The organism is Gordonia sihwensis (assembly GCF_029632925.1).
In the GTDB taxonomy this organism is placed as follows: domain Bacteria; phylum Actinomycetota; class Actinomycetes; order Mycobacteriales; family Mycobacteriaceae; genus Gordonia; species Gordonia sihwensis.
This window is the reverse complement of record NZ_CP121248.1, coordinates 1,880,573-1,937,487: the sequence shown is the minus strand read 5'-3', so window position 1 is coordinate 1,937,487 and position 56,915 is coordinate 1,880,573. Positions and strand designations below refer to the sequence as shown.

The 56,915-nt window shown below is 69.2% G+C and carries 53 protein-coding genes and 1 tRNA gene (2 of these 54 running past the window's edge); 21 read left to right on the top strand and 33 right to left on the bottom strand.

Annotated elements, in window-relative coordinates; translation table 11 throughout:
* On the bottom strand, window positions 1–201 hold the start of the coding sequence (locus tag P5P27_RS09315; RefSeq protein ID WP_006894910.1) for a M20/M25/M40 family metallo-hydrolase. It extends 1,131 nt beyond the left edge of the window; only the first 201 of its 1,332 coding nucleotides appear in the window; it begins with the start codon at window positions 199–201; the stop codon falls past the left edge of the window.
* A 92-nt stretch (window positions 202–293) separates the two neighbouring features.
* Here P5P27_RS09315 and P5P27_RS09310 point away from each other — a divergent pair.
* Window positions 294–379, top strand: a tRNA-Leu gene (locus tag P5P27_RS09310).
* A 44-nt stretch (window positions 380–423) separates the two neighbouring features.
* On the opposite strand, the gene P5P27_RS09305 is transcribed toward P5P27_RS09310, so the two are convergent.
* Window positions 424–1,623, bottom strand: a complete 1,200-nt coding sequence (locus P5P27_RS09305; RefSeq protein ID WP_278125250.1) for an IS481 family transposase — start codon at window positions 1,621–1,623, stop codon at window positions 424–426.
* A gap of 299 nt (window positions 1,624–1,922) precedes the next feature.
* Here P5P27_RS09305 and P5P27_RS09300 point away from each other — a divergent pair, with 299 nt between their 5' ends.
* On the top strand, window positions 1,923–3,278 hold the full coding sequence (locus tag P5P27_RS09300; protein WP_045540429.1) for a ClC family H(+)/Cl(-) exchange transporter: 1,356 nt from the start codon (window positions 1,923–1,925) through the stop codon (window positions 3,276–3,278).
* 61 nt (window positions 3,279–3,339) lie between these two features.
* Here P5P27_RS09300 and P5P27_RS09295 read toward each other — a convergent pair whose 3' ends face one another.
* The 7 genes from P5P27_RS09295 to P5P27_RS09265 all read right to left on the bottom strand — a co-directional run bounded on the left by P5P27_RS09295 (window position 3,340) and on the right by P5P27_RS09265 (window position 13,630).
* A complete protein-coding gene (locus P5P27_RS09295) occupies window positions 3,340–5,943 on the bottom strand; it encodes an MFS transporter (RefSeq protein WP_278127328.1) in 2,604 nt (867 codons plus the stop codon).
* Window positions 5,944–6,047: 104 nt separating this feature from the next.
* Window positions 6,048–6,860, bottom strand: a complete 813-nt coding sequence (locus P5P27_RS09290; RefSeq protein ID WP_278127327.1) for a YceI family protein — start codon at window positions 6,858–6,860, stop codon at window positions 6,048–6,050.
* A 2-nt stretch (window positions 6,861–6,862) separates the two neighbouring features.
* Window positions 6,863–7,645: an MSCRAMM family protein gene (locus tag P5P27_RS09285; protein ID WP_278127326.1), complete on the bottom strand. Its 783-nt coding sequence runs from the start codon at window positions 7,643–7,645 to the stop codon at window positions 6,863–6,865.
* 27 nt (window positions 7,646–7,672) lie between these two features.
* Complete coding sequence (locus P5P27_RS09280) at window positions 7,673–8,182, bottom strand: MarR family winged helix-turn-helix transcriptional regulator (RefSeq protein ID WP_278127325.1); 510 nt, start codon at window positions 8,180–8,182, stop codon at window positions 7,673–7,675.
* Window positions 8,183–8,466: 284 nt separating this feature from the next.
* Window positions 8,467–9,486 (bottom strand): methylmalonyl Co-A mutase-associated GTPase MeaB, encoded by a 1,020-nt coding sequence (meaB, locus tag P5P27_RS09275; protein ID WP_278127324.1) that lies wholly within the window; start codon window positions 9,484–9,486, stop codon window positions 8,467–8,469.
* Window positions 9,483–11,729, bottom strand: a complete 2,247-nt coding sequence (scpA, locus tag P5P27_RS09270; RefSeq protein ID WP_045540130.1) for a methylmalonyl-CoA mutase — start codon at window positions 11,727–11,729, stop codon at window positions 9,483–9,485. The genes meaB and scpA overlap by 4 nt, the downstream gene beginning before the upstream one ends.
* Window positions 11,726–13,630 (bottom strand): methylmalonyl-CoA mutase family protein, encoded by a 1,905-nt coding sequence (locus P5P27_RS09265; RefSeq protein ID WP_278127323.1) that lies wholly within the window; start codon window positions 13,628–13,630, stop codon window positions 11,726–11,728. The genes scpA and P5P27_RS09265 overlap by 4 nt, the downstream gene beginning before the upstream one ends.
* Before the next feature lie 114 nt (window positions 13,631–13,744).
* Here P5P27_RS09265 and P5P27_RS09260 point away from each other — a divergent pair, with 114 nt between their 5' ends.
* The 3 genes from P5P27_RS09260 to P5P27_RS09250 all read left to right on the top strand — a co-directional run bounded on the left by P5P27_RS09260 (window position 13,745) and on the right by P5P27_RS09250 (window position 15,749).
* Window positions 13,745–14,515 (top strand): TVP38/TMEM64 family protein, encoded by a 771-nt coding sequence (locus P5P27_RS09260; RefSeq protein WP_278127322.1) that lies wholly within the window; start codon window positions 13,745–13,747, stop codon window positions 14,513–14,515.
* A gap of 77 nt (window positions 14,516–14,592) precedes the next feature.
* A complete protein-coding gene (locus P5P27_RS09255) occupies window positions 14,593–15,195 on the top strand; it encodes a hypothetical protein (RefSeq protein ID WP_278127321.1) in 603 nt (200 codons plus the stop codon).
* Complete coding sequence (locus tag P5P27_RS09250) at window positions 15,192–15,749, top strand: hypothetical protein (protein WP_278127320.1); 558 nt, start codon at window positions 15,192–15,194, stop codon at window positions 15,747–15,749. The genes P5P27_RS09255 and P5P27_RS09250 overlap by 4 nt, the downstream gene beginning before the upstream one ends.
* Window positions 15,750–15,753: 4 nt before the next feature.
* On the opposite strand, the gene P5P27_RS09245 is transcribed toward P5P27_RS09250, so the two are convergent.
* On the bottom strand, window positions 15,754–16,551 hold the full coding sequence (locus P5P27_RS09245) for a serine/threonine protein kinase (protein WP_278127319.1): 798 nt from the start codon (window positions 16,549–16,551) through the stop codon (window positions 15,754–15,756).
* 83 nt (window positions 16,552–16,634) lie between these two features.
* Here P5P27_RS09245 and P5P27_RS09240 point away from each other — a divergent pair, with 83 nt between their 5' ends.
* A complete protein-coding gene (locus P5P27_RS09240; RefSeq protein WP_062367529.1) occupies window positions 16,635–17,459 on the top strand; it encodes a DUF3097 domain-containing protein in 825 nt (274 codons plus the stop codon).
* Window positions 17,460–17,466: 7 nt separating this feature from the next.
* Here the strand turns inward: P5P27_RS09240 and P5P27_RS09235 are convergent, their stop codons facing one another.
* From P5P27_RS09235 to P5P27_RS09200, 8 genes are all read right to left on the bottom strand, one after another.
* The gene (locus tag P5P27_RS09235) at window positions 17,467–18,522 is read right to left on the bottom strand and encodes a ferrochelatase (protein WP_006894889.1); all 1,056 of its coding nucleotides are present in this window, start codon (window positions 18,520–18,522) and stop codon (window positions 17,467–17,469) included.
* A gap of 1 nt (window position 18,523) precedes the next feature.
* Window positions 18,524–19,357, bottom strand: coding sequence for an NADH-dependent enoyl-ACP reductase InhA (gene inhA / locus P5P27_RS09230; protein WP_006894888.1), 834 nt, complete (start codon window positions 19,355–19,357; stop codon window positions 18,524–18,526).
* Between the two features lie 59 nt (window positions 19,358–19,416).
* A complete protein-coding gene (fabG1, locus tag P5P27_RS09225; RefSeq protein WP_006894887.1) occupies window positions 19,417–20,151 on the bottom strand; it encodes a 3-oxoacyl-ACP reductase FabG1 in 735 nt (244 codons plus the stop codon).
* 16 nt (window positions 20,152–20,167) lie between these two features.
* Window positions 20,168–21,160, bottom strand: a complete 993-nt coding sequence (locus tag P5P27_RS09220; RefSeq protein WP_006894886.1) for a VWA domain-containing protein — start codon at window positions 21,158–21,160, stop codon at window positions 20,168–20,170.
* The gene (locus P5P27_RS09215) at window positions 21,160–22,098 is read right to left on the bottom strand and encodes a DUF58 domain-containing protein (RefSeq protein WP_006894885.1); all 939 of its coding nucleotides are present in this window, start codon (window positions 22,096–22,098) and stop codon (window positions 21,160–21,162) included. Before P5P27_RS09215 ends, P5P27_RS09220 begins: the two co-directional genes overlap by 1 nt.
* The gene (locus P5P27_RS09210; protein WP_411815862.1) at window positions 22,085–23,308 is read right to left on the bottom strand and encodes an AAA family ATPase; all 1,224 of its coding nucleotides are present in this window, start codon (window positions 23,306–23,308) and stop codon (window positions 22,085–22,087) included. Before P5P27_RS09210 ends, P5P27_RS09215 begins: the two co-directional genes overlap by 14 nt.
* Before the next feature lie 80 nt (window positions 23,309–23,388).
* Window positions 23,389–24,819: an NlpC/P60 family protein gene (locus P5P27_RS09205; RefSeq protein WP_081598057.1), complete on the bottom strand. Its 1,431-nt coding sequence runs from the start codon at window positions 24,817–24,819 to the stop codon at window positions 23,389–23,391.
* A 313-nt stretch (window positions 24,820–25,132) separates the two neighbouring features.
* Window positions 25,133–25,750 carry an Rv1476 family membrane protein gene (locus tag P5P27_RS09200; RefSeq protein ID WP_062367492.1) on the bottom strand — a complete coding sequence of 206 codons (618 nt, stop codon included), beginning with the start codon at window positions 25,748–25,750 and terminating at the stop codon, window positions 25,133–25,135.
* 273 nt (window positions 25,751–26,023) lie between these two features.
* Here P5P27_RS09200 and acnA point away from each other — a divergent pair, with 273 nt between their 5' ends.
* The 6 genes from acnA to P5P27_RS09170 all read left to right on the top strand — a co-directional run bounded on the left by acnA (window position 26,024) and on the right by P5P27_RS09170 (window position 34,534).
* On the top strand, window positions 26,024–28,822 hold the full coding sequence (acnA, locus tag P5P27_RS09195) for an aconitate hydratase AcnA (protein ID WP_006894881.1): 2,799 nt from the start codon (window positions 26,024–26,026) through the stop codon (window positions 28,820–28,822).
* Between the two features lie 3 nt (window positions 28,823–28,825).
* Window positions 28,826–29,398 carry a TetR/AcrR family transcriptional regulator gene (locus P5P27_RS09190; protein WP_006894880.1) on the top strand — a complete coding sequence of 191 codons (573 nt, stop codon included), beginning with the start codon at window positions 28,826–28,828 and terminating at the stop codon, window positions 29,396–29,398.
* Window positions 29,399–29,598: 200 nt separating this feature from the next.
* A complete protein-coding gene (locus tag P5P27_RS09185) occupies window positions 29,599–31,248 on the top strand; it encodes a substrate-binding domain-containing protein (protein ID WP_278127318.1) in 1,650 nt (549 codons plus the stop codon).
* 73 nt (window positions 31,249–31,321) lie between these two features.
* The gene (locus P5P27_RS09180; protein WP_278127317.1) at window positions 31,322–32,869 is read left to right on the top strand and encodes an acyl-CoA synthetase; all 1,548 of its coding nucleotides are present in this window, start codon (window positions 31,322–31,324) and stop codon (window positions 32,867–32,869) included.
* Window positions 32,870–32,984: 115 nt separating this feature from the next.
* Window positions 32,985–33,590 (top strand): class F sortase, encoded by a 606-nt coding sequence (locus P5P27_RS09175; protein WP_045540183.1) that lies wholly within the window; start codon window positions 32,985–32,987, stop codon window positions 33,588–33,590.
* Window positions 33,591–33,634: 44 nt separating this feature from the next.
* Entirely contained in the window at window positions 33,635–34,534 is a 900-nt protein-coding gene (locus P5P27_RS09170) for an MSCRAMM family protein (RefSeq protein ID WP_045540185.1), read from the top strand.
* 27 nt (window positions 34,535–34,561) lie between these two features.
* Here P5P27_RS09170 and P5P27_RS09165 read toward each other — a convergent pair whose 3' ends face one another.
* Entirely contained in the window at window positions 34,562–36,190 is a 1,629-nt protein-coding gene (locus tag P5P27_RS09165; protein ID WP_045540187.1) for an ABC-F family ATP-binding cassette domain-containing protein, read from the bottom strand.
* A 98-nt stretch (window positions 36,191–36,288) separates the two neighbouring features.
* Here P5P27_RS09165 and P5P27_RS09160 point away from each other — a divergent pair, with 98 nt between their 5' ends.
* Window positions 36,289–37,062, top strand: a complete 774-nt coding sequence (locus P5P27_RS09160) for an SDR family oxidoreductase (protein WP_278127316.1) — start codon at window positions 36,289–36,291, stop codon at window positions 37,060–37,062.
* The gene (locus P5P27_RS09155; protein WP_278127315.1) at window positions 37,059–38,312 is read left to right on the top strand and encodes a lycopene cyclase family protein; all 1,254 of its coding nucleotides are present in this window, start codon (window positions 37,059–37,061) and stop codon (window positions 38,310–38,312) included. Before P5P27_RS09160 ends, P5P27_RS09155 begins: the two co-directional genes overlap by 4 nt.
* Here P5P27_RS09155 and P5P27_RS09150 read toward each other — a convergent pair.
* From P5P27_RS09150 to P5P27_RS09140, 3 genes are all read right to left on the bottom strand, one after another.
* Window positions 38,309–39,475, bottom strand: coding sequence for a DUF7373 family lipoprotein (locus P5P27_RS09150; RefSeq protein ID WP_278127314.1), 1,167 nt, complete (start codon window positions 39,473–39,475; stop codon window positions 38,309–38,311). The two genes, P5P27_RS09155 and P5P27_RS09150, sit on opposite strands and share 4 nt — an antisense overlap.
* Before the next feature lie 102 nt (window positions 39,476–39,577).
* Complete coding sequence (trxA, locus tag P5P27_RS09145; protein WP_062367498.1) at window positions 39,578–39,934, bottom strand: thioredoxin; 357 nt, start codon at window positions 39,932–39,934, stop codon at window positions 39,578–39,580.
* A 29-nt stretch (window positions 39,935–39,963) separates the two neighbouring features.
* Window positions 39,964–40,941, bottom strand: coding sequence for an NAD(P)/FAD-dependent oxidoreductase (locus P5P27_RS09140; protein WP_278127313.1), 978 nt, complete (start codon window positions 40,939–40,941; stop codon window positions 39,964–39,966).
* Between the two features lie 48 nt (window positions 40,942–40,989).
* On the opposite strand from P5P27_RS09140, the gene P5P27_RS09135 reads away from it, so the two are divergent.
* Window positions 40,990–41,571, top strand: coding sequence for a helix-turn-helix domain-containing protein (locus P5P27_RS09135; protein ID WP_278127312.1), 582 nt, complete (start codon window positions 40,990–40,992; stop codon window positions 41,569–41,571).
* Here P5P27_RS09135 and P5P27_RS09130 read toward each other — a convergent pair.
* The 8 genes from P5P27_RS09130 to P5P27_RS09095 are packed head-to-tail and all read right to left on the bottom strand — an operon-like array spanning window position 41,556 to window position 48,975.
* On the bottom strand, window positions 41,556–42,650 hold the full coding sequence (locus P5P27_RS09130) for an FUSC family protein (RefSeq protein WP_278127311.1): 1,095 nt from the start codon (window positions 42,648–42,650) through the stop codon (window positions 41,556–41,558). The genes P5P27_RS09135 and P5P27_RS09130 overlap by 16 nt on opposite strands.
* A gap of 20 nt (window positions 42,651–42,670) precedes the next feature.
* On the bottom strand, window positions 42,671–43,039 hold the full coding sequence (locus P5P27_RS09125; protein ID WP_006894867.1) for a metal-sulfur cluster assembly factor: 369 nt from the start codon (window positions 43,037–43,039) through the stop codon (window positions 42,671–42,673).
* A gap of 9 nt (window positions 43,040–43,048) precedes the next feature.
* Window positions 43,049–43,504, bottom strand: coding sequence for a Fe-S cluster assembly sulfur transfer protein SufU (gene sufU, locus P5P27_RS09120; protein ID WP_278127310.1), 456 nt, complete (start codon window positions 43,502–43,504; stop codon window positions 43,049–43,051).
* A complete protein-coding gene (locus tag P5P27_RS09115; RefSeq protein WP_278127309.1) occupies window positions 43,504–44,769 on the bottom strand; it encodes a cysteine desulfurase in 1,266 nt (421 codons plus the stop codon). The genes sufU and P5P27_RS09115 overlap by 1 nt, the downstream gene beginning before the upstream one ends.
* 39 nt (window positions 44,770–44,808) lie before the next feature.
* Window positions 44,809–45,579: a Fe-S cluster assembly ATPase SufC gene (gene sufC / locus P5P27_RS09110; protein WP_278127308.1), complete on the bottom strand. Its 771-nt coding sequence runs from the start codon at window positions 45,577–45,579 to the stop codon at window positions 44,809–44,811.
* A gap of 35 nt (window positions 45,580–45,614) precedes the next feature.
* Window positions 45,615–46,790 (bottom strand): Fe-S cluster assembly protein SufD, encoded by a 1,176-nt coding sequence (sufD, locus tag P5P27_RS09105; protein WP_006894863.1) that lies wholly within the window; start codon window positions 46,788–46,790, stop codon window positions 45,615–45,617.
* On the bottom strand, window positions 46,790–48,226 hold the full coding sequence (gene sufB, locus P5P27_RS09100; RefSeq protein WP_006894862.1) for a Fe-S cluster assembly protein SufB: 1,437 nt from the start codon (window positions 48,224–48,226) through the stop codon (window positions 46,790–46,792). The genes sufD and sufB overlap by 1 nt, the downstream gene beginning before the upstream one ends.
* Window positions 48,223–48,975: a helix-turn-helix transcriptional regulator gene (locus tag P5P27_RS09095; protein WP_278127307.1), complete on the bottom strand. Its 753-nt coding sequence runs from the start codon at window positions 48,973–48,975 to the stop codon at window positions 48,223–48,225. The genes sufB and P5P27_RS09095 overlap by 4 nt, the downstream gene beginning before the upstream one ends.
* Window positions 48,976–49,100: 125 nt before the next feature.
* Here P5P27_RS09095 and mptB point away from each other — a divergent pair, with 125 nt between their 5' ends.
* From mptB to P5P27_RS09075, 4 genes are all read left to right on the top strand, one after another.
* Complete coding sequence (gene mptB, locus P5P27_RS09090; RefSeq protein ID WP_278127429.1) at window positions 49,101–50,855, top strand: polyprenol phosphomannose-dependent alpha 1,6 mannosyltransferase MptB; 1,755 nt, start codon at window positions 49,101–49,103, stop codon at window positions 50,853–50,855.
* 98 nt (window positions 50,856–50,953) lie between these two features.
* On the top strand, window positions 50,954–51,934 hold the full coding sequence (locus P5P27_RS09085; protein ID WP_278127305.1) for an ABC transporter ATP-binding protein: 981 nt from the start codon (window positions 50,954–50,956) through the stop codon (window positions 51,932–51,934).
* Window positions 51,931–52,734, top strand: coding sequence for an ABC transporter permease (locus tag P5P27_RS09080; protein ID WP_278127304.1), 804 nt, complete (start codon window positions 51,931–51,933; stop codon window positions 52,732–52,734). The genes P5P27_RS09085 and P5P27_RS09080 overlap by 4 nt, the downstream gene beginning before the upstream one ends.
* Window positions 52,731–53,651 (top strand): COX15/CtaA family protein, encoded by a 921-nt coding sequence (locus P5P27_RS09075; RefSeq protein ID WP_278127303.1) that lies wholly within the window; start codon window positions 52,731–52,733, stop codon window positions 53,649–53,651. Before P5P27_RS09080 ends, P5P27_RS09075 begins: the two co-directional genes overlap by 4 nt.
* A gap of 87 nt (window positions 53,652–53,738) precedes the next feature.
* Here the strand turns inward: P5P27_RS09075 and P5P27_RS09070 are convergent, their stop codons facing one another.
* Window positions 53,739–54,119: a hypothetical protein gene (locus P5P27_RS09070; protein WP_006894856.1), complete on the bottom strand. Its 381-nt coding sequence runs from the start codon at window positions 54,117–54,119 to the stop codon at window positions 53,739–53,741.
* A gap of 35 nt (window positions 54,120–54,154) precedes the next feature.
* On the opposite strand from P5P27_RS09070, the gene P5P27_RS09065 reads away from it, so the two are divergent.
* Together P5P27_RS09065 and P5P27_RS09060 are read left to right on the top strand one after the other, a co-directional pair.
* Window positions 54,155–55,132: a quinone oxidoreductase family protein gene (locus tag P5P27_RS09065; protein WP_278127301.1), complete on the top strand. Its 978-nt coding sequence runs from the start codon at window positions 54,155–54,157 to the stop codon at window positions 55,130–55,132.
* A complete protein-coding gene (locus P5P27_RS09060) occupies window positions 55,125–55,841 on the top strand; it encodes a hypothetical protein (RefSeq protein ID WP_006894854.1) in 717 nt (238 codons plus the stop codon). The genes P5P27_RS09065 and P5P27_RS09060 overlap by 8 nt, the downstream gene beginning before the upstream one ends.
* A 36-nt stretch (window positions 55,842–55,877) precedes the next feature.
* Here P5P27_RS09060 and P5P27_RS09055 read toward each other — a convergent pair whose 3' ends face one another.
* Window positions 55,878–56,330, bottom strand: coding sequence for a hypothetical protein (locus tag P5P27_RS09055; protein WP_278127298.1), 453 nt, complete (start codon window positions 56,328–56,330; stop codon window positions 55,878–55,880).
* A gap of 22 nt (window positions 56,331–56,352) precedes the next feature.
* Window positions 56,353–56,915, bottom strand: partial view of a hypothetical protein gene (locus P5P27_RS09050; RefSeq protein ID WP_278127296.1) — the 3' portion only. The gene runs 205 nt beyond the window's last position; the window shows 563 of its 768 coding nt (coding positions 206–768); the start codon falls outside the window, past its right edge; the stop codon is at window positions 56,353–56,355.

Genomic DNA, 56,915 nt, shown 5'->3' with positions numbered 1-56,915 from the left:
CGCGAACACGTTCCCGCGTCCGGGCATGCCCGACTCCACGTATTCGGTGGCGTAGCCGACCTCCTCGAGCCGCGCCGCCACCCATCTGGCGCACTCCGCCTCCCCCTTGGTGGTCTCCGGCTGTCCGGTGTTCGACGTGTCGAATCGGATCAGCGCACTCACCAGATCGACAACTTCATCGGTCGCTCGCAAGCCTGTCACCTCTTCATTCGTAGGCGATTTGGGATACGGGGGCAACCGTGGTTATTGTTATCCCGCGCAAAGCGGTGCGGAGCGCACGAACAACAGAACAAGTCCGAGTGGCGGAATGGCAGACGCGCTAGCTTGAGGTGCTAGTGTCCTATTAACGGACGTGGGGGTTCAAGTCCCCCCTCGGACACACTTGTGATGAGTCGCGACATCGTTTACACACGATGTCGCGACTCATTGCTTTTCCGGGGGTTCGCGGGTTGTCGGTGTGTTCTTGTCTGGCGGCTGGTAGTCGCGGGTGTCGTCGATGTGGTGGGTGGCGATGATTGTGCCGGTCTCTGCGTGGGTGGTGATGACGTCGTGGTCGTGGATCAGCATGAGTACTGGCTGGCCGATGTTGGCTCGGCCCATTCCGAGGTGTCGTAGGCGGCCGGCGTAGCGGAGGCTGACTTTGCCGTGGTTGTCGATCCGGTCGGTCCGGGTACGCCACTCTGGTTCAGTGGTGGTCTGCGGATGTGCCTTCGCCAGCGCGGTGTAGGCCTGGCAGGGTGTGCGGCGGCCTAGCGAACGGTGCGGACGGTCGGTGTTGTACCAGGTGCGGAAGTCGTTGAGATGTGCTTGTAGGTCCTCGATGGTGGTGGGTCGGGGGCGGGCGCGGAGCCACCGTTTGAGGGTTTGGTGGAAGCGTTCGATCTTGCCTTGTGTCTGCGGGTGTCCGGGTGAGCCGTTCTTCTGGGTGATGTGGTGGGCTTCGAGGAGTTTCTCGAAGCCGTTACGGCCGGCGTTGCGTGCGGTGAGTCGGGTGGTGAACACCATCCCGTTGTCGGTCAGGGTCGATGACGGTGCCCCGTACTGGTTGATCAGTGCGTTCATGACGGTGACGACATCTGTTCCGGTGTATGCGTTCTGCGTGCTGATGTGGAGCAGGAATCGAGAGTGATCATCGAGAAAGTCGAGGATCTCTACCCGGTCTCCGTGGGCGAGGTACCAGTGAGTGATGTCGGCTTGCCAGCATTCGTTGGGCAGGTCGGCTTCGAAGCGGATGTAGGAACTGCGGGGCCGTTTGCGGGGTTCTGGGGTGATCAGGCCCGCGGCGTGCAGGATGCGGCGGATCGTCGAGGCCGCAGGCACCTGCAGTCCTTCCCTGTGCAGGTGCCATCCGATGGTCTCTGGTCCGGCGTCTTTGCCTTCGGCGGTCAGTTGTCGGCGCAGTGCGATGATTCGGTCGGTGATCACTGCCGGGGTCGTTCCGGGGCGATGACGGGGAGCTCGTGAGCGCGGCACCAGACCTGCGGGTCCTTCGCGGTCGTATCGCTTGAGGAGTTCGTACACCCACTGCCGGGACACTCGGTAACGCGCGGCAGCCTGTGTCGGTGTGAGGTGTTGGTCGCGGACCGCGCGGACGATCACCAGTCGTTTGTCTTCGGTTGTCATGCCCGATCGTGGCATCGGCTCACCGTCGAGGTCACTGTCAACGATGTCGCGCTGCAGGTGTCAACGATGTCCGCGGCCAAAACGTCAACGATGTCGCGCCGCAGGTGTCAACGATGTGCGCGGAAAACCCCCGATGAGACGTGTAAACGATGTCGCAGTCTCACACACCCCTCGGACACACTTGTGATGAGTCGCGACATCGTTTACACACGATGTCGCCGCCGTCGTTTTCGACTTCGACGGTGGTCGCGCCCGCTGCGGTTCGGCCCGACCGCGAGCGGCCGGACGACGATACAGTCATGTGCGTGGACAGGGACCCGGCGAGCAAGACGGAAGACTCCGATTTTCCCGGCACCCGCGTTCTGGTGCTTCTCACGTGTGTCGCCCTCGTCGCCGGCGCGCTGACCGGGCTGGTCGGCGGAGCCTTCCGCTGGACTCTCTCGTGGGCCGAGGAGCGTCGCGCCGATCTGGTCGACTGGGCCGGTGATCACGGACTCGGCGGCACGCTGATCGTCATCGCCGTAGCCGCGGCCTCCGCGGCCGCGGCGGTGGCGATCGTGCGACGGATCCCCCTCGCCGCGGGCAGCGGCATCCAGCAGGTGGAGGCCGTCGAGGACGATGAAGCGCCCGCCGCGCCGTGGTCGGTGATCCCCGCCCGGTTCGCCGGCGGCGTGCTCAGCATGGGCTTCGCGGGAATGGTGCTGGGCCGCGAGGGCCCCACCGTGCACATGGGCGCGGCGATCGGCGCGGCCGCCGCACGCCTGATCCGTGCGACGTCGGACGAGATCCGGGTGATGCAGACCGCCACCGCCGGCGCCGGACTCGCCGTGGCCTTCAACGCCCCGATCGGCGGTGCACTCTTCGCCTTCGAGGAGGTCGCCAAGAAGATCCGGCTGCGCTACGCGGTGTGGACGCTCACCGCGGTGGCGGCTGCCGTCGCCTGCAGCCGGCTGATCCTCGGCGACGCTCCCGACTTCCGGGCGGGCGGGATCGACAATCCGTCGCCGGACCGTCTGTGGGTCTTCCTCGTCTTCGGTGTCGTCGTCGGCGCCCTCGGAGTGGTCTACAGTCGGCTGCTGCTCCTGTTCGTGGATCTCGCCGCGCGCATCAGAGTGCCAGCGGTGGTTCTCGGCGCCCTCGTCGGCGCGGGCATCGGCATCCTGGCGATCACCGTGCCCTCGGCGGTCGGCGGCGGCGACGACCTCGCCCAACGGCTGCTCGACGCCCAGCGGACGGCATTCTGGATGATCCTCGCGATCATCGCCATGCGGTTCGTGACCGGACCGGTCTCCTACGGCACCGGAGCGCCCGGCGGTCTCTTCGCCCCGATGCTCGCACTGGGAGCGCTGACGGGAGCCGGCTTCGGCCGGATCCTCGAAGCGCTGTACGCGCCCTTCGGCGATCTGACGCCTGCGCTGGTGGTGGTCGGAATGAGCACCTTGTTCGCGGCGGTGGTCCGCGTACCCCTCACCGCGATCGTCCTGGTGATGGAGATGACCGCGGTGACGGCACTGACGGTGCCCATGGCGGTGGCGGTGACCGCCGGTGTCGCGACCGCCTCGCTGGCCGGGTCGAAGCCGGTCTACGACGCACTGCGCGAACGATACCTGCGCGACATCGGCGTCTCGGGCGTCGCCGTACGCCCGCACGACTGACAGCGGCGCGGACGCCACCGAAGATCGGTGACGCCCGCGCCGCGTGCCGGGTCTGCCGCGGTCAGCCCTGTCTGCTGCCGACCCCGGTTCCGAGCGTGATGTCGAGCGTGTTGTCGCCGTCGGCGGTCACCGTGGTCTGCACCGCGCGCGGCTCGTACATGCTCGCGACGACGGTGAACCTGTCGTCGGTGAGACCCTCGATCCGGTAGCGCCCGTCGGCGTCGGTCCGGGCCGTGGCGACGATGGTCCGATCCGAGCCGATCGCCGACACGGTCGCTCCGGCAAGCGGAGTGCCGTCCGCGGCGCGCACGTACCCCTGGACGCCGCCGATGGCGTCGAGCACGATGTCGATCGCCACGGCGTCTCCGGCGGTCACCAACTCGCTGCTCGCCTGGTAGCCGGGCGCCGAGGCGGTCACCGCCACGGTGTCGCCGTCGGTGAGGCCGCCGATCGAGAACTCGCCGTCCGAGCCGGCCTGCGCGGTGGCCAGCACCGAACCGGTCTGATCGGTCACGACCAGCCGTGCGGGCAGCGGGCGCTGGGCGTCGCGGACGCGCCCGGTCAGCACGGCTGCGCCCGAGAGCGAGAAGTCCCGGCGCAGTCCCACGTCCCCGACAGTCGACACACCGACGGCCTTGGGGCCGCGTCCCGGCGCGGTGGCGATCACCGTGTACGCCCCGCTCTCCAGTCCGCCGACTCGGTACGAACCGTCCTCGGCGACGGTCGCGCCGCCGGCCTGCCGTCCTTCGCTGTCGGTGACCGTGATGGCCGCCCCGGCGAGCGGCGCACCGTCCGGACCGGTCACGGTTCCGGACAGCTGAGCGCCCGACGGGGAAGCGAAGCTCTCCGACGGCGTCTCGGCGACGAGGGCGACCGGCGATCCGACACCGGCGTCTCCGGCGACCGCGGCGATCTCGGCGCCGACCGTCTCATGGCTCGCCGTCAGCGGCTTCCGGGCGCCGGTGAACACCGACGCGATCGCACCGAGCACGCAGCAGATCAGGGCGAAGGTGAACGCGGCGGTGAGACCGTCCGCGAACGGATCGCTGATCAAGTGCGGGAAGAAGTCCAGTCCGGTCAGATGCTCGACGCTGGCCTGCGGCAGTCCGTTCAGCGCCTGGCCGCCGACCTGCTGGATCGGGTTGTAGCCGAGGAACGCGGCGAACAAGATGCCCACGGTCGGCAGACCGGCGATGGCCTGCGCGGGTTGCGCGGGCATGCCGTTGGCGGTGAGACCGTCGAACATCGCCGACGGCAGCGTGCTCGAGAGACCCGCGATCATCAGCGAGAAGAACAGACCGATCGACAGGACCATCGCCGCGTTCTGGAAGGTCGTCATCATCCCGGCACCGGAGCCACGCGAGGTGACCGGCAGGCTGTTCATCACTTCGGCACGGTTCGGGGAGGCGAACAGGCCCATGCCGATGCCGTTGACCACGAGGATCACGGCGAACACCCAGTAGTCGAAGTCGACGGGGATGGCGATGAGGGCAGCGAAGGTGCCCGCGGTGATCAGCAGACCGAGGGTGGTGAACCACTTGGTGCCCAGCTTGTCCGAGAGCGCGCCCGACACCGGCGCGGAGACCAGGAAGCCCACGGTCATCGGAACCATGTAGATGCCCGCCCACAGCGGTGTCTGCGAGTAGTCGTAGCCGTGCTGCGGCAGCCAGATGCCCTGCAGCCAGATGATGAGGATGAACTGCAGACCGCCGCGCCCGATGGACGCCATCAGGTTCGCGATGTTGCCGAAGGTGAACGACCGGTTGCGGAACAGCGACAGTTCGAACAGCGGGCTGTCGACGTGCATCTCGATGAACACGAAGACCGCGAGGACGAAGGCACCGCCGACCAGTGCGGCGAGCACCCAGGGGTTGCTCCAGCCCATGTCCGATGAGCCGTACGGCTGGATGCCGTAGGTGATGCCGACGAGGATCGCGATCAAGCCGACGGCGAAGGTGAGGTTGCCCCACCAGTCCATCTTGGCCTTGCGGCGCTCGCCGGTGTCCCGCAGCTTCAGGTAGGCCCAGATGGTGCCCACGACGCCGAACGGAACGGAGACGAGGAAGATGTAGTGCCACTGGATCGGGGCCAGCACGCCGCCGATCAGGAGGCCGAGGAACGAGCCGGCGATCGCCGCGACACCGTTGATGCCCATCGCCAGACCGCGCTGGTTGGCCGGGAAGGCGTCGGTGAGGATGGCCGATGAGTTGGCCATCAGGAAGGCGCCGCCGACACCCTGGATGACGCGCCAGAAGATCAGCCAGATGGCGGCCTGCGACCCGTCGAACCAGGTGATCGCCAGGAAGATGGACGAGACGGTGAACACCGCGAAGCCCATGTTGTACATGCGCGCTCGGCCGAACATGTCGCCGAGCCGGCCGAAGCTCACCACCAGGACCGCGGTGACGACGAGGAAGCCCATCATCATCCACAGCAGGTAGCTGGTGTTCTGGGGTTCGAGGGGATTGAGGTTGATGCCCTTGAAGATGTCGGGCAGGGCGATCAGCACGATGGAACTGTTGATCGTGGCGATCAACATGCCCAGGGTGGTGTTGGAGAGCGCGATCCACTTGTAGTGGGGACCGAGTTCTTCGAGGGTCTGCTGGCGGGCACCGCCGGCCGGGCCTGTGCCGCCGGCGGTGTCTGCAACTGTTTTGGTCGACATGCGAACCTTTCAGGACTAATGCGGTGAATCAGTGCTTGCGGTGAATCAGTGCTTGCGACGGTTACGCCGAAGATCGGGTGGGCCGTGCGCCGCGGAGGCGTCGATCACGTCTCCGGCGAGCGGACGGCCTGGATGTCGAGCCGGACGCGAGCGGTGTTGCCGATCTGCGCGGCTCCGCTGACGAGCTTGTCGTCGAAGCTGATCCCGAAGTCACGGCGCCGAAGGGTCGCCGTGGCTTGGAAGCCGGCGCGGACGCCGCCCCACGGGTCCTCGGTCTGCCCGAGGAAGATCAGCTCGAGCGAGACCGGGACGGCGGTGTCACGCAGGGTCAGCGTTCCCTCGAGCGTCCAGGTCTCGTCGGACGCCGGGCGCACCCGCTCGGCGTGGAAGAGGGTCGTCGGGTAGCGCTCGGCGTCGAAGAACGCACTCGATCGCAGCACCTCGTCGCGCATCCGGTTGTCGGTGTCGATGCTGGCGGTCGAGATCTCCGCCGTCACCGACGACTGCTCCGGATCGTCGCCGACGACGATGGTGCCCGTGAACTCGGTGAAACGGCCGCGGACGGTCGCGATCCCGAGGTGACGGACGCTGATGTCGATGGTCGAATGCGAGCCGTCGATCTCCCAGCGGCCGGCCTCGGGGGTCGGCGATCCGCCGACCCGGGCGAGAGTGACCTCGCCCAGACCGACCGCGCCGGGACCGGACACGACGGCGGTGCGAGCGGCCGGCTGGAAGCCGTCCGCGGCGGCGACCACGGTGTACATCCCCGCGGCCAGGTCGTCGACGCGAATGTGTCCGTCGCCGTCGGACCTGACGATCGCCGCCTGCTGTCCCTCCTGCGACATGACGGTCACCACGGCGGTGTCGATGCCGCGGCCCGCCGGAGTCGCCACGCGTGCTGTGAGCTGTGCGGTCATGGTCACCGCCCCTGCACGCCGAGGACGAACTCGTGATTGACGAATCGTCCGGCCCGGACGTCGACGGTCGCGGCCACCGGCGCGTAACCGTTGGCCAGCACCGTGTAGTCGCCGGGGGTGAGATCGGTGAAGCTGTAGCGCCCGTCCTCGTCGCTGAACACACTGGCCGCCATTGAGCCGTCGGCGGCCAGCAGCGACACTTGGCTGTGGCCGATCACTCCCCCGTGCGCGTCGGTGACCAGACCGGACAGAGCGACGGCGGAGCGCATCTCGACGACCACCGGCTGCGAGGAACCCGCGGTGTGAGCGACGGTTCTGGCGGTCGCCTCGAACCCTGGCGCGTTCACCACCAGCGTGTATCCGCCCTCGGCCACGCCGCGCAGTTCCCATCGGCCGTCGGCGCCGGCGACCGCCGTCGCGACCACGTGCCCGGACGGGGCGGTCGCGGTCACCACCGCGCCGGCGATCGGTGCGCCGTCGGCGTCGCGGACGAGACCGCCGAGCGCGGAATGGGCGGACAGCACGATCTGCGTCTGGATCGGGGCACCGGCCATCATCGCCGTCACCGCCGCCGGTTCGTGCCCGGTCGCCGACGCGGCGAGCACGTACTGGCCGTCGGCCGCGACGTGGGCGGTGAACGACCCGTCGTGCCGCGCTGACGCGACAGCGACCTGACTCCCCTGCTGGTCGATCACCGTGACGGTGGCATCCGGGACGGATCCGCCGCGCTCGTCTCGGACGACGCCGCGAATCAGCCGAGAATGTCCATCGACTGCATTCCGCACAGAGTTCCTCCCTCGTTTCTCAGGCATTCAACGACTGGCCGGGTGCGCGGACGGCTGGGCCGCACCGGCTGTGACCAGCTCACACATCGTGTCGGCGAACAGTGCGATCGACCGGACCACCGATTCCCGTTCGCACTCCGGCAGCCGATTCAGGGCGGTCTCGTACAACGAGATCCGCTCCGAGTTGGCGTCCCGGACGTATGCCTGCCCGGCCGGCGTCAGATCGAGCATGCTGACTCGACCGTCGTGCGGATCGGGTGTACGCGACACCAGGCCCGCGCTCTCCAGCGAGGCGATGCTCTTCGACATCGACGCCGTGGTCACCTTCTCCCGCTCCGCGAGATCGGTGGGCCGCACCGGGGCGAGCTCGGCGATGGCCCACAGGGTGGCCGCCTGCGACGAGGTCAGCTGTTGCTGACCGACACCGCGCCGCACGGCGCGGGTCAAGCGGATCACCGAGAGCGACATCAGCGCACCGTCGGCGATCCGGTGCTCACCGTCCTCACGGTCCGCGCCGTTGTCCGTCACTGTTCGCACGCTCCGACATTTAGATAGTTGACTGCAGTTAAGTAATACTCAGCCAGACTAGACCCGGAAGAGGTCTGTTCAAAAAGTTCAGCGCATGTGAGATCCGCAACAAAGGCTTGCGTGATCGGGCGATTCGGACGCACGTGACATCTCGGCGCCCGCCGTCGTCTCAGCGCAAGCTCAGAGACTTAAGTTGCCAGAGATCAAGCATTCAGGCTTGAACAGCGATGAGGGCGGTCTAACAATGAGGGAGTCAACCCCGAGAACAGGGTGCGACCGACGCGCGGCGCGGGTCAGAAACCCGCGGCCCCCGCGATCCGCTCGGCTCCGAGAGTCGGAGTCAGCGTGCCCGAGAGCACTCCGGCCTCCACTTCACGCCGTACCGCACGGACCGCCGGGTCCTCCTCGAGGCGATTGAGCATCGCCTCGCGCACCATGCTCCACATCCAGTCCACCTGCTGTTGCGCTCGGCGCCTCTCGAACTGTCCGGCGGCCGAAAGCGTCTCGCGGTGCCGCAGGATCGCCTCCCAGTACTCGTGAACGCCGGTGTTCTCCAGCGCGCTCATCGTCAGCACCGGCGGATGCCACAACACGTCGTGGGGATAGATCAGCCCCAGCGCATTGCGCAGTTCGCGGGCGGCGCCCCGCGCCTCGTTGATGTGTTTGCCGTCGGCCTTGTTGACGACCACGATCTCGGCGAGTTCGAGGACACCCTTCTTGATGCCCTGCAGCGAATCGCCCGTTCGCGCCAGAGTGAGGAAGGTGAACACGTCGACCATGTTCGCGACGCTCACCTCCGACTGCCCCACCCCGACCGTCTCGACGAGCACGACGTCATAGCCCGCCGCCTCGACGAGCACGATCGTCTCGCGCGTCGCCTTCGTCACGCCGCCGAGGGTCCCCGAACTCGGGGACGGGCGGATGTAGGCCTCCTCCGCCGCGGACAGCCGGCCCATCCGGGTCTTGTCACCGAGGATCGAACCGCCGGTGCGGGTGGACGAGGGGTCTACCGCCAGCACGGCGACCCGATGCCCCAACTCGATGAGATGCATGCCGAGGGCCTCGATGGTCGTCGACTTGCCGACACCGGGCACGCCCGTGATTCCCACGCGGAACGACTTGCCCGCGTGCGGCCCCAGGTTCAGCAGGAGTTGCTGTGCCGCCGCCCGGTGATCCGGCCGGGCCGATTCGACGAGCGTGATGGCGCGCGCCAATTGGGCTCGGTTTCCCGACAGGACGCCCTCGGTCAGCGCGTCGACGTCGATCCGGCGGCCCGCCGGGCGGTCGGCCCGGCGGGACTGCGCGTCGCTCATTCCGCTGCTGCAGCCAGTTCCAGGCCCAGCTGATCGGCCAGCTTCCGGATCAGATCCACCGCGCTGTCGGCGATGACCGTTCCCGGCGGGAAGATCGCCGCGGCCCCGGCCCGGTACAGCTCGTCGAAATCGCCCGGGGGAATGACGCCGCCGACGACGATCATGATGTCGTCACGGCCGACGTCGGCCAGTGCCTTCTTCAGCGCAGGCACCAGCGTGAGGTGGCCGGCCGCCAGGGACGAGACACCGACGACGTGCACGTCGTTGTCCGCGGCCTGGGCGGCGACCTCCTCCGGAGTGGCGAACAGCGGGCCCACGTCGACGTCGAAGCCGAGGTCGGCGAAGGCGGTGGCGATCACCTTCTGTCCGCGATCGTGGCCGTCCTGGCCCATCTTCGCGACCAGCACGCGGGGGCGTCGGCCCTCGGCCTCGGCGAAGGCGTCGACGACGGCCATCGCCTCATCGATGTTGCTCACGGATTCACCTGCCTCGTTGCGGTACACGCCGCTGATGGTCCGGATCTCCGCCTGGTGACGGCCGAAGACCTTCTCCATCGCATCGGAGATCTCGCCGCCGGTGGCCCCGTGGCGAGCGGCGTCGATGGCCAGCGCCATCAGGTTGTTGTCGAGGTCGCTGCCGCCGGGCTCGGCGGCCGCGCGCGTCAGGTTCGCCAGCGCCGCCTCCACGGCCGACGAGTCCCGCTCGGCGCGCAGCTTCTCGAGCTTGGCGAGCTGTTCGGCCCGTACCTTGGAGTTGTCGACCTTGAGGACCTCGATCTCCTCGTCCTCGTCGACGCGGTACTTGTTGACGCCGACGAGGGGCTGCTGCCCGGAGTCGATGCGCGCCTGCGTGCGTGCGGCGGCCTCCTCGATGCGCAGCTTCGGCAGACCCTCGTTGATGGCCTGCGTCATACCGCCGGCCTCTTCCACCTCGGCGATGTGTGCGCGCGCCTTCTCCGCCAGCTGGTGCGTGAGCCACTCGACGTAGTTGGAGCCGGCCCACGGGTCGATGGGCCGCGTGGTGCCCGACTCCTGCTGAAGCAGCAGCTGGGTGTTGCGGGCGATCCGTGCCGAGAAGTCGGTCGGCAACGCGATGGCCTCGTCGAGCGCGTTGGTGTGCAGCGACTGGGTGTGTCCCTGAGTCGCCGCCATCGCCTCGACACAGGTGCGTGCGACGTTGTTGAACACGTCCTGCGCGGTCAGCGACCAGCCGGAGGTCTGCGAGTGGGTACGCAGAGACAGGCTCTTGGCGTTGCGCGGCTCGAACTTCGCCACCAGCTCACTCCAGAGCAGGCGGGCGGCGCGGAGCTTGGCGACCTCCATGAAGAAGTTCATCCCGATGCCCCAGAAGAACGACAGCCGCGGAGCGAACTTGTCGATGTCCAGGCCCGCTTCCAGTCCCGCCCGGATGTACTCCACACCGTCGGCGAGGGTGTACGCGAGCTCCAGGTCGGCGGTCGCGCCGGCCTCCTGGATGTGATAGCCGGAGATGGAGATGGAGTTGAACTTCGGCATCTTGGCGCTGGTGTACGCGAAGATGTCCGAGATGATCCGCATCGAGGGCGTCGGCGGATAGATGTAGGTGTTGCGGACCATGAACTCTTTCAGAATGTCGTTCTGAATGGTTCCGGCCAGCTTCTCCGGCGGCACGCCCTGCTCTTCGGCGGCCACCACGTACAGCGCGAGGATCGGCAGCACGGCGCCGTTCATCGTCATCGACACCGACACATTGCCGAGGTCGATGCCGTCGAAGAGCTGGCGCATGTCGAGAATGGAGTCGATCGCCACGCCGGCCATGCCGACGTCACCGGCCACCCGGGGGTGGTCCGAATCGTATCCGCGGTGGGTCGCCAGGTCGAAGGCCACCGACAGACCCTTCTGGCCGGCGGCGAGATTGCGCCGGTAGAAGGCGTTCGACTCGGCGGCGGTCGAGAATCCCGCGTACTGGCGGATGGTCCACGGCTGGTTGACGTACATCGTCGGGTACGGGCCGCGGATGAAGGGCGCCGCACCCGGGATCGAATCGAGCGGGTAGCCGCCGTCCTCGGCGGCCGCGTCGCGGTCCGCGCGGGTGAACACCGGCTGCACGTCGATCTGCTCGGGCGTGCTCCAGGTGACCTGATCGGCCGTGTAGCCGTTGGCACGGGCGAGCGCCTCGGTCTGCGCCGCACCCGAACCCGCGGGCTCAACGGCGCGGTCGCCGGTCAGCGCGACATCGGCGAAGTTCGGAACTGTGTTGCTCATGCGGATACGCTCCCGCCGTCGGTCAGGTGGTCGAGAAGTTCGGTGAGGGTCGCGACCGCGTCGATGCCCACGCGCAGCGAGCCGTCACACCGGTCGGCGGCCTCCGGCCACTCACGATCGGGTCCGGCCAACAGCACGCGGTCGATTCCCGCCGCACGCGCCGCGGCCAGAGCCGCGGGACCGTCGCTCGCGTATCGCTTGGCCGTGCCGCACAGAACGGCGACCGTGGCGGCGTTCTCCGCAGCGAGGCCGGCGATCTGGTCGGGTTCGATCGGACCCGGATTGACTGCCGAGATCCCGCCCGCTGCAAGCAGATTCGCGACGAAAGTGGTGCGGCCGTTGTGCTCGGCGACACTTCCGAGCGGAAGCAGCAGGACGCTCGGGCGCGTCCGCTCCGCGTCGGCCCGGTCGCGGAGCGCCTCGAACTGTCGCGCCAAGCGAGCGAGCTTCGGCGTCGCCGTCGCGAGGTCGACGGTCTGCGCCGTGCCCGCCGGGCGGGCGGCCTCGTCCAGGTTCGGAAACTCGCTGACACCGGTGAGCGGCGCTGCGCGGTGCGCGACTCGCAGGTCGCGTGCTGCGAGGGACTCGGCGATCTGCTCGCCGATCCACCCGTCGGACAGGGCCGTCTGGTACCCGCCCCGGCGTTCGACCTCCGTGAAGACGTCCCATGCCGCCGCGGCGAGATCGGCGGTGAGCGACTCGACGTACCACGAGCCACCCGCCGGATCGAGAACACGGCCGAGGTTCGACTCCTCGAGCAGAAGCAGCTGGGTGTTGCGGGCGATCCGGTGGGAGAAGGACGCGCTGGAGGACCGTTCGCCCGCCGGAAGCGCGGCGTCGTAGCCGAGGACGGTCACCTGGTCGGCGCCGCCGACGCCGGCACCGAACGCCGCGACGGTGGATCGCAGCATGTTGACCCACGGGTCGCGCTGCGTCAGCATCGCCAGGTCGGTCACCGCGTGGGTCACGGCGGCACCGGCGTCCGGTTCGCCGAGCACGTCGGCCACCCGAGCCCACACGGTGCGCAGTGCCCGCAACTTGGCGATGCCGGCGAACTGGTCGTCGTCGACCGAGACCCCGAAGCTGATCTGTCCGAGCGCCTCGGCCCGGCTGCGGCCGGCCGCGACAAGGTCGCGGACATGTGCCACGGCCGCGGCCACCGAGAGCCCGAGTTCCTGCGGGTTGTTCGCTCCCGCCTGACTGAAGTCGGTGCCGTCGACCCGGAAGGCGCGTACTCCTTCCGGAGCGTCGGCGGCCAGCGCGGTCGCGGCGTCGACGTCGACGGTGGCCCGTTCGGAGAACTGCGCCGTGTACGGCGACAGCCCCAGGCTCTGCACGTTCGCGATCGTGGAGGGCGCGGCCTGCGGCGCCACGGGTGCCGCGACGCGAGCTTCCAGATACGCCCGAGCCGCCTCGATCCCCTCGGCGCCGGCGTCCAGGGTCACCGGCATCAGGTCGAGGTACACGCCGCGCAGTGCCGTGGCGATCCCGTCGGCGCCGATGCCGCCGTCCACCTTGAGCCACAGCCCGCTGGTCCCATTGCCCGCGGCGTCGAGAATCTGCTCGTTGACTTCCGCGGCGCTGCCGCCCTCGTCGCCGAAACGCTCGGTCACCCGCCAGCCGACGTTGACGTCGCGCACCGGATCGGCGCCGCGCACGAACGGGAACTGTCCGGGCAGTCCCGACTCGGCGACCTCGTCCTTCCGGGTGTAGAGCGGGCGGACCACGGTGCCGTCGCCCGTCGTGGTGGACAGCAGGGCCTCCGCGGTGTCGGGGAGTTCATCCGCCGAGACCTTGCGTGCCTTCGCCAGCACACCGGCGGCCGCTTCGGACCATTCGTCGTACGCCTGCCGCAGCGCGTCGGCGCCGCGCGGCGCCGCGGGGTCGTCACTTGCCGTCATCGGCTCGCCTACCTCCAAAGCTCGACCATCTGAAGTTTCGTCGTAGGGAACGATAACCGATCAAACGCTCGGGCGAACCTGGGGGATGTGATCTGACCCGTAAACTACTCCCTCGTGCGCATTAATTCACCGCGGTCCGCCGCTCCGGTCGAACAGCCGGTGTCCCTCGATGGCACGACCGCCGAGGCGCGCCGGGACCGGCCGGCCCGCAGGCGGACGGATGTCACCCGGACAGCGCTGATCCGCGGCGGGATCGTGATGGCCGCGGTGGTGGCGATACTGGTCGCCGCGTACTTCATCCCACTGCCGTCGATAGCGACCGCGCGCGCCTGGTCCGAATCGCTCGGGCCGTGGTTTCCGGCGCTGTTCTTCCTCGCCTACGCGGTGGTCCCGATCGGTCCGGTTCCCCGGACGGCGTTCACCGTCACGGCGGGTGTGCTGTTCGCGCCGGCTCTCGCCTTCGCCGGAGCGACGGTGTCGTCGACGATCGCCGCCGTCGCCGCCTTCCTGCTCGCGCGGCGGCTGGGACGGGAACGGGTCCGCCCGTACCTGCGCCATCCGGTGATCGCCACCGTGGAGTATCGCCTCGAGCGCCGCGGCTGGCTGGCGGTCGGGTCTCTGCGCCTGATCGCGGTGTGTCCCTTCTCACTGCTCAACTACCTCTCGGGGCTGTCGAGCATCCGACTCCTCCCCTACACGGCCGCGACCGTGATCGGGATGACTCCGGGCAACGCGGCGCTGATCTTCCTCGGCAATGCACTGACCGGGGAAGGCAGCCCGATCAGCCTGGTCTTCTCCGCGGTGCTGTTCTCCATCGGTGTCATCGGGTTGATCGTCGACACCCGCATGCCCGTCAACGGGTCGCAATCAAGCAAAAACACTTGATTATCCCAGTTTCAAGCCTTTATGCTTGATGGATTCGTCGCGCGCCCACGCCAAGCGGACTCACTCAGGAGGTGACCGTGTTCGTTCTGACCGCAGATCAACGGGGCAGCCGTACCGGACGCGATCGGGTGCCCGACGTGCTCGCCCGCTCCGGCCCGGGCATGATCCGACCGTTCGAGCGGACCGCGGGCGATGAAGTGCAAGCGGTGTTCGACTCCCCCGACCACTTGGCTGTGCTCGCCGTCGACCTCGCCGCCTCGGGCGACTGGAGCGTCGGCATCGGGGTGGGCACCCTGGAGGCTCCGCTGCCGCCGCAGACACGCGCGGGGCGCGGGCAGGCCTTCCTCGACGCGCGTGACGCCGTGGAGGCGGCGAAGAAGAACCGCTGGCATCTGTGCGTTCGCGGGGTCTCGCCGTGGTGCGATCATGCCCAGACCGCCGCGTGGCTCCTGCTCGACGTCCTGCTCGACCGCTCCGAGGCCGGTCGCGAGGCGGTGTCCCTCGTCGCCGCCGGGTCGAGCCAGTCCGCGGCGGCGGATGCCCTGGGCATTTCGCCGCAGGCCATGTCGCTGCGACTGCGGCATGCGCGCTGGGATGTGCAGCGTCCGGCGGAGGAGTTGTTCCGCCGACTGCTTCAGACCGCAGACGGCGTCAGCCCGCTGCCGGAGGTGAGTGAATGATCGCGATCATCGTCCTGCTACTGCTCGCGATCGCAGTGTCCGCGGGCACCTCGCTGGTTCGGCGCCGCCTCGTCGACGACCCCGAACGGTCCGACTCCGCCGTGCTGGCGACCGATGTGATCGCGGCGGCGGCGAGCGCGGCGCTCATCGCCGCGGCTGCCGTCGTCGCCGCGGTCGGCGCGCCGTCGTCCGGCGCCGGGCTGGTCGCCGTCCACGTCGTGGCGGTGATCGCCGCGGCGACCACCGGATCGAGCGCGGTCCGCGTCGTGCTGGTGCTCGGCGGGATCCCGACCCGGGCCGACAACCACGACGACGAACCCGAGGCACCGCTGCGCGGCGGCCGGATCATCGGCATGCTCGAACGCACGGCGGTGGCGGCGTCGCTGCTTCTCGCGTGGCCCGCCGGCATCGGGATCACCCTCGCGGTGAAGAGCCTGGCCCGGTTCTCCGAACTTCGCGCTCCGCGTGCCAGCGAACAGTTCATTCTCGGCACGTTCGCCTCTGTGCTGTGGGCGGCGGCGTTCGCGGGAATCGGCTGGCTGGCGGGCGTCTGAGCGGTCAGCCGGCGCGGAACCGATAATCGGCGATCAGTGTGTTCACCGCCGCCGACCGCGCTCGGCGTGCCAGCGCCGCCAGACCGCGCAACCGCTCGTCGGCGGTCGCCAACTGCGACCCGGAGTCGCCCAGCTCCCCCGTTCCCGTCAACGACACGATCGCGTCGATCTGCGCGGCGCTCGCCAGCACCCGGTCGACACGGGGATTGTCGTGCGGCGGCAGATCGATGGTCGACGCCGAGACCCGAGCGGCCAGCGCATCGCGCAGGTCGGCCGGCGAACCACGCCTGCCGCCGAGTGCGGCGATCGAGGTCGCGGCCTCGGCGACCGCGCTGCGCAGTTCGTACTCGACCTCCCCCAGCGGGCTGTCGGAGAGCAACGCCCGGACCGCCACGTCACGGTCGTAGCGCATCGACTGCCATCGGCAGCGCTCGGCCGTGCCGATCGGGACGAGCGCGAGCGCACGCATCGCTCCGGCGGCGGGCGTACTGGGACCTTCGGGTTCGCGGTCGTCGATCAGAATCACCTCACCCGCCGCCATCGCGGCATCGGTGGGGCGTCCCGGCGGCAGTCCCTGGGCATCTCCGGGCGCGGGCAGTCGCACGCACATCGCGTTGGCGCCCGACACCGCGCCGAGCAGGTCGAGGATGTCGCCTCCGGGGTCGAGCTCGTGCACCTGCGCGTAGTCGTGAAGGGTGTGCAGGACGTCGTCGGCCGAGCAGCGGCCGGCCTCACGCGCGGCCGCCCACACCGCCAACGCGCTCGCCGGCCACGACCGCAGCATCAGGGAGGAACTGGTCATCCAAGCCAGAATACTCGGCGACGAGGCGGTCACCGGAGCGTCGCGCGCGCCGATCCCGACGCCGGCCCCTACCCTTGGAATCCGTGTTCGATGATCGATACGGCCGCGACGTGCTGTCCTCGCCCCGCAAGACCAAGCCGAAGGCCCCCGAAGTGGCCGCCGAGCGCGATCTGGTGGTCGAAGACGCGGCGACCGGATTCTGCGGCGCCGTGGTGGGTCTGGAGAAGAGTTACGCCGGCGACATGGTCCGGCTCGAGGATCGCCGCGGGCGGACCCGCGTGTTTCACATGTATCCGGCCGCATTCCTCATCGACGGCAAGCCGGTGACTCTGGTCCGGCCTCGCGGGCGCGGCCCGGTCCAGCCCACGCGGACCGCCTCCGGCTCGCGCGCGGCGCCCAAGCAACGGGCCCGCACAGCGCGCGCCAGCCGCATCTTCGTGGAGGGCGTGCACGACGCCACGCTCCTGGAACGGGTCTGGGGCGACGACCTCCGGGGCGAGGGCGTCGTCGTCATCAGTCTCGACGGCCTCGACAACCTCGACGACGCGCTGGCCGACTTCGAGCCCGCACCGCATCGAAGGGCCGGTGTGCTGGTCGACCATCTGGTCGCCGGCACGAAGGAGGCCAAGCTGACCGCCGAGGTGGGTCCGCACGTCCTCGTCTGCGGCCACCCCTACGTGGATGTCTGGCAGGCCGTGAAGCCCGCGTCCGTCGGCATCGACGCCTGGCCGGTGATCCCGATGGGCACGGACTGGAAGACCGGCATCTGTTCCGAACTCGGCTGGGGCACACCGCAAGACGGTTGGCGGCGCGTTCTGGCGGGCGTGTCGAGTTTCCGGGATCTGGAAGTCCCGCTGCTGCGCAGCGTGGAAGAGCTGATCGACTTCGTGACGGTGGATCCGAGCTAGCCGGACATCACGGCCGGCTGCTCGGCCGCCGCGCGGGAACACAGCAGTCGGGCCGGCACAGCGCACCGTTGTCGCCACAGCCCATCGCGGTGACGTCTCCCCCGCCGTCCGCATACCGCTCGATCAGGTCGACGATCATCGAGAGGAAGACGGGGTCGGTGCCGACCGTCGGTACGCGCACGTATCCCATGCCGAGCTCGGCTGCCAGTTCCCTGGCCTCGGAGTCCAGATCCCAGATCACCTCGAGGTGATCGGAGACGAAGCCGATCGGCATCACCGCCACATCGGTGACGCCGCTCTCGCGCAGCTCTCGCAGGTGATCGCAGATGTCCGGCTCCAGCCACGGCACCTGCGGCGGACCGGATCGCGACTGCCACACCACGTCGTACTCCTGCAGGCCCACCGAGTGCGCCACCGCCGCGGCGGCGGCCTTCACCTGCAGCGAGTACAGGTGTCCGCCCTCGGCCGCGGGCCCGGCGTTCCGGTCGGCGGCCGCAGGAATCGAATGCGCGGTGAACACCACGCGTGGCGCCGTGCCGAAGGAACCCAGGGCCGTGCGCAGCGCATTCGCCGAGGCCTCGATGAACTTCGGCTCGGCGCTGAACTGCGGCAGCTTCCGCAGCACCAGCCCGGCGTCGTCCAGCCCCGTCGCCGACAGCGCTCCCGCGATGTCCTCGTGGTACTGCCGGCAGCCCGAATACCCGCCCCACGCCGAGGTGGGGAACACGAGTACCCGCCGGTGCCCGTCGTCGTACATCCGGCGGGTGGTGTCGGCGACGAGCGGATGCCAGTTGCGGTTGCCGAAGTAGATCGGCAGGTCCCGGCCACGTCGCCCCAGCTCGGCGCGCAGCGCCTCGATCATGTCGAGGTTGAGACGGTTGATCGGCGAGACCCCGCCGAAGTGCAGGTAGTGCTCCACCACCTCGTCGAGGCGTTCGCGCGGCACGCCGCGGCCGCGCGTGACGTTCTCGAGGAAGGGCCGCACATCCGCCGGCTTCTCCGGCCCGCCGAACGACAGGAACAGCAGCGCATCGAATGCGCCGCCGTCCTCCGATCCGTGCATCTCAGCCGAGGAAGTTCTCGGGGAACCAGGTGTTGTGGCTGGCTCCGCCGTCGACGTAGATGATCGATCCCGTGGTGCCCGGGAGGAAGTCCGACAGCACGGCGCACACACTGGTGCCCACCACGCCCGGGTCGTCGACGTTCCAGCCGATCGGCGAGGCTCCGTCCCAGTACTCGTTGAGCATGTTGAGCTTGCGCGCATCGTCGGTCGCGGTGCCGGAGATGGCCTTGGCCGCCAGCGTCTTGATCGGTCCGGCCGCCACGAGGTTGGAGCGGATGCGCTTGGCCTCCCCCACCTCGCGCGCCACGTAGCGGTTCACCGATTCGAGGGCGGCCTTCGCAACGCCCATCCAGTTGTAATCGGGCAGTGCCGTGCGCGGATCGAAGTCCATGCCGACGATCGAGCCGCCCTCGTTCATCACCGGCAGCGCGGCGCGGGCGAGCGAGGCATAGCTCCACGCGGAGATCTCGAACGACTTCGCGACGTCCGGGCCCGGCCCCTCGAGGAAGGGCAGCGCATCCGGGCCCATGAGCGTCTTGGGCGCGAACGCGATCGAGTGCACGAGACCGTCGATCCCCTGGGGCGCGAGCTCGCGCACCTTGTCGGCGAGGGCCCCGAGGCTCTCCTCGTCGGTGACGTCGAGCGGGATGGCCGGCGGCACCTCCTGCGGCAGCCGCTTGGCGATCCGGTCGATGAGGCGCAGCCGCTCGGGGATGCCCGTGATGATCACGGTGGCACCCTGCTCCTGGGCGACCTTGGCGGTGTGGAAGGCGATCGATGCATCGGTGATGATGCCGGTCACCAGAATGGTCTTGCCTGCGAGGATTCCGCTCACGAAAAGCTCCTGTGGGGGGTGAGTGAAGAAGTGTGGAAGGCGGCGCCGGTACCGGCTCGTCAGTGGCCCATGCCCATGCCGCCGTCGACCGGGATGACCGCACCGGTGATGTATCCGCCCTGATCGGACGCCAGGAAGCTGATGGCCGCCGCGACATCCTCGGGCTTGCCGGTCCGGCCCAGCGGAATGGCCTGCTTGGCCATCTCGATGTACCGGTCCTCCATCGCGGCGGTCATGTCGGTCTCGATGAATCCGGGAGCGACGACGTTCGCGGTGATGTTCCGCGACCCGAGTTCGCGCGCGATGGAGCGAGCCAGGCCGATCAGGCCGGCCTTCGACGCCGCATAGTTGGCCTGTCCCGGGATGCCGGAGGTGGCCACCACCGAGCCGAGGAAGATCATGCGACCGAACCGCGCGCGCTGCATCCCCTTGGTCGCGACCTTCGCGCAGCGGAAGGCACCGGTCAGATTGGCGTCGATGACCTTCTCGAAGCTCTCTTCGCTGAGCCGCATGAGCAGCATGTTGTCGGTGATGCCCGCATTCGCGACCAGCACCTCCACCGGCCCCTGATGCTCAGCGACCTCGGCGAAGGCCCGCTCCACCGACTCGGTGTCGGTCACATCGCACTGCACGCCGAACAGGCCCTCGGGCGCCCCCGAGCCGCGGTGGGTCACCGCCACCTTGTGCCCGTCGGCGGCCAGACGCTGCGCGACGGCCAGGCCGATGCCGCGGTTGCCGCCGGTGACGAGCACCGAGCGCGGGGTCTGGGCGGGAATCGATGAATGCTCTGCCATGGTTGATCAACCTATCTCAGGGGAGGCGCCGGTTCAGGAGCAGGGCGGCGAATGTGCCTGCGACCGCCAGCAGCGTGCCCGCGATCAGCCAGGGCCTCGAATTGTCGCCGCGTTCACGCTCGTAACCGATCTGTTTCTGCAGCGTGGAGTACACCTTGTTCAGTTCGTCGAGGCTCGAGGCGGTGAAGAACTCGCCGCCGGAGAGGTTCGCGATCTTCCGCAGCGATTCGTCGTCGACCGGGACCGGCACCCGCTCCACGCCTCCGCCGGGAGTTTCGAGATCGACGGTGCCGGTCAGGGTTCCGAAGGAGATGGTCGACACCGGAATGCCCTCCTCCTTGGCCTTGCGCGCGGCGGTGAAGCCGCCCCGGGGGTCGTCCGGGCTCTCGGGGACGGTCTGCTTGCCGTCGGAGAGGAGGACGATCCGTGCCGGTGGAGCACCCTCGGGCCCGCCCAGCACCGCGTTCAGTGTCTGGATCTGCTGCAGCGCCGCGAAGATGCCTTCTCCGGTCGCCGTCTTGTCAGCGAGTTTGAGCCGGTCCAGCGCGTTCTTGGTCGCGGCGTGGTCGGGTGTCGGCGAGACGAGGGTCGACGCCGTGCCCGCGAACGAGATGAGCCCGAGATTGACTCCGTCGGTGAGTTCGTCGGCGAACCGTTTACCTGCGGCCTGAGCCGCTTTGAGCCGCGACGGCGCCACATCGGTGGACTTCATCGAATTCGACACGTCGACGACGAGCATGACCGTCGCACGGTTGCGCGGCACGTCGCGCTCGGCCATCGGTCCGGCCATCGCGATCGTCAGCAGCACCAGACCGGTCAGCAGCACCGCGACCGGCACATGGCGGAAGCGGTCCTGGTTCTTCGGAGTCACCGACCGCAGGAGGTCGAGGTTCGCGAAGGCGAGCGCCCGCGCCCGCCGCCGTCGCATCACGTAGACATAGGCGACGATCAACGCGACCACCAGCAGCGTGGAGAACAGCCACCAGGGGTGGGCGAACAGATCGCTCATCAACGCACCCCCGCCGCCATCGTCCGGCGGCGCATGCCGACGAAGCGGACGGTGTCGGCGATCCAGTCACGGTCGCTGCGCAGGGACAGCACCGGGCCGCCCGCGCTGCGGAAGGTCCGCAGCACCTCGGCCCGGTGTTCGGCGGCGGCCCGCGCGTAGTCGGCCCGCACCTGCGCGGTGACGTCGACGTCGACCACCTCACCGGATTCGGCGTCCCGGAGCGTCACCGGTCCCACCGGCGGCAACTCCACATCACGCGGGTCGAGCACCTCCACGCCCAGCAGGTCGTGATGCGCGCCGATCGCGCGCAGCGAGCGGGCCCAGTCGATCTCGCCGAGGAAGTCGCTCACGACCACCGCCAGTCCGCGCCTGCGCAACGGGCGGCGCAACGCCTCCAGTCCGGTGTTCAGATCGCCGCGCACTCCCGGAGCGCTCCGCCGAGTGGTCGCGATCGCCTTCAGCAGGGCCTGGTCGTGAGCGCGGCCGGCACGAGCCGGTATCCGCACCACGTCGTCGCCCGTCACGATGATCGCGCCGTGCCGATTACCGCCACCCGCCGTCAGATGCACGATCGCGGCCGCCGCGGCGATCGCGATGTCGCGTTTGGCCCGCCCGACGGTCCCGAAGTCGAGGCTGGCCGAGGCGTCGACCACGAACCACGTCTCCAACTCCCGGTCGGCGATCATCTGCCGTACATGCGGAGTACCGGTGCGGGCTGTCACCGACCACTCCATCCGCCGGATGTCGTCGCCGGGCTGATACTCGCGCGCCTCGCCCGGTTCGGATCCCGGTCCGGGGATCAGGCCCAGATGCTCGCCCTGCAGCACACCGTCGAGCTTGCGCCGGACGGTGAGCTCGAGAGACTTCAGCGAAGCCGTCAACTCGGGGTCGGTCAGTGTTCCCGCCGCGAACGACGGCAGCCCGTCAGTGGCCGGCATTGCCCGGCTGAACCGTCGGCGACTGCTGGGCGGCCGGGGCCTGCGCCGCGGGAGCCTGCGGACCCGACTGCTGCTGGCCCGACTGCTGCTGGACGTGCGCCTGCTGCACGGGCTGCTGCGCCGCATGCGGCTGCTGGACCGGCGGGCTCTGGACCGGCTGGGCCGGCGCCGCGGAGACCTGCGGGAGACCGATGGTCTGCAGCACCCGAGTGATGATGTGATCGGGCGTCACCTCGTCCGCCAGCGCGTCGTACGACAGCACGAGGCGATGCCGCAGGACGTCGGGAATCACCTCGACGACATCCTGCGGGATCACGTAGTCGCGCCCGTGGATCAGCGCGAGGGCGCGAGCGGCGGCGACGATGCCGAGCGTCGCGCGCGGGGACGCACCGTAGGCCAGCCACTGGTCGACCTCGCCGAGCCCGACCTCCGCGGGCCGCCGGGTGGCGTTGATGACCCGGACCACGTAGTCGACGAGCGCATGATGAACGAAGACGTTGGCCGCGAGCTGCTGCAGTCGGATGGTCGCCGCCGGGTCGAGGATCTGCGACGCCGTCGGCGGGACGTTGCCCATCCGATAGACGATCTCGCGCTCCTCCTCCACCGACGGGTAGTCGACGAGGACCTTGAACAGGAAGCGGTCGCGCTGCGCCTCCGGCAGCGGATAGACGCCCTCGTTCTCGATGGGGTTCTGCGTCGCCATCACCAGGAACGGATCGGGCATGGGGTAGGTGGAGCCGCCGATCGACACGTGCCGCTCGGCCATCACCTCGAGCAGCGCCGACTGCACCTTGGCCGGGGCGCGGTTGATCTCGTCGGCCAAGACGAAGTTGGCGTCCACCGGGCCGAGCTCGGTGTCGAATTCCTCGCGTCCCTGCCGGTAGATGCGGGTACCGATCAGGTCGGAGGGCACCAGGTCGGGAGTGAACTGCACGCGGGAGAAGCTGCCGCCGATCACCGTGGCGAAGGTCTCGACCGCCAGCGTCTTCGCGACGCCGGGCACCCCCTCGAGCAGGATGTGGCCGCGGGCCAGCAGACCGGTGAGGATGCGCTCGACCAGCTTGTCCTGGCCGACGATCACCCGCTTGACCTCGAACAGAGCGCGTTCGATCAGTTTCGCGTCTTCCGGGGTGAAAGACAGTGTCCCGGCGGCGGATCCCTCCGTCGCCGCGCCGCTGCGGTCCTGTCCGCTGCTGCCTGTTGAAGTCAAGCCGATGCTCCTACCGGTCGAGGCCTGCGATGTACCGACCCCCACACTAGCGGGCGGGGAGTATCGGGACCGCGCACGTGTCAGAGGAGCCGGACCACGTACGGCATGGCGCCCGCGGTCCGCACCGGCGAGATCTTCACGACGTCGCCGGACTGCGGCGCCTCGATCATGGTCCCGTCACCGAGGATGAGCGCCACGTGCTGGCTGGCGTTGGGCCCGTAGAAGATCATGTCGCCGCGCCGCATCTGCGACAGCGGCACCTGCGGTCCCGAGGTGTACTGGTAGCCGGTGTAGTGCGGAAGGTCGATGCCCACTCCCGCGAAGCCATAGATCATCAGACCCGAGCAGTCGAAGCCGACCTTGCGGTAATCGCCGTAGCTGTCGGCGACGCCGCCGTCGCGGATGCCGAGGGTGGGGCCGTTCGCGTCGCCGCCGCCCCAGGCGTACGTGACGCCCAGCTGCGACTTCATCCGGTTGACCACGAGTTCGACGGCCGCCGGGCCGCGCAGCCCGGGCTGCGAGGGCCCTCCGCCACCGCCGGGGACCCCGGACTCGGGATTGGTCAGCAGCGGACCGAGCGAGCCGTTCTGGAGTCGGCCGTAGGTGCTGTCCTGGCCCTCACCGAACGGATACGACCCGCCGATGCCGAGCAGGTCGAACAGTTCCGAATGCGGAATCTGGAGTTTGCCGATGGCGCCGGCCAACAGCGCCTGACCGGTCTCCATCGCGAGCTTCGCGGCCGCCTGGGCGGCCTGGGCCACCAGATCATCGCCCTCCACGGGCTTGGCCGGAATGCGGTCGAGCACCTTGCCCGCCACGTCGGCGACGGTGCCCGGCGAGGCCTGGGCGTCCACCTCGCTCTTGGGGGCCGACTTGCGCAGTTTCTCGAGCTTCGACGCCAGCGACGTGCGCTGGGAGACCAATTCGTTGCGTTTGGTCTGCTGAGTGCGGACCGCGTCCTGGGCGGCCTTGACCGCGGCGATCGCCTCATCGCGCCGGGCCGACGCGTCCTTGGCGGCCATCGCCGTCTGCTGGCGGGTGGCCTCGGTGGCCGCCACCCGGTTGGCCTGCTGGTTGCGTGCCACCTGGAGTTTGCGAATGGTCGCCTGCTGCTGTCGCGTGACCTGGTCGACGGCAGACATCTGGTCCAGGACCTTCTCCGGATCGTCGGACGCGACGTACTTGGTCATCGCCCCGCGATTGTTGCCCTGTCGGTACACCGACCGGACGAAGGCGTCGAAGTCCTTCTGCGCTGCCTCGACCTTCGCGCTCACCTCGCCGAGCGAGTCCTTGGCGCTTCGGCTGGCCGCGGCTGCGACCTGCTGAGCCGCGAGCGCGTTCTGGAAGTCCACCAGCGTGCGGTTGACGTTCTCCTGCTTCGCCGCGACCGCGCTCGCGAGGTCGGACAGATTCTGATCGACGTCGGCGATCTGGTTGATCAGCGATGCCACGGGATTGGCGTTGTTGGGGTCACCGAGGGCCGGACCGGCTCCGAGAACGCTCACGAGCATCACGGCACTCACGGTGGTACCTCGCGCCGCCCAACGTGCGCCGTTCTTAGCTGGCTTCAAGTCGAGAACTCCCTCGCAACATCTATCCCCCGTGCACCATAAAGTGTCTTCTGCACCGTACGTCACATCAGTCTCTGTGAGAACCTGAAGCCCTGAATTACAAATAGGTGATTACCTGCGGAAACACGCGTCAGCAGCGCAAAGACGGAACCTTAGAGTCCTGTCACAGTTGGATAACGCACGAATCGTGACGCGTCAGAAGAAAGCGGCGTCCGCGACGAGCGCGGACGCCGGACGGCGGGACCCCGAGGGGTCAGTCGGTCCCGGCCGGACGGCGGCCGTCAGGATCCTCGTCGCCCTCCGCAGTCGCCGGGCCGGAGGCGTCGCCGTTCTGCCCGACCGCGGCCGGCTCGGCCGTCGTCCGCCGGCGCTTCATCCGCCAGCGGGCGATCACCGCGCCGATCACCACGAGGACGATGAGGCCGATGGTGACGCCGTTCCAGTTCACGTTGGGATCGACGGCCTTGTGGTACATCTGCGCGGCGGCCTGGGAGGCCGTGGCCCCCTTGGAGACGTCGTTCGAGGCGTCTTCGAGCTGAACTCGGCTGAACTCGTCGGACGCGGTGCCGCTGCCGGACGGGCCGAAGACCAGCACCGTCCCGCCGACCTCCGACTGCAGGTGGGTCGCGATGTCCCGGTAGGCGGTGAACTTCGGGTACGACTGGTCCAGTACCACCACGTGCAGGCTGTGCCCGTCGGCCGCCGCCTGCTTCACCAGCTGCTTGAGCGCGGGCTGCTGGTCGGCGGGGGCCCACACTCCGGAGCCGGTGAGCGCGTCGGTGATCGCAGCCATGTCGAGGTTCGACCACACGTCGGCCGGCGGCTGGGACGCGGGCTCGGCGAGAACGAACGCGGATGGGCCCGGATTCATCAGATGTGGCTCCCTGAACGGTTGCTGACTCGACATGGCGGGGTGCGCGCAGAAGCCGGCTGGCCGCTGGCGACGGGTGGCACTCGGCGCCCAGGATACGACAGCCGCACGCCGATACGGCCGAGCGACCCGTACCGCCCAACCAGTACGCGCGTACTGCTATGCTGGAGAGGTAGCACCGCGGCCGCAGCCCGCCGCATGCTGCGACGCTTCTGACGAACTCCCGTCGGCGCAGCCCGTCGGCGGAACTTGCACGAAACGAGTGGAGCACACGTGAGCATCAATTCCTTTGACTCCCGCGGCACCCTGCAGGTCGGTGAGAACTCCTACGAGATCTTCCGCCTGTCGGCAGTGCCCGGCACCGAGAAGCTGCCGTACGCGCTGAAGGTCCTCGCCGAGAACCTCCTGCGCACCGAAGACGGCGCCAACATCACCGAAGATCACATCAACGCCCTCGCGAACTGGGATCCGTCGGCCGACCCGAGCATCGAGATCCAGTTCACCCCGGCCCGCGTCCTGATGCAGGACTTCACCGGTGTGCCCTGCGTGGTCGACCTCGCCACCATGCGCGAGGCCATCACCGCCCTCGGCGGCGACCCCAACAAGGTGAACCCGCTCTCCCCCGCCGAGATGGTCATCGACCACTCGGTGATCCTCGACGTCTTCGGCCGCGCCGACGCCTTCGAGCGCAACGTGGAACTCGAGTACGAGCGCAACGGCGAGCGTTACCAGTTCCTCCGCTGGGGCCAGGGCGCCTTCGACGACTTCAAGGTGGTGCCCCCGGGCACCGGCATCGTGCACCAGGTCAACATCGAGTACCTCGCCCGCTCGATCATGGTCCGGAACGGCCAGGCGTACCCCGACACCTGCGTCGGCACCGACTCGCACACCACGATGGAGAACGGCCTGGGCGTCCTGGGCTGGGGCGTCGGCGGCATCGAGGCCGAGGCCGCGATGCTCGGCCAGCCGGTCTCCATGCTGATCCCGCGCGTCGTCGGCTTCAAGCTGACCGGCGAGATCAAGCCGGGTGTCACCGCCACCGACGTGGTGCTCACCGTGACCGACATGCTCCGTCAGCACGGTGTGGTCGGCAAGTTCGTCGAGTTCTACGGCAAGGGCGTCGCCGAGGTCCCCCTCGCCAACCGCGCCACCCTGGGCAACATGAGCCCCGAGTTCGGTTCCACCTGCGCGATCTTCCCGATCGACTCCGAGACCATCAACTACCTGCGCCTGACCGGCCGCGACGACGACCAGCTCGCGCTGGTCGAGGCCTACGCCAAGGAACAGGGCATGTGGCACGACCCGGACCACGAGCCGGCCTACTCCGAGTACCTGGAGCTGGACCTGGGCACCGTGGTCCCGTCGATCGCCGGCCCGAAGCGTCCGCAGGACCGCATCCTGCTGTCGGAGTCGAAGGTGGCCTTCCGCAAGGACATCCACAACTACGTCGAAGAGCAGCATCCCGCCGCGCACACGCAGCTCGACGAGGCCGTCGAGGAGTCGTTCCCGGCGTCCGATCCGGCCGCGCTGTCCTTCGCCGACGACGGAGCGGTGAAGGTCCAGTCGGCGGCCAACGGCGCCGAGGGACGCCCGAGCAAGCCGATCAAGATCGTCAGCGAGGAGCGCGGCGAGTTCGTCCTCGATCACGGCGCCGTCGCCGTCGCGGGCATCACCTCGTGCACCAACACCTCGAACCCGTCGGTCATGATCGGCGCCGGCCTCCTCGCCCGCAACGCGGTCGAGAAGGGTCTCACCAGCAAGCCGTGGGTCAAGACCAACATGGCCCCCGGTTCGCAGGTCGTCACCGACTACTACGAGAAGGCCGGCCTGTGGCCGTACCTCGAGAAGCTCGGCTTCTACCTCGGCGGTTACGGCTGCACCACGTGCATCGGCAACACCGGTCCGCTGCCGGAGGAGATCAGCAAGGCGGTCAACGACAACGATCTGACCGTCACCGCGGTCCTCTCGGGCAACCGCAACTTCGAGGGACGCATCTCCCCCGACGTGAAGATGAACTACCTGGCGTCGCCGCCGCTGGTCATCGCCTACGCGCTCGCGGGCACCATGGACTTCGACTTCGAGACCCAGCCGCTCGGCCAGGACACCGACGGCAACGACGTCTTCCTGAAGGACATCTGGCCGTCGGCCCAGGAGATCGACGACACCATCAAGACCGCCATCAGCCAGGACATGTTCCGCAAGTCCTACGCCGACGTCTTCGCGGGCGACGAGCGGTGGCGCGGACTGAGCACCCCGGAGGGTGACACCTTCGCGTGGGACGAGAAGTCCACCTACGTTCGCAAGGCACCGTACTTCGACGGCATGACCCCCGAGCCGGCGCCGGTCGAGGACATCAAGGGCGCCCGCGTCCTGGCGCTGCTGGGCGACTCGGTCACCACCGACCACATCAGCCCGGCCGGACCCATCAAGCCCGGCACCCCCGCCGCGCAGTACCTCGACGCCAACGGTGTGGCCCGCAAGGACTACAACTCGCTGGGCAGCCGTCGCGGCAACCACGAGGTGATGATCCGCGGCACCTTCGCGAACATCCGTCTGCAGAACCAGCTGCTGGACGGCGTCTCGGGCGGTTACACCCGTGACTTCACCCAGGAGGGCGGCCCGCAGTCGTTCATCTACGACGCCTCGGTCAACTACAAGAAGGCCGGCATCCCGCTGGTCGTCCTCGGCGGCAAGGAGTACGGCTCCGGCAGCTCGCGCGACTGGGCGGCGAAGGGCACGGTGCTGCTGGGCGTCAAGGCCGTCATCACCGAGTCGTTCGAGCGCATCCACCGCTCCAACCTCATCGGCATGGGCGTGGTCCCGCTGCAGTTCCCGGAGGGCGAGAGCGCCAAGACGCTGGGACTGGACGGCACCGAGGTCTTCGACATCGAGGGCATCACTGCGCTCAACGAGGGCGTGACCCCGAAGACGCTGAAGGTCACCGCGACCAAGGAGAACGGCGACAAGGTCGTCTTCGACGCCGTGGTGCGCATCGACACGCCCGGTGAGGCCGACTACTACCGCAACGGCGGCATCCTGCAGTACGTCCTGCGGAACATGATCAAGAGCTGATTCATGCCACGGGTCAGCGATGACCGTCTTGCCGCGCGTCGTCGAGAGATCCTCGACGGCGCGCGGCATTGTTTCGCCGAATACGGTTACGACGGAGCGACGGTCAAACGTCTCGAAGAGGCGACCGGCCTCTCCCGCGGTGCGATCTTCCACCACTTCAAGGACAAGGAAGCCCTGTTCTTGGCGCTGGCACGCGAAGACGCGGAGCGGATGGCCGAGGTCGCCTCGCACGAGGGTCTGGTCCAGGTGATGCGCGACATCCTCGCGCGGCCGAAGGACTTCGACTGGCTGAGCACGCGGCTGGAGATCGTGCGGAAGATCCGCACCGATCCCGGCTTCCGTGAGGCCTGGGAGGCGCAGAGCGCCGACCGCGAGGCCGCCACCCTCGCCCGCCTGGAGCGCAAGCGCCGTGCGGGCAGTCTCCGCAAGGACGTCCCCCCGGAGGTGCTCGTCACCTACCTGGACGTCATCCTCGACGGCCTGGTCACACGGTTGGCCTCGGGTCAGTCGACCGACGATCTGCATGCCGTCCTCGACCTCGTCGAGGCCTCGGTCCGCGTACCCGCGGGCGAGTGACCGGCGCAACGGGCCCGGACCTTCGACCGCCGAAGGTCCGGGCCCGTTGCTGTGCGCGGCCGTGGTGCTCATGACGTCCGTGCCCGTCGCGCCGACGGGCGTAATCGGCGGTACTCGGCACCCCCGACGTGTCCCATCTCACGCATGGGCTAGCCTTCTCTCGCACTCTCGAGGAATTCACAAGGAGGGGTCGACCCGACATGGGCCAACACCGAAACGCCGCGCGTCCCGCTTCCGATCCACCGCGGGAGTCCGCCGGGAGCCGCCGGCGACGGCGCCCCGGCACCCGCGCGCGGGTCGGGCTCTCCCTGGTGCTGGCCGCGCTGCTGGCGGGCGGAGTGTACGCGGTCTGGCGGGGCGGGCACGGCGGCTGTTCTCAGGTGCGACCGGTGTCGGTCATCGCCGACCAGGACGTCGCCGACTACGTCACCGCCCTGTCGAAGCAGACCGAGGCGGACAGCTGTTTCGACTTCACCGTGCAGGCCGTGCCGCCGAGCCACACCTCCGAACGCCTCACCGACCGGAACGCACCGCAGATCTGGATCGCTGAGTCGCAGGCGCGCGTCCGGCAGGTGCGCGCCGCACTCGGCCGGACGTGGGCCGACGTCGGACCGTCGCTCGGCGTCTCCCCGGTGGTGGTGGCCGGCCGTGAACTCCCGGCGATGCCCGCGTGGACCGACGTGCTCACCTCGCCCGGACTGCGAGTGGCTCCGCCGGCCCGCAGCGACGTCAGCAACGCCGCGGTGATCGGAGCGCTCTCCGAGGTGTCGTCGGGCTCGCTGACGCACCGGGAGCTGGTGGAGTTCCTGACCAAGCGGGCCCTGATGATGAACGACAACGACGCCTCCCCCGATCTCGCGCAGACCGCCGCCGCTCCCGCGCCGACGGCCACCCTCACCACCGAACGCGCCTACACCGAGTTCAAGCGCGCCCATCCCGCGTCCGATCTCGAGGTGGCCGTGCCGCGGTCCGGCACGGTGGCCCTGGACTATCGGGCCGCCAATGTCGCGCAACCCGACGATCAAGCGCTGGCCGGCGACGCGATCGACGCGCTGGTGGCCACCCTGCAGACCGACAGTGGTCGCCGGATCCGGGAGGAGATGGGCATCCGCTCTCCGGACGGCGAGCCGCCGGCCGACGGAACCGGCGTCCAGGACGTCACCGTGATCAAGCAGCCGGCCAGGGAACTCGTCGACAACATCCTGCGGAAGTGGACCGCACTCACCCAGCCGATCCGGGCGCTCGTGGTGCAGGACGTGTCCGGCTCGATGGCGCTCGACGCCGGAGGCCGTTCGCGCGCGGCCTTCCTCCGGGAGGCCTCGCTGTTCGGACTGGGCCGGTTCCCCAAGAACACCGCGCTGGGCTACTGGGAGTTCAGCATCGACCGCGGCGGCCCCGGCCAGGACTATCGGGAGGTGATGCCGATCGCGCCGATCTCCGAGATCGAGGGAGGCCGTACCAACCGCGACCGCCTCGCCGACTCCATCCGCGACACGCTGGGGCACGTCGGCGGCGGCACCGGTCTCTACGACACCGCGCTCGCGGCGTTCAAGACCGTGTACGACTCATACGACCCCGCGTACTCCAACAGCGTGATCATCATGACCGACGGCCGCAACGAGGATCGCGACAGCATCACGCTGGGGCATCTGGTGTCGGAGCTGAACATCATGAAGAACCCCGCGCGGCGCATCCCGATCATCGCGGTCGGCATCTCGGAGGACGCCGACGCCGGTGCGCTCAAGCAGATCGCCGAGGCCACCGGCGGCAGCTCGTTCATCGCACGCGAACCCAAGGATGTGGGCGCGATCCTGCTGCAGGCGGTCTCCTACCGCGTGGAAGCGGCGTGACGGCAAAGCACTCCTGAGCGAGCGATTACTCGGTACGGTCGTCGGTGAGACGTCCCTCACTTCAGGAGTGCCCGTGTACCCAGGAACCTTCGCCGCGACCACACCGGACAAGCCTGCGCTGATCCGCCCGTCGACGGGTGAGCGCGTCACCTATCGAGAGCTCACGGACAACTCCACCAGAATCGCCAATCACCTGCACGACCTGGGAATCGGTCGGGGCGACACCATAGCGATCGTCTCCGACAACGATCTGCGCGTCTTCGACGTGTACTGGGCCGCGGTCCGCTCCGGCATGTACGTCACCGCCGTGAACCACCACCTCACCCCGGCGGAGGTGAACTACATCCTCGACGACTGCGATGCGCGCGCGGTCTTCACCTCGGCCGCGGTGGCGGGCGCCGTCTCCGAGGCCCACCGCATCGAGGCCCTGTCCGACGATTCCCGGCGGGTGGCCTGGGGCGGGCCGGTCGACGGTTTCCTCGACTACCCGGAGGTGCTGGCCGCTGCGTCGGACGCCCCGCTGACCGACCAGCCCCGCGGCGCCGACATGCTTTACTCCTCGGGAACCACCGGGCGGCCCAAGGGAATCAAGCCGTCGCTGCCCGGCGTCCAGGTCGACGAGGCCCCCGACCTCATATCGCAGGTGTTCGGCCCGGTGTACGGATTCGGCCCCGACACCGTCTACCTGTCGCCGGCGCCGCTGTACCACGCCGCTCCCCTTCGGTACTGCGCGATGACGAACGCTCTGGGCGGGACGGTGATCGTGATGGACCACTTCGAGCCGGAGACGGCCCTGCGGTACATCGACGAATACTCCGTGACGCACAGTCAGTGGGTGCCCACCATGTTCGTCCGGATGCTGAAGCTGCCGGACGAGGTCCGCGACCGGTACGACGTCTCGAGCATGAAGGTCGCCATTCACGCCGCCGCTCCGTGTCCGGCGGAGGTGAAGCGCAGAATGATCGACTGGTGGGGACCGGTGATCAACGAGTACTACGCGGCCACCGAAGCCGCGGGCGTCACGCTGATCGGATCGGCGGACTCGTCGACCCACCCCGGCTCGGTCGGCAGAGCCGTCCTCGGAGTGGTGCACATCTGTGGTCCCGACGGTGAACCGCTGCCCGCCGGAGAGGTCGGGACCGTCTATTTCGAGCGCGACGAGATGCCCTTCGTCTATCACAACGATCCGGCGAAGACGGCGCAGGCGCAGCACCCGGGGCATGCGAACTGGGCGACCACCGGCGACCTCGGTTACGTGGACGACGAGGGCTTCCTCTACCTCACCGACCGCCAGGCCTTCACGATCATCTCCGGCGGCGTCAACATCTACCCGCAGGAGTCGGAGAACGTCCTCATCAACCACCCGGCGGTATACGACGTCGGCGTGATCGGCCTGCCCGACGACGATCTCGGAGAGCGACCGGTGGGCTTCGTCCAACTGGTCGACGGCGCCGAGGCCTCCGATCGCCTCGCCGCCGAACTCGTCGACTTCGCGAAGGCCGAACTCGCGTCGTTCAAGGTCCCCAAGGAGATCCGCTTCGTGGACGACCTGCCGCGGACCCCGACCGGCAAGCTGGTCAAGGGCGAACTCCGGAAGCGGGTACTGGAGTCATTCAGCTGAACGACTGACGTCTGATCCTCGTTAACGCCGCGTGCGCGGACCCGATCTCACCAGTGTCGGGGCACGCACAGCGGCCGCACAGCAGGTGCGGCCACGCGCACAGCGAGGAGCCCACATGAAGATCCATCGGGCGGCGGCCGCAGTCGCGGTCGCCGCCGCGCTCGCCCTCTCGTCCGGATGCTCGGCGACCTCCGACCGGCAGGCACCCACCTCCGGCAGTGCTCAGGCCAATCTGCCCGCTCCGGTGTCCGCCCGCTCGGACGAACCGTCGTCGCCGATCCGGGTCACCGTCGACGGTGCGACGGCGCCGACCGACGCGGTGGCCACCGACACGGCAGGGGTTCTCCTGCCTCCCCAGGATGTCCACCGTCTCGGCTGGTGGGTCGACTCGTCGCTGCCCGGGTCCGGCTCCGGGACCGTGGTGATGACCGGGCACGTCGACGACGTGAAGCAGGGAAAGGGCTTCGCCGCACGGTTCTCCGGCCTCAAAACCGGTGACGCCGTCGACGTCACCACCGCGGACGGACACCGGCACGTCTACCACGTCACCCGGTCGGTGCTCGCCGACAAGGAGTCCACCGGCCGCGACGGACTGCCGGTGGACGAACTCAATCGACGGACCGGCCCGGAGACTCTCGCACTCATCACCTGCGGCGGCCCGTTCATCGGCCCGCCCCTCGGTTACCGCGACAACGTCGTCGTCTTCGCCGCACCCGCGTGACGCGGACCGCTACCGACCATTCACACACTCATCAGGAGACCACCATGAAGATCAACCGCCGCGGAGTACCCGCGATCCTCGCCGCCGCCGTGATGTGCGCGGCTCTCACCCCCGCCGCCGCCTGGGCGGACGTTCCCGCCACGGAGTCCGCGCCCACCACGGCGCAGACCACTGCCGAGACGGCCGCTCCGACCGAGGTGACGTCGAGCCCCACGGAGACCGCGACCCCCACCGGCAGCCCGACCGAGAGTACGACGCCGCCCTCGTCCGACACCGGGACGCCGCCCAGTGAGACGAGCACCGCGCCCCCGACCACCCGGCCCGAGAAGAAGACCGGGGTGCTGGTGGTCTGGGCCGACGACGTGCAGGCCGGACTGATGGTCCCGGGCGCCGTCATCCGGTTCGACGCCCCGCGGCACCATCCCGGCACCGTCACCACCCCCGCGCAGGTGACTCTGCCCGAGGGCTACTACCGGTTCACCGTCGTGGCGCCACCGGCCGGCTACCATCTGCTCGAGCCCGCCGACGACTTCGACGGCGTGATCGTCGCCGGTCGCAATCTGGAGCGCCGGATCCGCGTCGCCAAGGACCAGCAGGAACCGACCAACGGTGTCCTCGGGGTCACCAAGCGCGACCGCGTCACCGGGGAACCGTTGCAGGGAGCGAAGTTCCGGGTCGTCACGTGCAGCGGTAACTATGTCGCGGCACTCACCTCCGGCGATCAGGGAACAGCGTTCCGCGGTCTGGATCCCGGCTGCTACGACCTCCTCGAGGACGCGGCCCCCGCGGGATACCAGCTCGACCTGACACCGCACCGGGTGTGGATCAAGAAGGGCGAGGAGACCGACCTCACCGTGTACGACATCCCCGTCGACTATGTGGCACCGCGGAACCCCGCCGACCGGGTGCCCCTGCGGTCGGTCCCCTCGGGCCGCATCGACTGAACCCGGCGCACCCGGGGGCGCGTCCGCTCAGGCGAGCTCGATGAGCTCCTGGTATTCGTCGGACCAGTGGTCCTCGGTGCCGTCGGGCAGGAGGATCACCCGCTGAGGCTCCAGAGCCTCCGCGGCACCGGGGTCGTGTGTCACCAGAACCACGGCCCCGGTGTAACTGCGCAGTGCCTCCAGCACCTGCTCTCGGGAGACCGGATCGAGGTTGTTCGTCGGCTCGTCGAGCAGCAGGACGTTGGCGGCCGAGGACACCAGCCCGGCGAGCGCCAGACGGGTCTTCTCACCGCCCGAGAGCGTCCCGGCCGGCTGGTCCAGCTGCGGACCGGTGAACATGAACGCTCCGAGCAGCCCCCGCAGATCCTGTTCACCGGCGTCGGGCGCCGCGTGCCGGATGTTCTCCCAGACCGTCGCGTCGTCGTCGAGGGTGTCGTGCTCCTGTGCGAAGTACCCGATCTTGAGGCCGCGACCCGGCTCCAGTTCACCGAGGTCGGGTTTCTCCACACCGGCGAGCAACTTGAGCAGCGTGGTCTTGCCCGCGCCGTTGAGGCCGAGGATCACCACCCGGCTCCCCTTGTCGATCGCGAGGTCGACGCCGGTGAAGATCTCCAGCGAGCCGTACACCTTGGTCAGATTCGACGCCATCAGCGGCGTCTTGCCGCACGCCGCCGGCTCCGGGAACCGGATGTGCGCGGTCTTGTCGGCCACCCGCACCTCGTCGAGCTCGTCCATCATGCGCTCGGCACGTTTGAGCATCTGCTGCGCCGCGGTGGCCTTGGTCGCCTTCGCCCCCAGCTTGGCCGCCTGCACGCGCAGCGCCCCGGCCTTCTTCTCGGCGTTGGCCCGCTCGCGCTTGCGGCGCTGCTCGTCGGTCGCGCGGGCGTCCAGGTACCGCTTCCAGCCCATGTTGTAGACGTCGGCCTCACCGCGGACCGCATCGAGGAACCACACACGGTTCACCACGTCGGCCAGCAGGTCGACGTCGTGGCTGATGACGACGAGGCCGCCCTCGTGGTTCTGCAGGAACGTCCGCAGCCAGGCGATCGAGTCGGCGTCGAGGTGGTTGGTCGGCTCGTCGAGGAGCAGCGTGGTATCCGACTTGCCCGAGCCGTCCGACGCCGCGAACAGGATGCGCGCCAACTCGATCCGGCGACGCTGACCGCCGGAGAGGGTACGCAGCGGTTGCCCGAGCACACGGTCGGGCAGACCGAGGCTGTTGCAGATGCGGGCGGCGTCGCTTTCGGCCTCGTAACCGCCGAGCGCCGAGAACCTCTCCTCGAGACGGGCGTACTTGGCGATCGCACGGTCGCGGACCCTGTCGTCCGCGGCCTCCTCCATCAGCGCCTGCTGCTTGCCCATCGAGGCGAGGATCTCGTCCAGTCCGCGCGCGGACAGCACGCGGTCCTTCGCGAGGACGTCGAGGTCGCCCTCCTTGGGATCCTGCGGCAGGTAACCGACCGGGCCGGAGGTGCGGACGGTTCCGGCGTACGGCTGCGTCTCGCCGGCGAGGATGCGCAGCGAGGTGGTCTTGCCCGCGCCGTTCCGGCCGACCAGCCCGATGCGGTCGCCCGGCTGAATGCGCAGGTGGTCTCCGGGCGCCGAAAGAAGAGTCCTCGCGCCCGCTCGTACTTCCAGGTCGGTCGCGGTGATCACGTCGATCCAGTCTACCGATGACGGGCCCGGTCCCCGAATCGGTTCTCGGCGCATGGACGGCCGCGGACTCGGACCCGCGCCCGGACTACCGTTGAGCCATGACTGATACAGCCTCCACCGATCTCACCGGCCGTTCCGCGCTCGTCACCGGCGGCAGCCGAGGCATCGGGTACGCCATCGCCCTCGAACTCGCGCGCCGAGGTGCCGCGGTGGTCGTCACCGGCCGCAAACCCGAGCCCCTGGACGAGGCTGCGGCAGCGCTGCGCGACTCGGTCCCCGGTTCGGTGGTCACCGCGGTCGCGGGCAACACCGGCGATCCCGAGCACCGCGCGGACGCGGTCGCGGCGGCCGTGGCGAACGGCGGTATCGACATCCTCGTCAACAACACGGGGATCAATCCGACCGCGGGTCCGCTCATGGACGCCGATCTCGGTGCGGTGCGCAAGACCTTCGACACCAACGTCGTCGCGGCTCTCGGCTATGTCCAGGAGGCGTACCGAGCGGGAATGAAGGACTCGGGCGGTGCCGTCGTCAACATCGCGTCGATCGCGGGCCTGCGGCCGACCGGGTTGATCGCGGCCTACGGCGCGTCCAAGGCCGCGCTGATCCACCTCACCGAGGAGCTCGCGTGGCAGCTCGGTCCGTCGATCCGGGTGAACGCCGTCGCCCCCGGCGTGGTGAAGACCAAGTTCGCCGACGTCCTTCTCGCGGCCGGTGAGGACGTCGTGGGGCAGACCTATCCGATGAACCGGGTGGGCACTCCCGAGGACATCGCGGCCACGGTGGCCTTCCTGGTGAGCGACGCGGCGTCGTGGATCACCGGTGAGACGATCCGCGTCGACGGCGGCAAGCTGGCCACCGGCGGGATGTGACCGCGCCCGTCGAGGGGCCCGCCGCCGACGTCATCGTCGTGGGCGCCGGGCCCGCGGGGCGCTCGCTCGCGTACCGCGCGGCCGCGGCGGGGCTGCGCGCGACGCTCGTCGACCCTGCGCCGCACCGAGTGTGGCGGCAGACCTTCGGCATGTACGCCGACGACGCACCGGCCTGGCTCGACCCCGGGGCGGTGGCCGCCCGCAGCGCCGAGTTCTGCGTCTTCACCCCGCAGCGGCGGGTGGTGGACCGCGGGTACCTGGTGCTCCACTCGGAGCGGTTCCAGCAGTCCCTGTCGCTGTCGGAGGTGACGGTCGTGGCCTCGTCGGCGACCGCTCTCACCGCGACGTCGGTCACGCTCGCCGACGGCTCCGTACTCGCCGGCCGACATGTGGTCGACGCCCGCGGCACCGCCGGGCACCGCCGAGCCGACACACCGCGCCAGACCGCCGTCGGAATCCTCGCGGGCCGGGTCGGGGCGACGGACGGCGGCGACGACCCCGACACCACCGTGCTGATGGACTGGCGGCCCGCCGATACCGGGCCGAACGCCGTCTCATCGAACCTCACCTCGTCGAAACTCACCTCATCGGACCCGGCCTCGTTCAGCTACCGGATCGACACCGCTCGCGGACGCCTCGTCGAGGAGACCTGCCTGGCCGCCCGCCCGCCCCTGGGCATCGCCGAACTGGCCCGTCGAGCGCGCCTGCGCCTGCGTCTGTCCGCGCCGACCGGCGACGAGGAGGTTCAGCTCGGCGGGATGGACGAGATCGTCGATTTTCCGATGTACCCGAACGCACGACCGTGGCGTGGCGACGGCGCCCTGGCGATCGGCGCGGTCGGCGGTCTGATGAATCCGGCGACCGGATACAGCGTCGCGCAGTCTCTGCGCGCCGCCGATCTGGTCGTCGAGGCTGTCGCCGGCCGTCGGGATCCACGCGCCGCGTTGTGGCCTCGCGCCGCTCGTATCGCGTTCACGCTCCGACTGCTGGGACTGCTGGTCCTCATCCGGCTCAGACCGGCCGAACTCGTCGGCTTCTTCGACGCCTTCTTCGGCGTCCCGGTTCCGCTGCAGCGCGCCTATGTGTCGTCGCACGCCGACGCCCCCGGCGTGCTGCGCGCGATGGCGGCGGTGTTCCGGCGGTCCCCGCCGCGGCTGAAGGCCCGCGTCGCCGTCGCCTCGGCCCGCGCCGCCGTCGAAGTGGTCCGCCTCATGGTCGTCGGCGCGTCGGGGTCGGCTGAGGAGGGCTAGAGCTGTTTCAGCAGCAGGTACTGCGCCGAGATCTTCTGCTGCGCCTCATGCAGATCGGAGCCGTCCGCCTGGGCCGCGTAGCTGCCGTAGGCGACGAAGCAGGTCGCTTGATCGTCGCCGAACGAGGACTTGCTGGTCTGACACACCGCCGACGGCAGATCCTGCGGGCTGTCGGCCTTCTTGGCGGTCGGATCGTCGGAGTCGTCGGAGAGGGTTTTGAGCAGTTCTGCGGCCTGGTCGTCGCCGCCGGCGCGGAAGACCAGGGAGCCCCCGACCGCGGCCTCGGTGACGCCGGTCTTCTGCAAGTCGGCGAAGGTGGCGGTCGACTTGCTCGCCAGCTGCGAGATGGCCCGCGGTCCGGCGACCGAGCCGGAGAAGGCGGAACCGCCGTTCGACTCCGTCGGCAGCACGGCGCGCAACAGGCCGTTCGGGTCGATCCGCTTGTCGTCGCTGATCGGTTTCATCGCATCGAGCAGGGCTTTCTGCTTCGTGAAGGCAGACCGCACCGCGGCGAGAGTCCATCCGCCGTCGTCGGCGTCGGCCCAGGTGTAGACCACCTTCTCTGCCACCGGGGTGAACGCCACGGTGATCTGACCGCCGCCGCTCGACTTCCCCGTGAGCGCCACCGTCTCGGCGGGCATCCCCGGGACGTCGGTGCGCCGCATCGGTGAACCGTAGGTCTTCTTGAGCATCTGGCCGGACATCGCCGACACGGCCTCGCCGGCCGTCTCCGCATCGGGATACACCAGCACGGCATGATTGAGCCCCTGATGCAGGTTCTTACCGTCGCTGTCGTCCGGCGCCCCGCCGGCCATGGTGAAGCCGTAACGCAGCTTCTGCGAGACCGGCAGGCCGGCCGCATCGGAGAAGACGCCCCGCAGTCCGCTCGCGCCGGAGATCGGGTAGGTCGGCATGCTGAACTTGGTCAGCACCGGATCGACCTCGTCACGGAACGCGATGTCTTCGCCCAGCCGCATGGCCCGCAGCCGGTTCATCTCCGACTCCGTATCAGCGGTCCCCGCAGCAGGCTGCAGACTGGTCGCGTACTTCCCCGTATCGAGCTGGATCGGTCCGCGCGTCGCGGTGCCGTCCACGGTGCACGCGGTGACCGCCGAGAGGCTGACGACTGCTCCGGCGGCCGCGGCCGCTCGTTTCCACTGCATAGGCAGATCCTAAAGGGCCCGGCCCGGACCCACGAACAGCACTACGCCCGGCGAATGACACCGTCACTCGCCGGGCGTGGCACCCGTGTCAGACCCGACGGGTCACTCCTGGCCGCTCTCCTTGAGGGCCTGCTCGACGTCGAGCGCCTTCACCTGGTCGATCAGGCTGTCGAGCGCCTGGGGAGGCAGCGCACCGGCCTCGTTGAAGACCAACCGACCCTGCTTGAACGCCATGATGGTCGGGATGGAGCGGATGCTCGCGGCCGCCGCCAACTGCTGCTCGGCCTCGGTGTCGACCTTGCCGAAGACGATGTCGTCGTGCTTTTCGGAGGCCGCCTTGTACGTGGGTGCGAACTGCCGGCACGGGCCGCACCAGCTCGCCCAGAAGTCCACGAGGACGATGTCGTTGTCGACGATCGTCTGCTCGAAGTCGTCACCGGTCAGATCAATTGTTGCCATGTCTGTATCTAACCGGATCCGCCGCCGTGCTATTCCTGCACGCGGCACTTCTCCACGCGGGGTTCCGCGCCGACGGCCCGCCGGACCGCCTCGTCCACGAGGTCGGCGTTGATCGCCGCACCCGCCGCCACCCCGGACGCGGCGGCCGCGCCCACCATCGCCATCGGGTCGCGCGCGTTGCCCGCCGCCCACACTCCGTCGACTGCCGTCCGGCCCGTCGCATCGGTCTCGATGTACGTTCCGAACGGGTGGTCCGACACGCGGCCGCCCAGGGTCTGGAACAGCTCTCCCCGCGCGTGTACGCGGGTCGCCACCGCGACGGCGTCCACCTCGTGCGCCGCACCCGCGACGCGGACGGACCGGACTCGGTCGCCGTCGGTCAGCACCCGGTCGACGCGGCCGTCGACGATCGGGACGTCCATCCCCGTCAAGCGTTCACGCGCTTGCGCACCGAGGACGGACTCGTGATCGAAGACCGTCACATGCTCGCTGAGTTGCCGGAACAGCAGCGCCTGGTGTTCAGCCATCGGGCTCGTCGCGACCACGCCGATACGCCGTCCGCGAACCTCCCAACCGTGGCAGTACGGACAGTGCAGCACTGTCCGCCCCCAACCAGCGGCCAGTCCCTCGATCGCGGGTAGTTCGTCCACCGCTCCGGTCGCCAGGAGCACCCGGCACGCACCGACCGTCTCCCCGGACGAGAGGCTCAGCGTGAACCCGCCGGAGATGCGCTCGGCACTGAGCACGGTTCCCTCGAATATCTCGGCGCCGTACCCGGCCGCCTCGGCTCGACCGGCCGCCAGCAGATCGGTGGGTGCCGTACCCTCGCGGCCCAGCACGTTGTGCGCAGCCTCGGCGGGCCGATTGCGCTGTTCACCCGCGTCCACCACGAGGACGGTCCGCAGTGAGCGGCCCAGGGTCACCGCGGCGCCGAGTCCCGCCGGTCCCCCGCCCGCGATGAGCACGTCGTACTGCCGGTTCGGGCCGGCCTCCCGTGAATTCGTCATGGATCGACCGTATGCGCGGTATTGCAGATAACGCATACACTCTTGCGCATGACGCAAGAACTCGATCGCCGTTCCGATCCCGACCTGGACGCCCTGGTTCGGAGCCGGATTCGGAGTCTTCGGCTCGCCCGCGGATGGACCCTCGACTCACTCGCCCGCCGATGCGACATGAGCGCGTCGACGCTCTCCCGGATCGAGACCGGCGGGCGCCGCGTAGCCCTCGACCAACTGGTGCCGATCGCCCGTGCGCTCGGGGTGTCTCTCGACCAGCTCGTCGAACCCGTCTCCGATGAAGACGTGGTCATCCGGCCGGAAGCCCACTCCTCCGGAGACGCGATCACGTGGCTCCTCTCGCGCGATCGCGCCGATGCCGGCGTCGTCGTCGCCAAGATGCGGCTCCAACCGCCGGCGCAGTGGCCCACACCTCGCGTGCATCCCGGTCATGAGTGGTTCACCGTGCTCTCCGGCAGCGTGCGGCTGGCTCTCGGTGAGCGGATCATCTACGTCCAGGCCGGCGAGGCGGCCGAGTTCTCGACGATGACGCCGCATGCCTTCGTCGCCCACGGGACCACCGCCGAGATTCTGACGATCTTCGACCGGGACGGCGAACGCGCTCACCTTCCCGAGTAATCGTCTCGCTCCGGCCGATCGAGCCCGACGGGATCGAGGGGGACGTCGAAGGCGGGCAGTCTGCTACGTCGATCGGGCAGGCGGATCACCAGGGCGACGAGCACGCCGACGGCCACGCCGATCAACGTGTCCACGGCGCGGAAGGTGAGCATCCGCAGCGGCGGCGACGGAGCGGTGAGCTCGGTCATCAGCATGATGAGCGGCGTGAAGAACCCGATGGCGACCGCATAGTGGCGCGTCATGAACAACTCTGTCGGCCAGAGCAGAAGGACCGCGATCACCGCCACCGCACCGGCACCCAGATCCAGTGCCAGGAGCGCCGCCGCCAGCAGGAGTCCGGCCATCGTGCCGACTGTCCGATGCGCGGCGCGGGTGAGGACTCGGCGTACCTCCGCATCGCCCGGGCGGCCGGTGTCGATCACAGCGAGCGGAACGGCCGCGGCGGCCATCGCCCAATTCGCGTGCTCGAAGCCCATCGCCAACCCGATGGACCCGGCCGTCCCCACGGCCACGCCGTACCGGACCGCGTGCAGGCGCACCCCGGCAGGCGGACGGCGCACCACCGAGCGGACTCCGGCGAACCACCCGTGCCTGCCCCGCAACGGCGCCGGGGTACCGACCGTGCCGATCGCCACGGCGAGCAGCGCCGTGCCTGCGCAGATCGCCACGGCCGCCCCGGGAGCCACCAGCCCCGCCGGGACAGTCGCGGTGGCTCCCAGCGCGAAGATGAAGAGGAACGGGCCAGCCGGACGCAGCCGCACCGCGTCGGCGAGCAGCGAGCCCACGACCGCGAATGCCGTCTCGGCCACCACGAGTGCCCAGACGGGCGCGGAGACTGCGGAGAGACCGACGCCGATCGCGCTGCCCGCCGTCAGGAGACCGGCCGCCTGCAGCTGATGCGTGATTCTGCGCCGGCCGCCCTCTCCCCGGCCGTACATGCCTGCGAAGGCACCGAAGACGGCGTAGACCAACAGCTCCGGACGCCCGGCGACGAGAAGTGCGACAGTGGGGACGACCAGACCCACCAGCACGCGGAACGCGTGCCGGTGATCGTCGCCGTTCGGGAGCGCCGCGGTCACGGCGCTCGAGCGGCCTCCGGTCAGACCGTGAAGCCGAGGGCGCGCAGCTGCTCGCGTCCGTCGTCGGTGATCTTGTCGGGCCCCCACGCCGGGATCCACACCCAGTTGATGTCGACCTCGGTGCACAGACCGGAGGTCACCAGCACATTGCGCGTCTGGTCCTCGATGACGTCGGTGAGCGGGCACGCCGGCGAGGTGAGGGTCATATCGAGCTTCACCGCCGCGTCCTGGTCGATCGCGACGTCGTACACGAGCCCGAGGTCGACGACGTTGATGCCCAGCTCCGGGTCGACGACGTCGCGCATCGCCTCCTCGACGTCGTCGATCGACGGGAGCGAGGTGGCGACCGGCTCGGCCGGCGCAGTGGTTTCGGTGTTGGTCTCGGTCATTGGTCGCTCCTAGGCGGGATCGGGGACTTCAGTGGCGAGGCTCTGCGAGAGCGCGTCCTTGAACGCCATCCACCCGAGCAGAGCACACTTGACGCGCGCCGGATACTTGCTGACACCGGCGAGCGCGATGCCGTCGCCGATGACCTCCTCATCGCCGGGATCGGTCCCGCGCGAGGTCATCATGGCGTTGAACGAATCGACGGTGGCGAGCGCCTCGTCGACGGACAGCCCGACCACCTGGTCGTAGAGCACCGAGGTCGAGGCCTGGGAGATCGAGCAGCCCTGGCCGTCGTATGAGATGTCGGCGACCGCGTCGTCGACCACCGACACCCGCAGGGTCACCTCGTCACCGCACGTCGGGTTCACGTGGTGCACCTCGGCGTCGTACGGATCCCGCAGACCACGGCCGTGCGGATGCTTGTAGTGGTCCAGGATCACCTCCTGGTACATCTGCTCCATCCGCATCAGCGACCCCCGAAGAACCGCTGGGCGACGCCGATCGCGTCGGCGAGCGCGTCCACCTCGTCGAGCGTGTTGTACACGGCGAACGATGCGCGCGCACTGGCCTGAACGCCGAAGGCCCGGTGTAGAGGCCAGGCGCAGTGGTGTCCGACGCGGATCGCGACCCCCTCGTCGTCGAGGATCTGGCCGAGGTCGTGGGCGTGGATGCCCTCGACGTCGAACGAGACCGCGCCACCGCGCCGCTCGGCGGCGGTGGGACCGACGATGCGCAGACCGTCGATCGCCGTCAGCCGCTCCAGCGCGTGCGCGGTGAGCTCGTGCTCGTGCGCGGCGACGTTGTCCATGCCGATCTTCTCGAGGTATTCCACGGCCGCGCCCAGACCGACGACCTGAGAGGTCATCGGGACGCCCGCCTCGAAACGCTGCGGCGGCGCGGCATACGTGGACACCTCCATGGTGACCGTCTCGATCATCGAACCGCCGGTGAGGAAGGGCGGCAGCTGAGCCAGCAGCGAAGCGCGGCCGTACAGCACGCCGACACCCGACGGACCCAGCATCTTGTGCCCGGAGAAGGCCGCGAAGTCGACCCCGAGAGCCGCGAAGTCGACGGGCATGTGCGGCACCGACTGGCAGGCGTCGAGCACCGCCAGCGCATCCACCTCGTGAGCGCGGCGCACCAGTTCGGCGACGTCGGCGACGGCGCCGGTGACATTCGACTGATGAGTGAACGCGACCACCTTCACCGACTCGTCGAGTACCAGCGAGTCCATGTCGATGCGGCCGTCGGCCGTCACTCCGTACCAGCGCAGGGTGGCTCCGGTGCGGCGGCACAGCTCCTGCCACGGCACCAGATTCGCGTGATGCTCCAGTTCGGTCACCACGATCGTGTCACCGGGGCCGAGGGCCCTGCCGCCGAAGACCGGCGCCGAACGGTCATCGCCCAGGGTGTACGCCACCAGGTTGAGCGCCTCGGTGGCGTTCTTGGTGAAGACCACCTCGTCGACGGCGACGCCGACGAAGCCGGCGATCGCCGCGCGCGCGTGCTCGTACGCGTCGGTCGCCTCTTCGGCCAGCTGGTGCGCACCGCGATGAACCGCGGCGTTGCGGTTCAGCAGGAAGTCCCGCTCGGCGTCGAGCACCTGCAGTGGCCGCTGCGACGTGGCCCCGGAGTCGAGGTACACGAGCGGCCTGTCGTCGCGGACGGTGCGGGACAGGATCGGGAAGTCCGCCCGCAGTGCCGTGACGTCGAGTGCGGCTGCGGTGGTCATGTCACTCCCCCTTCGTCGCGTTGATCGAGATGGCGGCCGTCACTTCGCGGCGGCCGCGGTGAACCGCACGTAGCCGTTCTCTTCGAGCTCGTCGGCCAACTCGGGTCCGGCGGACTCGACCACGCGGCCGTCGACGAAGACGTGGACGTAATCGGGCTTGATGTACCGCAGAATCCGCGTGTAGTGCGTAATGAGCAGGATCCCGCCGTTCTCGCGTTCCTTGTAGGCGTTCACGCCTTCGGAGACGATGCGCAGCGCGTCCACGTCCAGACCCGAGTCGGTCTCGTCGAGAATCGCGATCTTCGGCTTGAGCAGCCCGAGCTGCAGGATCTCGTGACGCTTCTTCTCACCGCCGGAGAAGCCCTCGTTGACGCTGCGCTCGCCGAACGCGGGGTCGATCTCGAGTTCGGCCATCGCCTGCTTGGTCTCCTTGACCCAGTGCCGCAGCTTCGGGGCCTCGCCGCGCACGGCGGTTGCCGCGCTGCGCAGGAAGTTCGACATCGAGACGCCGGGCACCTCCACCGGATACTGCATCGCCAGGAACAGTCCGGCGCGGGCACGCTCGTCGACGCTCATCTCCAGGACGTCCTCCCCGTCCAGGGTCATCGATCCCGAGGTGACCTCGTACTTGGGGTGACCGGCGATGGCGTACGAGAGGGTCGACTTGCCGGACCCGTTGGGGCCCATGATCGCGTGGGTCTCGCCCGAGCGCACCGTGAGGTTCACACCCTTGAGGATGTGGATCGGCTCGGCGTCGGCGTCGGACTGCGCGACGTCGACGTGCAGGTCGCGGATTTCCAGGGTCGTCATCTGTGGTGATTCCTTGTCGAAGTATGTGTGGATGGTCAGGCGCCGGCCGACTCGAGTTCGGCCTCGATCGCGGATTCGAGCCGCTCGCGCAGTTCCGGGACGGCGATCTTGGCGAGGACCTCGCCGAAGAAGCCCCGGACCACGAGGCGCCGCGCCTGATCTTCGGGGATGCCGCGCGCCTGGAGGTAGAACAACTGCTCGTCGTCGAACCGGCCGGTGGCGCTGGCGTGACCGGCGCCGACGATCTCACCGGTCTCGATCTCCAGGTTGGGGACCGAGTCGGCACGGGCGTTGTCGGTGAGCACCAGGTTCCGGTTGAGTTCGTAGGTGTCGGTGCCCTCGGCGGCCGGCCGGATCAGCACGTCGCCGATCCAGACGGTGTGGGCCTCCTTGCGCTTGTCGCCCGACGGATCGCCCTGGAGAGCGCCCTTGTAGGTGACGTGCGAGCGGCAGTTGGGCTGCGAGTGGTCCACCAGGAGACGCTGCTCCAGGTGCTGCCCGCCGTCGGCGAAGTACAGTCCCCACAGCTCGACGTCGCCGCCGGGCGCGGTGTACTGCACGTGCGGCGAGAGCCGCACGGTGTGTCCGCCGAGGCTGACCGCGAAGTGCTTGACGACCGCGTCACGTCCCAGCGACAGGTGGTGGGTGGCGACGTGGGTCGCGTCGTCCTCCCACTCGTGGACGTTCACGACGGTCAGATGCGCGCTGTCGGCGGCGAGGATCTCGACGTTCTCGCCGATCACGCCGCTGCCGCGCTGATCGAGAACCACGACCGCCTTCGAGAAGGCCTCGGCGCGGATCTGGATGTGCGAGTAGGCGACCTCGTCGGCTCCCGGACCGTCGACGGTGACGAACACCGGATCGGCGATCTGCGCCTCGCGGCCGATCGTGAGCACGGTGGCCTTCTCGAAGGACGAGTAAGCCTGGGCGGAGACCCTGTCGAAGGGCACCCCGGCCTCACCGAGACGGGGATCCTCGCGGCCGACGGTCTCGACGGTGACGCCCTCGGCGTCGCCGCTGACCTGCACCGAGGTGGTGCCGGTGGCGAGCGCCGTGCCGTCGTGCAGACCGTGCAGCCGGCGGAACGGCGTGAAGCGCCACGCCTCTTCGCGCTGCGACGGCACCTCGAAGGCGTCGACGTCATAGGAGGTGAAGAGTTCACCCTTGTTGACCACCACGGGCGAGGCGGTGGTCTGGGAAGCGTCCGCCATCAGCCGACCGATCCTTCCATCTGCAGTTCGATGAGCCGGTTGAGCTCGAGTGCGTATTCCATCGGGAGTTCCTTGGCGATCGGCTCCACGAATCCGCGGACCACCATCGCCATGGCCTCCTGCTCGGTCAGTCCGCGGCTCATCAGGTAGAAGAGCTGATCGTCGCTGACCTTCGAGACGGTGGCCTCGTGTCCCATCGTCACGTCGTCCTCGCGGATGTCGACGTACGGGTAGGTGTCGCTGCGGCTGATCTGATCGACGAGCAGGGCGTCGCACTGCACGGTGGACCGGCTGCCGTGGGCGCCGGGGTTGATCTTGATCAGGCCGCGGTACGACGACCGTCCGCCGCCGCGAGCGACGGACTTGCTGACGATGTTGCTCGAGGTGTTGGGCGCCAGGTGGACCATCTTGGATCCGGTGTCCTGGTGCTGGCCCTCGCCGGCGAACGCCACCGACAGGACCTCGCCCTTGGCGTGCTCACCGGTCAGCCACACGGCCGGGTACTTCATGGTGACCTTGGAACCGATGTTGCCGTCGATCCACTCCATGGTCGCGCCCTCTTCGGCCTTCGCACGCTTGGTGACCAGGTTGTAGACGTTGTTCGACCAGTTCTGGATGGTCGTGTAGCGGCAGCGGCCGCCCTTCTTCACGACGATCTCGACCACGGCCGAATGAAGCGAGTCGGACTTGTAGATCGGGGCCGTGCAGCCCTCGACGTAATGGACGTAGGCGTCCTCGTCGACGATGATCAACGTCCGCTCGAACTGCCCCATGTTCTCGGTATTGATGCGGAAGTAGGCCTGCAGCGGGATGTCCACGTGGACACCCGGCGGAACGTAGATGAACGAGCCGCCCGACCACACCGCGGTGTTCAGCGCGGAGAACTTGTTGTCGCCTGCGGGGATGACGCTGCCGAAGTACTCCTGGAAGATCTCGGGGTGCTCACGCAGGCCGGTGTCCGTGTCGAGGAAGATCACGCCCTTCTCCTCCAGGTCCTCGCGGATCTGGTGGTACACGACCTCCGACTCGTACTGCGCGGCGACGCCGGCGACCAGACGCTGCTTCTCGGCCTCCGGGATGCCGAGGCGGTCGTAAGTGTTCTTGATGTCCTCGGGCAGGTCCTCCCACGACTCGGCCTGCTTCTCGGTCGAGCGCACGAAGTACTTGATGTTGTCGAAGTCGATGCCGTCGAGGTCGCCGCCCCAGCTGGGCATCGGCTTGCGGTCGAAGATGCGGAGCGCCTTGAGCCGTTGGTCGAGCATCCACTCGGGCTCGTTCTTCTTGTCCGAGATGTCGCGGACGACGGCCTCGGACAGACCGCGCTTGGCGGACGCACCTGCCTCATCGCTGTCGGACCAGCCGTAACCGTAGCGATCGAAGGAAGCAATGGTCTCTTCCTGCGTCAACTGGGTGGCGGCGGGATCGGTGACCGTCATCGGAGAACCTTTCCATCGGGGGTGTCGGAGGCTGCGGGCTGAGCGGCCTCCGGAGTCGTGAGATGCACGGGAACGTGCGTGGTGCACACGCAGTCGCCGTTGGCGATGGTCGCCAACCGCTGCACGTGCGTACCGAGGAGCTCGGTGAACATGGCCGTCTCGGCCTCACACAGCTCCGGGAACTCGGACGCCACATGGGCGACCGGGCAGTGGTGCTGGCAGATCTGGACGCCCGCGCCGACTTCGCGCGTGTCGGCCGAGTAGCCGCCCGCGGTGAGAGCGTCGGCGATCTGCTGAACCGTCGCGATCACCGAACCGGACTCGCGCGCCGGCTCGACGCCGGAGACGAGATCCGAGATCCGCTCATGAGCGAACTCGTCGACCGCCTGCTGACCGGCGACGTCGCGCAGCTTCCGCAGCACGGCACCGGCCAGATCGTCGTAGGCGTGCCGGAGCTTGCCCCGGCCGGCCGGCGTGAGCTGGAACCACTTGGCCGGGCGGCCCCGCGTACCCTTGCCGGGACCGGCCTTGGAGAAGCCGGACGGCGCCACCTCGATGTCCCCGTCGGCCGACAGGATCTCGAGATGACGGCGGACGCCCGCGGGCGAGATCCCCAACCGCTCGGCGATGTCGCCGGCGGTCATCGGCCCCTCGTCCACCAGCAGCGACACGACGGCGGCGCGGGTCTGGCCGTCGTGGCCGCCCGCCTCCGCATGCTGCTCGCGCAGCTGCCGCTCGTCACCGCTCATGCTTTTCACAACAATATTGTTACCTAAATACTTCCACCGGGCTAGCAAGGGTCGCCTAAATCTCCGGCCCGACGGGGCGGCGGACCCCACCCGTTAGAGTCTTCGATGTGCCAGAACTCCCCCTCATGCGCCGGACGCTCGATTACGTGGGCCTCGGCAAGCCGGCGGTCGAGCACGACGCCGACCGCATCGGCGACTTCGGCACCACCGTCGCGCGGATGCACGACGACGAACGCGAGGTGGGTCCGCTCAACCGCCTGGAGACGCTGCGGATGCGTCGTATCAGGCTGTTCGGCACCACCGGATCGATTCTGATCCTGATCGGTTCGCTCGGCACCGGCATGCTTCCGGTGCTGCAGAATCCGATCGTCGGCACCCGAGTCCTGTCGCTGCCCTCCCGGATGTACTCCACCGCTCTGACCATCTCCATCGGCGGCGCGATCATGCTGGTCGTCGCATGGGTGATGCTCGGCAGATACGCCGTCGGGCGGTACCGGGTGGAGGTCGCCGAGGGCCGCAGCCCGGCACGCCGCATGACGCGCGGCCAGACCGACCGCACCCTGCTCATGTGGGTGGCGCCGCTGATCATCGCGCCGCCGCTGCTCAGCAAGGACGTCTATTCCTATCTGGCACAGAGCGCGATCGCGTACAAGGGCATGGACCCGTACACCTACAGTCCGATGCGCGGTCTGGGCGTCGACCACGCGCTCACCCTGTCGGTGCCGAACCTGTGGAAGGACACGCCGGCACCGTACGGGCCGCTGTTCCTGTGGATCGGCGAGCAGATCACCGCCATCACCGGCGAGAACATCACCGTCGCCGTGCTGCTGCACCGGCTGGTGGCGATCGCGGGCGTCCTGATGATCGTCTGGGCGCTGCCCCGGCTGGCACGGCGGTGCGGCGTCTCGGCCGTGGCAGCGCTGTGGCTCGGCGCGCTCAACCCGCTGCTCATCCTCCACCTCGTCGGCGGCATCCACAACGAGTCCCTGATGATCGGCATGATGCTCGTCGGCCTCGAATGGTCGTTCCGCGCCATCTACGGCACGCAGCGTCTCCGCGGACCCGACCGTCCGCTGCCGTCACGGGCGGGACGGATCCTGCTCGCCGGTGTCGTCGTCATCGCGGCGTCGGCGATGATCAAGGTGACGTCGATGCTCGCCCTCGGCTTCGTCGGCGTGGCGCTGGCCCGGCGCTGGGGTGCCACGCTTCCGGCTCTGCGCCACGCGCCGGTGAGTCAATGGTGGCGACGGTCGCGGCGTTCGCTCGCCGCCCTGGCGGCGAGCGCGGGAGTGATGGGCGTGGTCGCCGGCGCGGTGGTCGTGGTGACCTGCCTTGGAACCGGCCTGGGCTTCGGATGGACCCACACTCTCAGCACCGGCGGCATCGTCCGCTCGTGGATGTCGATGCCGACCCTGCTCTCGGTGGTCGCCGGCCGCGTCGGACTGTGGCTCGGCCTCGGCGAGCAGACCCAGGCGATCCTGGACATCGCCCGGCCCATCGGGCAGCTCGTGGCGGCGGTCCTCGTGGTCCGCTGGCTGCTGGCATGCCTCGCGGGCCGCATCCATCCGATCGGCGGCCTCGGAATCGCGATGGCGAGCGTGGTGATCTTCTTCCCCTTCGTGCAGGCGTGGTACCTGCTGTGGGCCGTGATCCCGCTGGCCGCATGGGCCACCACCCGCTGGTTCCGCGTCGGCACCGTCGTCATCTCCGGAATCATCGCGATCGTCGTAATGCCGACGAGTTCGGACACCAGCCCCCTCGTGGTGGCCCAGGGCCTGGCCACCGGTGTGATCATGGTCGCAATCACGGCGATGGTCTTCTTCATCGACAGCCCGATCCGCATGTGGGTCAGGCAGCGTCACGACCGGAATCGCCAGTAAGGACCGTGTGCGGCCGGATCAGTCGGCGCGATGCGCACCGTTCGGCCGGCACCGCCCCGCAGCCCGGTGACCTGCGTCGCTCGCCTAGGCTGTTGGGCGTGCATGAAGCTCTTTCGCCCGGTACCGGGCCGGATCACCGACCGGCTTCGGGCGACGCGGCGCTCCTGGTCCGGGGTCTGGTGAAGAAGTTCGGGGACAAGACCGCCGTCGACGGGCTCGATCTGAGGCTGCCACGCGGCGAACTGCTCGCGCTGCTCGGCCCGAACGGCGCCGGTAAGACCACCACCGTCGAGATCTGCGAGGGATTCACCCGGCCGGACGCGGGCGAGGTCCGAGTGCTCGGCCTCGATCCCATCGCCGACAACGACGCGCTGCGAACCCGGATCGGCGTGATGCTGCAGGGCGGCGGAGCGTATCCGGGGGCGAAGGCCAAGGAGATGCTTCGCCTCTGCGCCGCGTACAGCGCCGATCCCCTCGATCCCGAGTGGTTGATGGACGCCCTCGGCCTCACGGAGGTCGCGAACACGGGATTCCGCCGCCTCTCCGGCGGCCAGCAGCAGCGACTCTCGCTGGCGTGCGCGCTGGTCGGCCGGCCGGAACTGGTCTTCCTCGACGAGCCCACCGCCGGCCTCGACGCACACGCGCGAATCATGGTGTGGGAGTTGATCTCCCGACTCCGCGCCGACGGGGTGTCGATTCTGCTGACCACGCATCTGCTCGATGAGGCCGAGGAACTCGCCGACCAGATCGTCATCATCGACCGCGGGCGCGCCGTCGCCGCGGGTACACCGTCCGACCTCGTCCGGCGCGATGCCGAGCGCCGGCTGCGGCTCAGCGTCTCGGGGGTCGACGCGGCCGAACTCCGGGACGGGCTCCAGGATGCACTCCCCGCCGGCTACCGCTGCACGCTCTCGCCGACCGGTGAGCATGTGGTGACCGGCGACATCACGCCCGCCGTGGTCTCGGCGATCGCACAGTTCTGCGCCGACCGCGGAATCCTGATCGACTCGCTCAACGTGGCCAGCAACAGCCTGCAGGACGTCTTCCTCAGCCTCACCGGACGGGAGGTGCGCGCATGAGCACCGAGGTACCCGCGGCCAATCGCTTTCCGAGCGGAACGTTCACTCCGGGTCCGCGGCCCGCTCCGCTCACCCGGATGCTGGCGGCTCAGACTCGCATGGAGCTGGTTCTGCTGCTCCGCAACGGCGAACAGCTGCTGCTGACGATGTTCATCCCGATCACCATGCTGATCGGTCTGAGCCTGCTCCCCCTCGACACCGAGGCCGGCGACACGCCCGCCGCGCGCGCCGCCACTTTCGTGCCCGCGATCCTGGCGGTCGCGATCATGTCGACCGCCTTCACCGGGCAGGCGATCGCGGTCGGCTTCGACCGCCGCTACGGTGCGCTCAAGCGACTGGGCGCCACCCCGATACCGCGGTGGGGCATCATCGCCGGCAAGTCACTCGCGGTACTCATCGTGGTGGTCCTGCAGTCGATCATCATCGGTGGCATCGGCATGGCCTTCGGCTGGCGGCCGAGCATCGCGGGTCTGCTGCTCGGCGCGGTGGCGATCGCGGTCGGCACGGTCGCGTTCGCCAGCCTGGGACTGCTCCTCGGCGGCACGCTCAAAGCGGAGGTGGTACTCGCCCTCGGCAACCTGATCTGGTTCGTCCTGCTCGGTCTGGCCGGGCTCGTCGTCTTCGATCAGCATGTGCCCGACGCGGCGCGGACTGTCGCCCGCCTCTCCCCCTCCGGTGCTCTCACCGAGGCGCTCACCCGGGCCCTCGACTCGTCGTTCGACGTCTTCGGCTTCTGTGTCCTGATCGTGTGGGCCGCGATCGGCGGCGCGCTGGCAGTTAGGTGGTTCCGCTTCCAATGATCGACTCCTGGTTCGGCTTCAAGAGGCCGACCGCGACATACCTCTATTACTGGGCGATCGCCAACCTCGCCGCCAACGTGCTGCTGGTGGTGACCGGCGGCGCGGTGCGGGTCACCGACTCGGGCCTCGGCTGTCCCACGTGGCCCCAGTGCACCTCGGGCTCGGTGACACCGCACGCCGCGATGGGCATCCACGGGCTGATCGAGTTCGGCAACCGGATGCTCACCTGGGTGCTCGTGGTCATCGCGATCGCCACCTGGGTGGCCGCGATGCGGCGCGTCCCGGTCGACCGACTGTCGCGGCGGCTGGCCACCGGGGTCGCGATGGGTGTTCCGCTGCAGGCGATCGTCGGCGGCATCACGGTGCTGACCAACCTGAACCCGTGGATCGTGGCCTTCCACTTCCTCGCGACGATGGTGATCATCTCGCTGGCCACCTGGATGGTGGTGCACACCGGGTCGGCCGCCCGTGGACCGGACGCCGGCGAGCCGGGGGCGACCGATGCCGAATCCGCGGTTCTCCGACGGTTCGGAGTCCTGCTCGCCTGGGCTCTGTACGCACTGACGTGGGTCACCATCTATCTCGGCACGGTGGTCACCGGTTCCGGACCGCACGCGGGCGACATCAAGGCGCACCGCAACGGTCTGGAGCCGACGCAGGCCACTCAGCTCCACGTGGACGCCGTCTGGACACTCGTGGGACTGACGGCCGCGCTCATCCTCCTGGCGGTGGCTGCGGTGCCGTCGCTGCGCCGCGCCGCACTGATCTTCGGCGGCGTGATCGTGGTACAGGGGATCATCGGCTACGTGCAGTACGCGGCCGGTCTTCCCGAGGTGCTCGTCATCCTCCACATGTTCGGCAGCGCTCTGCTCATGATCGGCGCGACGCAGCTCGTGCTCGCGACGACGCGCCGCTGATCCGCCGGATCTGACACGAGAACCCGGCGACCGCGTACGGTCGCCGGGTTCTGCGCTGTGCGCACGTGTCGCAGTGCGCGTACGTCGTCAGTCGAGGATCTTGCGGTTGCGCGCCTTGGGAAACCGCGACTGGTGGGCCACCCAACCGGCCATCTGGCGCCAGTGCGACGGCTTCACCTCGGTGACCGAGGTCAGATCCCGGTCCCACTCCGCGCGCTCGAGTCCGTCGACCGCTTCGATGACCGCGTCCGCGGTCCGCACGCTGTCGACCACCTGATCGCCCAGAATCCCGCCGGCCTCGCCCACCAGGGTGATCCGCACTCCCGCGGCACCCGCAGGCTGGACCACGGCCTTGGCCGAACCGCCCTCGGCGGCGACGAACTTTCCGATCGCGGAGACTACGGCGCTCGGCGCGGCCGCGACGGATTCGGAAGCAGTGGCTGTGGACGCAGCGGTGTCATCGCTCATGACTGCCGAGTATAGCGGCGTGCGAAAATGGACCCATGCGTGCGATCCAAGTGTCCGCTCACGGCGGTCCGGAAGTCCTTCGACTCGTCGATCTCCCCGATCCCGAACCGGCGCCCGGCGAGGTGGTGGTCGCCGTCTCCGCGGCCGGGGTGAACTTCATAGACACGTACCTGCGCACCGGAATGTACCCGTCGCCCACCCCGTTCGTGCCGGGCAGCGAAGGCGCGGGCCGGATCGTCGCCGTCGGCGACGGCGTCGAGCACCGTGCCGTCGGCGACCGGGTCGCCTGGTGCGACGCCTCGGCCGGCTACGCCGAGTACGTCCGTATCCGCGCCGATCGGGCACTTCCGGTACCCGACGGCGTCTCCCTCGCCGCCGCGGGATCGTCGATGCTGCGCGGCAACACCGTCCACTATCTGCTCGACGGCAGCGCACATCCCGAGGCGGGCGACACCGTGCTGTTGCATGCCGGGGCCGGCGGCATCGGGCTGCTGCTGACCCAGTGGGCGAGCGCGCGGGGCATCCGGGTGATCACCACGGTCTCCTCCGACGAGAAGGAACAGCTCTCGCGCGCGGCCGGTGCCGCCGAGGTCCTGAGCTACGGCGACGACGTGGCCGCACGGGTCCGCGATCTCACCGACGGGCGCGGGGCGCGGGTGGTGTACGACGGCGTCGGAGCGGCGACCTTCGAGCAATCCCTGGCCGCGACCGCCGTCCGCGGCACCATCGTGCTCTTCGGCGCCGCCAGCGGACCGGTGCCCCCGTTCGACCTGCAACGACTCAATCCGGCCGGATCGCTGTCGGTGACCCGGCCCACGCTGACCCACTTCATCGCCGACCCCGCCGAGTTCGCGTGGCGTTCCGGTCAGTTCTTCGACGCCGTCGCTAGCGGTGAGCTGACCGTGACCGTCGGACAGTCGTTCCCGCTGGAGCAGGCCGCCGAGGCCCACCGCGCACTCGAATCCCGAAGCACGGTCGGGTCGACGATGCTCGCTGTCGCCGACGATGACTGAGCCGGCAGCGAAGAGCGCCGGCGGGCCGGCCGCCGGTCTGCGCTGGGCCGTGGTCGCCGTCGCCGCGATCGCTCTGCTGGCGGCGTCTCGGCCCTTCGGTCCGGTGGCACTGATGGTGGCCCTCGCCGTCGCACTGGCCGTGGGTCTGCTGGCGGTCTCGGTGCCGATGCCGTCCCGGATCGCCGCCACCGCGCGTCCGGCTGCACCCTCGCCGGTCTCGGTGGAGGAGCGCTGGCGGCGCAGCGCGGCCCACCACGACGAGGTTCTCAGCGCGTACGGTTCCTTCGAACTCGATCCGGCCATGCTCCTGCGGTATCCGGGGCTCTGGGACCTGTCGGCGCCCGCGATCATCGCATTCCACGACAGTCTGGCCACGGCCGGTGAGCTCCGCACCGACCGCTTCCCCGGGGACGCCGCCGGTGAGCGCTACATCGCCGCCGTGACCGACCTGCGCAGCACCTGGGCCGCGGCCGACCGCTTCGCGCGGAGTACCGGGACCGACGACCTCGACCCCGCCGACGCCCGCGACTGCCGACGCGCGCTGAAGCTGCTCGCCCACGCGGACGGGGCCCGGAGCCAGGAACGCGCGGCCTATCTGCAGCAGGTGCTGACCACCGTCGATCGTCTCACCGAACGGGGTGTGGTTCCCCAGACCGAGCGCGTCCGGGCCGGGCTGACCGCGCAGCTCCGGCGCGCGATCGAGGCGTGAGCCCGTGCGGGCCGGCCTCTGCGGCGGCGTCCCTCGCTAGCGGCGTCCCTCGCGCAGAAACTTCCCGTTCGGCGAGTAGACGCCCGTCGCCCCGACCGCGTCGGGACCGACCTGCATCTGCACCGTGACCGGCAGCCGATCCGCCGCCGGATCGTCGTCGCCGGGCGCGACGCCGATCTTGAGTCCGACGGCATCGCGGTCGTAGGCCGCCACCCGATGTCTGCGCACCAGGTCGTCGCGGATCCGCACCATCGTCGCTCCGGTCAGTCCGGTCAGCGAGAAACCATCGGGGTCGGACGCCGAGTCGGTCTCGGACAGTTCCGGGAACCGACCGGGCTGCACCCAGATCCGGTAGATGCCGCCGCCGTCCAGTTCCAGCTCGACACCGGGGTGCGCCACGCCGATCCACGGCGCGGCCTCATCGACGGCCTTGTACGCGATCGAACGGAGCACGGCCCCATCGGGATCGATGCCCTCGTCCTTCAGCACACGCTCGGCAACCGAGAGGAACTCACTCAGGGACGCGGCGCCGACGGTGTCGGCGACCCGCCCGTGCAGATCCGTCTCGATGCTCTCCCCGCCGGACTGGCCGAATCGGGCCACCACCTTGTCGTCGACCGAGCGCGGGCCGATCTCGATGCCGCCGCTGGAGGTCGGCTCCGGATAGCCGATCTTCTGGCGCGCGGCGCACCCGGGCGGCCGCGGCGTTCAGGTCCAAGTGGGCGACGTCGGCGCGGGTGAACACGGTGCGCCCGCCGGTGCGCGTCGGGGCCGAATCGGTCCACGATGCTCCCGATCGATTCGAGGCGATCTCCCGCCCGGTCCGCGGATCGAGCACGCGCACCGTCTCCCGATCGTCGTCGATCCTGATCTGCCTGATCGAGGACGAGCCGCCGGGAACGAGGCGGTCAGCGCGGTCCAGAGCGCGCGCCAGCGCCGCCGAGGGATCGCCGCCGCCCTCGAGCACCGCGTCACCGTCGGCGGCATGCGAATCGCTCGCCGTCTCGGGATCGGCCAGCATCGCCACGGTGGGCAGACCGACGAGCAGAACCGTCGCCACGACCACCGCGGCAC

Bases quoted from the DNA above. Each gene is read 5' to 3' on its own strand.
- P5P27_RS09305 (WP_278125250.1), bottom strand. From the start codon at position 1,623: ATGACAACCGAAGACAAACGACTGGTGATCGTCCGCGCGGTCCGCGAC.
- P5P27_RS09300 (WP_045540429.1), top strand. From the start codon at position 1,923: ATGTGCGTGGACAGGGACCCGGCGAGCAAGACGGAAGACTCCGATTTT.
- P5P27_RS09295 (WP_278127328.1), bottom strand. From the start codon at position 5,943: ATGTCGACCAAAACAGTTGCAGACACCGCCGGCGGCACAGGCCCGGCC.
- P5P27_RS09290 (WP_278127327.1), bottom strand. From the start codon at position 6,860: ATGACCGCACAGCTCACAGCACGCGTGGCGACTCCGGCGGGCCGCGGC.
- meaB (WP_278127324.1), bottom strand. From the start codon at position 9,486: ATGAGCGACGCGCAGTCCCGCCGGGCCGACCGCCCGGCGGGCCGCCGG.
- scpA (WP_045540130.1), bottom strand. From the start codon at position 11,729: ATGAGCAACACAGTTCCGAACTTCGCCGATGTCGCGCTGACCGGCGAC.
- P5P27_RS09265 (WP_278127323.1), bottom strand. From the start codon at position 13,630: ATGACGGCAAGTGACGACCCCGCGGCGCCGCGCGGCGCCGACGCGCTG.
- P5P27_RS09250 (WP_278127320.1), top strand. From the start codon at position 15,192: ATGATCGCGATCATCGTCCTGCTACTGCTCGCGATCGCAGTGTCCGCG.
- P5P27_RS09245 (WP_278127319.1), bottom strand. From the start codon at position 16,551: ATGACCAGTTCCTCCCTGATGCTGCGGTCGTGGCCGGCGAGCGCGTTG.
- P5P27_RS09235 (WP_006894889.1), bottom strand. From the start codon at position 18,522: ATGCACGGATCGGAGGACGGCGGCGCATTCGATGCGCTGCTGTTCCTG.
- fabG1 (WP_006894887.1), bottom strand. From the start codon at position 20,151: ATGGCAGAGCATTCATCGATTCCCGCCCAGACCCCGCGCTCGGTGCTC.
- P5P27_RS09220 (WP_006894886.1), bottom strand. From the start codon at position 21,160: ATGAGCGATCTGTTCGCCCACCCCTGGTGGCTGTTCTCCACGCTGCTG.
- P5P27_RS09215 (WP_006894885.1), bottom strand. From the start codon at position 22,098: ATGCCGGCCACTGACGGGCTGCCGTCGTTCGCGGCGGGAACACTGACC.
- P5P27_RS09205 (WP_081598057.1), bottom strand. From the start codon at position 24,819: ATGCTCGTGAGCGTTCTCGGAGCCGGTCCGGCCCTCGGTGACCCCAAC.
- P5P27_RS09200 (WP_062367492.1), bottom strand. From the start codon at position 25,750: ATGAATCCGGGCCCATCCGCGTTCGTTCTCGCCGAGCCCGCGTCCCAG.
- P5P27_RS09190 (WP_006894880.1), top strand. From the start codon at position 28,826: ATGCCACGGGTCAGCGATGACCGTCTTGCCGCGCGTCGTCGAGAGATC.
- P5P27_RS09185 (WP_278127318.1), top strand. From the start codon at position 29,599: ATGGGCCAACACCGAAACGCCGCGCGTCCCGCTTCCGATCCACCGCGG.
- P5P27_RS09175 (WP_045540183.1), top strand. From the start codon at position 32,985: ATGAAGATCCATCGGGCGGCGGCCGCAGTCGCGGTCGCCGCCGCGCTC.
- P5P27_RS09170 (WP_045540185.1), top strand. From the start codon at position 33,635: ATGAAGATCAACCGCCGCGGAGTACCCGCGATCCTCGCCGCCGCCGTG.
- P5P27_RS09160 (WP_278127316.1), top strand. From the start codon at position 36,289: ATGACTGATACAGCCTCCACCGATCTCACCGGCCGTTCCGCGCTCGTC.
- P5P27_RS09150 (WP_278127314.1), bottom strand. From the start codon at position 39,475: ATGCAGTGGAAACGAGCGGCCGCGGCCGCCGGAGCAGTCGTCAGCCTC.
- trxA (WP_062367498.1), bottom strand. From the start codon at position 39,934: ATGGCAACAATTGATCTGACCGGTGACGACTTCGAGCAGACGATCGTC.
- P5P27_RS09140 (WP_278127313.1), bottom strand. From the start codon at position 40,941: ATGACGAATTCACGGGAGGCCGGCCCGAACCGGCAGTACGACGTGCTC.
- P5P27_RS09135 (WP_278127312.1), top strand. From the start codon at position 40,990: ATGACGCAAGAACTCGATCGCCGTTCCGATCCCGACCTGGACGCCCTG.
- P5P27_RS09125 (WP_006894867.1), bottom strand. From the start codon at position 43,039: ATGACCGAGACCAACACCGAAACCACTGCGCCGGCCGAGCCGGTCGCC.
- sufU (WP_278127310.1), bottom strand. From the start codon at position 43,504: ATGCGGATGGAGCAGATGTACCAGGAGGTGATCCTGGACCACTACAAG.
- P5P27_RS09115 (WP_278127309.1), bottom strand. From the start codon at position 44,769: ATGACCACCGCAGCCGCACTCGACGTCACGGCACTGCGGGCGGACTTC.
- sufC (WP_278127308.1), bottom strand. From the start codon at position 45,579: ATGACGACCCTGGAAATCCGCGACCTGCACGTCGACGTCGCGCAGTCC.
- sufD (WP_006894863.1), bottom strand. From the start codon at position 46,790: ATGGCGGACGCTTCCCAGACCACCGCCTCGCCCGTGGTGGTCAACAAG.
- sufB (WP_006894862.1), bottom strand. From the start codon at position 48,226: ATGACGGTCACCGATCCCGCCGCCACCCAGTTGACGCAGGAAGAGACC.
- P5P27_RS09095 (WP_278127307.1), bottom strand. From the start codon at position 48,975: ATGAGCGGTGACGAGCGGCAGCTGCGCGAGCAGCATGCGGAGGCGGGC.
- mptB (WP_278127429.1), top strand. From the start codon at position 49,101: ATGCGCCGGACGCTCGATTACGTGGGCCTCGGCAAGCCGGCGGTCGAG.
- P5P27_RS09080 (WP_278127304.1), top strand. From the start codon at position 51,931: ATGAGCACCGAGGTACCCGCGGCCAATCGCTTTCCGAGCGGAACGTTC.
- P5P27_RS09075 (WP_278127303.1), top strand. From the start codon at position 52,731: ATGATCGACTCCTGGTTCGGCTTCAAGAGGCCGACCGCGACATACCTC.
- P5P27_RS09070 (WP_006894856.1), bottom strand. From the start codon at position 54,119: ATGAGCGATGACACCGCTGCGTCCACAGCCACTGCTTCCGAATCCGTC.
- P5P27_RS09065 (WP_278127301.1), top strand. From the start codon at position 54,155: ATGCGTGCGATCCAAGTGTCCGCTCACGGCGGTCCGGAAGTCCTTCGA.
- P5P27_RS09060 (WP_006894854.1), top strand. From the start codon at position 55,125: ATGACTGAGCCGGCAGCGAAGAGCGCCGGCGGGCCGGCCGCCGGTCTG.